At 71.0% G+C, this 55,153-nt stretch carries 56 protein-coding genes (1 of these 56 only partly in view); 26 read left to right on the plus strand and 30 right to left on the minus strand.

Features of this window, described 5'->3' with window-relative positions; genetic code table 11:
- The 4 genes from B4V06_RS17570 to B4V06_RS17585 all read left to right on the plus strand — a co-directional run.
- Window positions 1-522, plus strand: a 522-nt coding sequence (locus tag B4V06_RS17570) for a methenyltetrahydromethanopterin cyclohydrolase (RefSeq protein WP_498170831.1), incomplete at its 5' end; no start/stop codon positions are given.
- Between the two features lie 21 nt (window positions 523-543).
- Complete coding sequence (locus tag B4V06_RS17575) at window positions 544-1,122, plus strand: double winged helix-containing putative transcriptional regulator (RefSeq protein WP_498170832.1); 579 nt, start codon at window positions 544-546, stop codon at window positions 1,120-1,122.
- 72 nt (window positions 1,123-1,194) lie between these two features.
- Window positions 1,195-2,400 (plus strand): potassium channel family protein, encoded by a 1,206-nt coding sequence (locus tag B4V06_RS17580; RefSeq protein ID WP_123114264.1) that lies wholly within the window; start codon window positions 1,195-1,197, stop codon window positions 2,398-2,400.
- Entirely contained in the window at window positions 2,397-2,753 is a 357-nt protein-coding gene (locus tag B4V06_RS17585) for a nuclear transport factor 2 family protein (RefSeq protein WP_498170833.1), read from the plus strand. Before B4V06_RS17580 ends, B4V06_RS17585 begins: the two co-directional genes overlap by 4 nt.
- Before the next feature lie 21 nt (window positions 2,754-2,774).
- Here the strand turns inward: B4V06_RS17585 and mfnA are convergent, their stop codons facing one another.
- From mfnA to B4V06_RS17610, 5 genes are all read right to left on the minus strand, one after another.
- Entirely contained in the window at window positions 2,775-3,842 is a 1,068-nt protein-coding gene (gene mfnA / locus B4V06_RS17590; RefSeq protein WP_123114262.1) for a tyrosine decarboxylase MfnA, read from the minus strand.
- A gap of 130 nt (window positions 3,843-3,972) precedes the next feature.
- A complete protein-coding gene (gene ppsA / locus B4V06_RS17595; RefSeq protein WP_498170835.1) occupies window positions 3,973-6,330 on the minus strand; it encodes a phosphoenolpyruvate synthase in 2,358 nt (785 codons plus the stop codon).
- A 393-nt stretch (window positions 6,331-6,723) separates the two neighbouring features.
- Window positions 6,724-7,494 carry a DUF8116 family protein gene (locus B4V06_RS17600; protein WP_498171075.1) on the minus strand — a complete coding sequence of 257 codons (771 nt, stop codon included), beginning with the start codon at window positions 7,492-7,494 and terminating at the stop codon, window positions 6,724-6,726.
- 14 nt (window positions 7,495-7,508) lie between these two features.
- The gene (locus B4V06_RS17605) at window positions 7,509-8,195 is read right to left on the minus strand and encodes a DUF8054 family protein (RefSeq protein WP_123114259.1); all 687 of its coding nucleotides are present in this window, start codon (window positions 8,193-8,195) and stop codon (window positions 7,509-7,511) included.
- The gene (locus B4V06_RS17610; protein ID WP_123114258.1) at window positions 8,192-8,959 is read right to left on the minus strand and encodes a nucleotide-binding protein; all 768 of its coding nucleotides are present in this window, start codon (window positions 8,957-8,959) and stop codon (window positions 8,192-8,194) included. Before B4V06_RS17610 ends, B4V06_RS17605 begins: the two co-directional genes overlap by 4 nt.
- A 115-nt stretch (window positions 8,960-9,074) precedes the next feature.
- Between B4V06_RS17610 and B4V06_RS17615 the strand changes: the two genes are divergently transcribed.
- Window positions 9,075-10,370 (plus strand): MBL fold metallo-hydrolase, encoded by a 1,296-nt coding sequence (locus tag B4V06_RS17615; RefSeq protein WP_123114257.1) that lies wholly within the window; start codon window positions 9,075-9,077, stop codon window positions 10,368-10,370.
- Between the two features lie 15 nt (window positions 10,371-10,385).
- Here the strand turns inward: B4V06_RS17615 and B4V06_RS17620 are convergent, their stop codons facing one another.
- The 6 genes from B4V06_RS17620 to B4V06_RS17645 all read right to left on the minus strand — a co-directional run bounded on the left by B4V06_RS17620 (window position 10,386) and on the right by B4V06_RS17645 (window position 15,217).
- Complete coding sequence (locus B4V06_RS17620; RefSeq protein ID WP_498170837.1) at window positions 10,386-10,667, minus strand: DUF8152 family protein; 282 nt, start codon at window positions 10,665-10,667, stop codon at window positions 10,386-10,388.
- Between the two features lie 15 nt (window positions 10,668-10,682).
- Window positions 10,683-10,955, minus strand: coding sequence for a DUF7385 family protein (locus B4V06_RS17625; RefSeq protein ID WP_049906210.1), 273 nt, complete (start codon window positions 10,953-10,955; stop codon window positions 10,683-10,685).
- A 129-nt stretch (window positions 10,956-11,084) separates the two neighbouring features.
- Window positions 11,085-12,032: an endonuclease V gene (locus B4V06_RS17630; RefSeq protein ID WP_498170839.1), complete on the minus strand. Its 948-nt coding sequence runs from the start codon at window positions 12,030-12,032 to the stop codon at window positions 11,085-11,087.
- A complete protein-coding gene (locus tag B4V06_RS17635; RefSeq protein ID WP_123114254.1) occupies window positions 12,033-13,004 on the minus strand; it encodes a rhomboid family intramembrane serine protease in 972 nt (323 codons plus the stop codon).
- A 449-nt stretch (window positions 13,005-13,453) separates the two neighbouring features.
- Window positions 13,454-14,158, minus strand: coding sequence for a type I 3-dehydroquinate dehydratase (locus tag B4V06_RS17640; RefSeq protein WP_498170842.1), 705 nt, complete (start codon window positions 14,156-14,158; stop codon window positions 13,454-13,456).
- 84 nt (window positions 14,159-14,242) lie between these two features.
- Window positions 14,243-15,217: a transcription initiation factor IIB gene (locus B4V06_RS17645; protein ID WP_123114252.1), complete on the minus strand. Its 975-nt coding sequence runs from the start codon at window positions 15,215-15,217 to the stop codon at window positions 14,243-14,245.
- Window positions 15,218-15,439: 222 nt separating this feature from the next.
- Between B4V06_RS17645 and B4V06_RS17650 the strand changes: the two genes are divergently transcribed.
- From B4V06_RS17650 to B4V06_RS17660, 3 genes are all read left to right on the plus strand, one after another.
- The gene (locus tag B4V06_RS17650; RefSeq protein WP_123114251.1) at window positions 15,440-16,222 is read left to right on the plus strand and encodes a cobalamin-binding protein; all 783 of its coding nucleotides are present in this window, start codon (window positions 15,440-15,442) and stop codon (window positions 16,220-16,222) included.
- A 75-nt stretch (window positions 16,223-16,297) separates the two neighbouring features.
- Window positions 16,298-16,852 carry a DUF84 family protein gene (locus B4V06_RS17655; RefSeq protein WP_123114250.1) on the plus strand — a complete coding sequence of 185 codons (555 nt, stop codon included), beginning with the start codon at window positions 16,298-16,300 and terminating at the stop codon, window positions 16,850-16,852.
- Window positions 16,853-17,020: 168 nt separating this feature from the next.
- Entirely contained in the window at window positions 17,021-17,275 is a 255-nt protein-coding gene (locus B4V06_RS17660) for a DUF7123 family protein (RefSeq protein ID WP_123114249.1), read from the plus strand.
- A 32-nt stretch (window positions 17,276-17,307) separates the two neighbouring features.
- On the opposite strand, the gene B4V06_RS17665 is transcribed toward B4V06_RS17660, so the two are convergent.
- The 4 genes from B4V06_RS17665 to B4V06_RS17680 all read right to left on the minus strand — a co-directional run bounded on the left by B4V06_RS17665 (window position 17,308) and on the right by B4V06_RS17680 (window position 21,825).
- Window positions 17,308-17,925: a winged helix-turn-helix transcriptional regulator gene (locus B4V06_RS17665; protein WP_498170846.1), complete on the minus strand. Its 618-nt coding sequence runs from the start codon at window positions 17,923-17,925 to the stop codon at window positions 17,308-17,310.
- A 127-nt stretch (window positions 17,926-18,052) separates the two neighbouring features.
- On the minus strand, window positions 18,053-19,189 hold the full coding sequence (locus B4V06_RS17670; RefSeq protein WP_498170848.1) for an SPFH domain-containing protein: 1,137 nt from the start codon (window positions 19,187-19,189) through the stop codon (window positions 18,053-18,055).
- Window positions 19,190-19,364: 175 nt separating this feature from the next.
- The gene (locus B4V06_RS17675; RefSeq protein WP_498170850.1) at window positions 19,365-19,805 is read right to left on the minus strand and encodes an SRPBCC family protein; all 441 of its coding nucleotides are present in this window, start codon (window positions 19,803-19,805) and stop codon (window positions 19,365-19,367) included.
- Window positions 19,806-19,821: 16 nt separating this feature from the next.
- Window positions 19,822-21,825 carry a bacterio-opsin activator domain-containing protein gene (locus B4V06_RS17680; protein ID WP_123114245.1) on the minus strand — a complete coding sequence of 668 codons (2,004 nt, stop codon included), beginning with the start codon at window positions 21,823-21,825 and terminating at the stop codon, window positions 19,822-19,824.
- A 121-nt stretch (window positions 21,826-21,946) separates the two neighbouring features.
- Between B4V06_RS17680 and B4V06_RS17685 the strand changes: the two genes are divergently transcribed.
- Window positions 21,947-22,990 carry a Brp/Blh family beta-carotene 15,15'-dioxygenase gene (locus B4V06_RS17685; RefSeq protein ID WP_498170852.1) on the plus strand — a complete coding sequence of 348 codons (1,044 nt, stop codon included), beginning with the start codon at window positions 21,947-21,949 and terminating at the stop codon, window positions 22,988-22,990.
- Window positions 22,991-23,069: 79 nt separating this feature from the next.
- Window positions 23,070-23,822, plus strand: a complete 753-nt coding sequence (locus tag B4V06_RS17690) for a protein sorting system archaetidylserine synthase (RefSeq protein WP_123114243.1) — start codon at window positions 23,070-23,072, stop codon at window positions 23,820-23,822.
- A 133-nt stretch (window positions 23,823-23,955) separates the two neighbouring features.
- Here the strand turns inward: B4V06_RS17690 and psmB are convergent, their stop codons facing one another.
- Entirely contained in the window at window positions 23,956-24,687 is a 732-nt protein-coding gene (gene psmB, locus B4V06_RS17695; protein ID WP_123114242.1) for an archaeal proteasome endopeptidase complex subunit beta, read from the minus strand.
- A 186-nt stretch (window positions 24,688-24,873) separates the two neighbouring features.
- The gene (locus B4V06_RS17700; protein WP_176329333.1) at window positions 24,874-25,047 is read right to left on the minus strand and encodes a hypothetical protein; all 174 of its coding nucleotides are present in this window, start codon (window positions 25,045-25,047) and stop codon (window positions 24,874-24,876) included.
- A 317-nt stretch (window positions 25,048-25,364) separates the two neighbouring features.
- Between B4V06_RS17700 and B4V06_RS17705 the strand changes: the two genes are divergently transcribed.
- Complete coding sequence (locus B4V06_RS17705) at window positions 25,365-26,102, plus strand: uracil-DNA glycosylase family protein (RefSeq protein WP_123114241.1); 738 nt, start codon at window positions 25,365-25,367, stop codon at window positions 26,100-26,102.
- Window positions 26,103-26,501: 399 nt separating this feature from the next.
- Here the strand turns inward: B4V06_RS17705 and B4V06_RS17710 are convergent, their stop codons facing one another.
- The 4 genes from B4V06_RS17710 to B4V06_RS17725 all read right to left on the minus strand — a co-directional run bounded on the left by B4V06_RS17710 (window position 26,502) and on the right by B4V06_RS17725 (window position 30,787).
- Window positions 26,502-27,716: an asparagine synthase C-terminal domain-containing protein gene (locus B4V06_RS17710; protein ID WP_498170856.1), complete on the minus strand. Its 1,215-nt coding sequence runs from the start codon at window positions 27,714-27,716 to the stop codon at window positions 26,502-26,504.
- A 5-nt stretch (window positions 27,717-27,721) separates the two neighbouring features.
- Complete coding sequence (locus B4V06_RS17715; protein ID WP_123114239.1) at window positions 27,722-28,405, minus strand: PHP domain-containing protein; 684 nt, start codon at window positions 28,403-28,405, stop codon at window positions 27,722-27,724.
- A 499-nt stretch (window positions 28,406-28,904) separates the two neighbouring features.
- Window positions 28,905-29,171, minus strand: coding sequence for a DUF7513 family protein (locus tag B4V06_RS17720; protein ID WP_123114238.1), 267 nt, complete (start codon window positions 29,169-29,171; stop codon window positions 28,905-28,907).
- Window positions 29,168-30,787 (minus strand): Na+/H+ antiporter NhaC family protein, encoded by a 1,620-nt coding sequence (locus B4V06_RS17725; RefSeq protein ID WP_123114237.1) that lies wholly within the window; start codon window positions 30,785-30,787, stop codon window positions 29,168-29,170. The genes B4V06_RS17720 and B4V06_RS17725 overlap by 4 nt, the downstream gene beginning before the upstream one ends.
- A 354-nt stretch (window positions 30,788-31,141) precedes the next feature.
- Between B4V06_RS17725 and B4V06_RS17730 the strand changes: the two genes are divergently transcribed.
- The 4 genes from B4V06_RS17730 (at window position 31,142) to B4V06_RS17745 (ending at window position 33,937) form a co-directional block, all read left to right on the plus strand.
- A complete protein-coding gene (locus B4V06_RS17730; protein WP_123114236.1) occupies window positions 31,142-31,612 on the plus strand; it encodes a 30S ribosomal protein S15 in 471 nt (156 codons plus the stop codon).
- Window positions 31,613-31,752: 140 nt separating this feature from the next.
- Entirely contained in the window at window positions 31,753-32,967 is a 1,215-nt protein-coding gene (locus B4V06_RS17735) for an exonuclease RecJ (protein ID WP_498170860.1), read from the plus strand.
- Window positions 32,964-33,293: a KEOPS complex subunit Pcc1 gene (locus B4V06_RS17740; protein WP_498170862.1), complete on the plus strand. Its 330-nt coding sequence runs from the start codon at window positions 32,964-32,966 to the stop codon at window positions 33,291-33,293. The genes B4V06_RS17735 and B4V06_RS17740 overlap by 4 nt, the downstream gene beginning before the upstream one ends.
- Entirely contained in the window at window positions 33,290-33,937 is a 648-nt protein-coding gene (locus B4V06_RS17745; RefSeq protein WP_123114233.1) for a 30S ribosomal protein S3ae, read from the plus strand. The genes B4V06_RS17740 and B4V06_RS17745 overlap by 4 nt, the downstream gene beginning before the upstream one ends.
- A gap of 488 nt (window positions 33,938-34,425) precedes the next feature.
- On the opposite strand, the gene B4V06_RS17750 is transcribed toward B4V06_RS17745, so the two are convergent.
- Complete coding sequence (locus B4V06_RS17750; protein WP_498170865.1) at window positions 34,426-34,965, minus strand: GNAT family N-acetyltransferase; 540 nt, start codon at window positions 34,963-34,965, stop codon at window positions 34,426-34,428.
- Between the two features lie 114 nt (window positions 34,966-35,079).
- Between B4V06_RS17750 and B4V06_RS17755 the strand changes: the two genes are divergently transcribed.
- Complete coding sequence (locus B4V06_RS17755; protein ID WP_123114231.1) at window positions 35,080-35,358, plus strand: DNA-directed RNA polymerase subunit L; 279 nt, start codon at window positions 35,080-35,082, stop codon at window positions 35,356-35,358.
- 133 nt (window positions 35,359-35,491) lie between these two features.
- Window positions 35,492-36,520: a glycosyltransferase family 4 protein gene (locus tag B4V06_RS17760; protein ID WP_498171076.1), complete on the plus strand. Its 1,029-nt coding sequence runs from the start codon at window positions 35,492-35,494 to the stop codon at window positions 36,518-36,520.
- 33 nt (window positions 36,521-36,553) lie between these two features.
- Here B4V06_RS17760 and B4V06_RS17765 read toward each other — a convergent pair whose 3' ends face one another.
- The gene (locus B4V06_RS17765) at window positions 36,554-36,874 is read right to left on the minus strand and encodes a DUF7510 family protein (RefSeq protein WP_123114229.1); all 321 of its coding nucleotides are present in this window, start codon (window positions 36,872-36,874) and stop codon (window positions 36,554-36,556) included.
- 132 nt (window positions 36,875-37,006) lie between these two features.
- Here B4V06_RS17765 and B4V06_RS17770 point away from each other — a divergent pair, with 132 nt between their 5' ends.
- The 4 genes from B4V06_RS17770 (at window position 37,007) to B4V06_RS17785 (ending at window position 41,501) form a co-directional block, all read left to right on the plus strand.
- Window positions 37,007-38,281: a Single-stranded DNA binding protein gene (locus tag B4V06_RS17770; RefSeq protein WP_123114228.1), complete on the plus strand. Its 1,275-nt coding sequence runs from the start codon at window positions 37,007-37,009 to the stop codon at window positions 38,279-38,281.
- Window positions 38,278-40,029, plus strand: coding sequence for a hypothetical protein (locus B4V06_RS17775; protein ID WP_498170870.1), 1,752 nt, complete (start codon window positions 38,278-38,280; stop codon window positions 40,027-40,029). Before B4V06_RS17770 ends, B4V06_RS17775 begins: the two co-directional genes overlap by 4 nt.
- Window positions 40,029-40,844 (plus strand): metallophosphoesterase, encoded by an 816-nt coding sequence (locus B4V06_RS17780; protein WP_498170872.1) that lies wholly within the window; start codon window positions 40,029-40,031, stop codon window positions 40,842-40,844. The genes B4V06_RS17775 and B4V06_RS17780 overlap by 1 nt, the downstream gene beginning before the upstream one ends.
- Window positions 40,845-40,922: 78 nt before the next feature.
- Window positions 40,923-41,501: a putative phosphothreonine lyase domain-containing protein gene (locus B4V06_RS17785; RefSeq protein ID WP_498170874.1), complete on the plus strand. Its 579-nt coding sequence runs from the start codon at window positions 40,923-40,925 to the stop codon at window positions 41,499-41,501.
- A gap of 26 nt (window positions 41,502-41,527) precedes the next feature.
- Here B4V06_RS17785 and B4V06_RS17790 read toward each other — a convergent pair whose 3' ends face one another.
- The 4 genes from B4V06_RS17790 to B4V06_RS17805 form a co-directional block, all read right to left on the minus strand.
- Window positions 41,528-42,037, minus strand: coding sequence for a PhlB family protein (locus tag B4V06_RS17790; RefSeq protein WP_498170876.1), 510 nt, complete (start codon window positions 42,035-42,037; stop codon window positions 41,528-41,530).
- A complete protein-coding gene (locus B4V06_RS17795) occupies window positions 42,034-43,194 on the minus strand; it encodes a thiolase family protein (RefSeq protein WP_498170878.1) in 1,161 nt (386 codons plus the stop codon). Before B4V06_RS17795 ends, B4V06_RS17790 begins: the two co-directional genes overlap by 4 nt.
- 75 nt (window positions 43,195-43,269) lie before the next feature.
- On the minus strand, window positions 43,270-45,630 hold the full coding sequence (mutL, locus tag B4V06_RS17800; RefSeq protein ID WP_498170880.1) for a DNA mismatch repair endonuclease MutL: 2,361 nt from the start codon (window positions 45,628-45,630) through the stop codon (window positions 43,270-43,272).
- 674 nt (window positions 45,631-46,304) lie between these two features.
- The gene (locus tag B4V06_RS17805) at window positions 46,305-47,438 is read right to left on the minus strand and encodes an ABC transporter ATP-binding protein (protein WP_123114221.1); all 1,134 of its coding nucleotides are present in this window, start codon (window positions 47,436-47,438) and stop codon (window positions 46,305-46,307) included.
- A gap of 276 nt (window positions 47,439-47,714) precedes the next feature.
- Here B4V06_RS17805 and B4V06_RS17810 point away from each other — a divergent pair, with 276 nt between their 5' ends.
- From B4V06_RS17810 to B4V06_RS17820, 3 genes are read left to right on the plus strand one after another with little or no spacing between them, the layout of a single operon-like run.
- Window positions 47,715-49,004 carry an extracellular solute-binding protein gene (locus B4V06_RS17810; protein ID WP_498170883.1) on the plus strand — a complete coding sequence of 430 codons (1,290 nt, stop codon included), beginning with the start codon at window positions 47,715-47,717 and terminating at the stop codon, window positions 49,002-49,004.
- Window positions 49,005-49,025: 21 nt separating this feature from the next.
- Complete coding sequence (locus tag B4V06_RS17815) at window positions 49,026-50,021, plus strand: carbohydrate ABC transporter permease (protein ID WP_498170886.1); 996 nt, start codon at window positions 49,026-49,028, stop codon at window positions 50,019-50,021.
- Window positions 50,018-51,079 carry a sugar ABC transporter permease gene (locus B4V06_RS17820; protein ID WP_123114218.1) on the plus strand — a complete coding sequence of 354 codons (1,062 nt, stop codon included), beginning with the start codon at window positions 50,018-50,020 and terminating at the stop codon, window positions 51,077-51,079. Before B4V06_RS17815 ends, B4V06_RS17820 begins: the two co-directional genes overlap by 4 nt.
- A 545-nt stretch (window positions 51,080-51,624) precedes the next feature.
- On the opposite strand, the gene B4V06_RS17825 is transcribed toward B4V06_RS17820, so the two are convergent.
- Window positions 51,625-52,656 carry a glutathione S-transferase family protein gene (locus B4V06_RS17825; RefSeq protein ID WP_498170888.1) on the minus strand — a complete coding sequence of 344 codons (1,032 nt, stop codon included), beginning with the start codon at window positions 52,654-52,656 and terminating at the stop codon, window positions 51,625-51,627.
- A gap of 108 nt (window positions 52,657-52,764) precedes the next feature.
- Here B4V06_RS17825 and B4V06_RS17830 point away from each other — a divergent pair, with 108 nt between their 5' ends.
- Entirely contained in the window at window positions 52,765-54,015 is a 1,251-nt protein-coding gene (locus B4V06_RS17830; RefSeq protein ID WP_498170889.1) for an NAD(P)/FAD-dependent oxidoreductase, read from the plus strand.
- A gap of 32 nt (window positions 54,016-54,047) precedes the next feature.
- On the opposite strand, the gene B4V06_RS17835 is transcribed toward B4V06_RS17830, so the two are convergent.
- Window positions 54,048-54,476, minus strand: a complete 429-nt coding sequence (locus B4V06_RS17835) for an Hsp20/alpha crystallin family protein (RefSeq protein ID WP_123114215.1) — start codon at window positions 54,474-54,476, stop codon at window positions 54,048-54,050.
- A gap of 3 nt (window positions 54,477-54,479) precedes the next feature.
- The gene (locus B4V06_RS17840; RefSeq protein WP_176329335.1) at window positions 54,480-54,635 is read right to left on the minus strand and encodes a DUF7559 family protein; all 156 of its coding nucleotides are present in this window, start codon (window positions 54,633-54,635) and stop codon (window positions 54,480-54,482) included.
- Window positions 54,636-54,691: 56 nt separating this feature from the next.
- Here B4V06_RS17840 and B4V06_RS17845 point away from each other — a divergent pair, with 56 nt between their 5' ends.
- A protein-coding gene (locus B4V06_RS17845) for a DUF429 domain-containing protein (protein WP_498170891.1) crosses the window boundary here: on the plus strand, window positions 54,692-55,153 show its 5' portion. 516 nt of this gene lie beyond the right edge of the window; only the first 462 of its 978 coding nucleotides appear in the window; its start codon is at window positions 54,692-54,694; its stop codon lies off the right edge, out of view.

The raw sequence follows: 55,153 nt of genomic DNA on the forward strand, positions 1-55,153 counted from the left end.
GAGTCGACCGCGCTCCCGACCGAGGAGGTCGCCGAGCACGTTGCCGACCTCGCCGAGGTCGACGCCGAGGGCGTCTTCCTGCCCGCGTACGCGACCGGCTCGACCGTCGGCTCGGTCGCCACCGCGGCCCGCGCCGCGGAGCTCGCCGTCTTCCGCCTGCTGGAGCTCGGCTACGAGCCGACCGACGTGCTCCACGCCTCGGGCGCCGCGCCCATGGCGCCCGTGACCCGCGACGAGGATCTCGCGATGGGGCGGACGAACGACGCCCTCGCGTACGGCGGCGAGGTCCACCTGCAGGTCGCGCGCGACGACGACCGCTTCGACCAGATCGTCTCGACCGCCCGCGAGGAGTACGGCACTCCCTTCGTCGAGGTGTTCGAGGACGCCGGCTGGGACTTCTACGAGGTCGACGAGCGCGTCTTCGCGCCCGCGAAGGTCACCGTCGACGTCGTCGACGGCCCCGTCTACGCCGTCGGCGAGACGGACGAGGAGCTGCTCGCCGAGTCGTTCGACTACCGCTGATCCGGTCGCGGAGCGACTTCGATGCGACTCAAACCCGTCCCCGACCCCCCGGCCGCCGTCGACGACCTCCGCGAGCTCCAGCGGGCGGTACCGCTCGTTCCCGGGCGCACCGACGACTGCTGCGCCCGCCTCCGCGACCGGTGTGACCTCCCCGACCGGCAGGTCGCAAACGACTGGCTCGCGTTCCTCCGCGCGCTCGGGCTCGTCCGGGAGACGTCGCGCGGGTTCGTCAGAACCGACGCCGAGCCGACGCCCGAGCTGGTCCGCGAGGGGCTCCGCGAGGGCGTCCTGCTCGCGCCGGAGGCGCTCGCGGCGCTCCGGGAGGCCACGCGGGAGGACCCGCTCACGCCCGACGCCCTGTTCGAGGCGACCCACGGGTCGGTCCCGCGGCACGACCGCGCCCGCGACCCGGAGTGGGAGGCGACGTGGCGCGACCGGGCGGCCCGGCTGTTGGCGTGGCTCGCGCTCGTCGATCTCGCGGAACGGGTCGACCGGGAGCGGGACGACGACCGGGAGCGGGACGACGACCGAGAGCGGGACGGCGACCGAACCGGCGAGCCCGCCTACGTCGCCGGCGACGCGGCCGGAACGACGGACTGAGCGCGTCTCGGGCGGAATCGGGGGAAACACCCCGTAACAAGCCTTTTACTCGGCGCCGGAGAGGGTGTTCCCATGGGACGATTCGACCGGCGTGAGTCGCCGCTGTCGGTCACGTACGAGCCGACGAGCGTGAAGGATCTGCTCGTGGAGATGAAAGACACCGCGGAGCTGCTTATCGACCTGTCGTACTCGGCGGTGCTCCACGGGAGCCCGACGATCGCCGAGGAGGTCGTCGAGCTCGAACACCGGATGGACGTCCTCCAGATGCGCGCGCGGATGAGCCTCATGCTCGCGGCCCGGAGCCCGGACGAGGCGGAGACGCTCGCGCCGGTGCTCGGCGTGGTCGGCGCGGCCGACAAAATCTCCGACGCCGCGGGGGACATCGCGAAGATCGTCACCGAGGAGATCGGCCTCCCCGACGCGATGCGCGGCGCGCTGACCGAGGGCGTCGAGACGCTCGTCCGCGGCACCGTCTCGGCCGACTCCGGCTACGCCGGTCGCACGCTGAAGGACATCGACCTGGAGTCGAAGACGGGGGTCCGGGTGATCGCGATCCGGCGCGACGACGACTGGATCCTCAACCCCGGCCCGAAAACGCGGATCGAGGCCGGCGACGTGTCCCTCCTCCGCGGGCCGGAGACGGGCGTCGCCGAGGCGTACCCCGAGCTGGCGGGCGAGCCGTTCGAGCCGGACGAACCGGTCGAACCCGCGATCGACGACTTGGAGCGCGCGGTCGACTCCGTCGTGCTGATGAAGAACCTCTCCGAGCTCGCGGTCGATCTCGCGTACGGTTCGGTCCTGTTCAACAACGAGGAGCTCGCCGAGGAGGTGCACAACTTGGAGATAGAGGTCGACGCGCTCCAGTCGCGGTTCGAGGCGTGGACCCTCCGGGCCGCGCGGGAGGCCGACGACCCCGTCTCGCTCCGCGGGCTGATCCACCTCGGCGTCGCGACCGAGGAGATCTCCGACGCCGCCGTGGAGATCACCGAGGGCGTCGCCCGCGACCTCGGCGTCCACCCGGTCGTGGAGATGGCGGTCCAAGAGTCCGACGAGATCATCACCCGGACCGTGGTCCGGGAGGGGAGCGACCTCGCGGGCACGACCGTCGAAAACGGGATCCCGACGACCGACGTCTCGACGAGCGTGATCGCGATCCGCCGCCCCGACGAGGGGTGGCTGATCGGCCACGACATCGACACCGTCCTGCGCCCCGGCGACGCCGTCATCTCGAAGGGGACCCGCACCTCAGCCGAGGAGTTCGAGGCGCTCGCGTCGTGACCGCTCCCTCGACCGCGGACCGCGAGCGCCTCGTCCGCGACTACTACGACGCGCTCGACGCCGGCGACTACGAGCGGCTCCGAGGCCTGCTGGACCCGGAGTTCGTCCAGCACCGCTCGGACCGGACGTTCGAGGGCCGCGACCGCTTCGTGGCGTTCATGCGCGACGAGCGGCCGATGACGGACACGACCCACGCCGTCGACGCGGTGTATCCGAAGGGCCCCGGCGTCGCGGTCCGCGGCCGGCTGCTGGACGCCGACGGCGACGAGCTGTTCGCGTTCGTTGACGCCTTCGACGTCGTCGACGGACGGCTCGCCGCACTGGAGACGTACGCCGCGGGCGGCGGGGAGTGACTCGTCGCTACGAAGCCGCTCTCACGCCCGGATTCGGTCGAGATCGCCGACGAACGCCCGGAGCGCGTCGCGGGTCACGTGCGGCATGCAGACGACGCGGAGCTCACCCGCCGCCGTGCGCGACACCTTCCAGCCTGCCTCCCGGAGCGCGTCGAACTCGGACTCGGGGAGCGCGGCGGCGACGAGCGGGAGCGTCGGCTCGACGACGTCGCAGCCGCGGTCGGCGAGGGCGTCGGCGAGCCACGCGGCGTTCCCGGTCGCTCGCTCGGCCGCCCCGCGGTAGCCGTCGGGCCACAGCGCCTCCATCGCGGCGACCGCGCCGGCGACGCCCGCACCGCTTCGGGTGCCCGTCAGGGTTGCCTGCGACCGGGTCTCCAGGTAGGGCGTGTCGACCGCGAGCGCGTCGAGCGCGGCCGACTCGCGGGCGAGGAGCCCGCCGGCCGGCACCGGCGCCTGCCCGAACTTGTGGGGGTCGATCGTCAGCGTGTCGATCGGGGCGTCGCCGAACGACCACGCGCGGTCGGCGAAGGGGAGCACGAACCCGCCCCACGCGGCGTCGACGTGCATGCGCGCGCCGGCGTCGTGGGCGATCTCGGTCAGCGCCGGGATCGGGTCCACGCGGCCGTACTCCGTGCTGCCGGCGACGCCGACGACCAGCGCGGTGGCGTCGTCGACCGCGGCCGCGACGGCGTCCGTCCGCGCCCGATAGTCCTCGTCGACCGGGACCGTCCGGAGCTCGACGTCGAGCAGCTCGGCCGCCTTGTGAAACGAGAAGTGGCCGCTCTCGGGGACGACGACGTTCACGTCGCTCCCGTCGTGGCGGTTGCGGGCGGACCGGACCGCCTGCACGTTCGCCTCGGTCCCGCCGGAGGTGACGTAGCCCGCCGCGTCGGTCGGCGTCGGGTGGTCCGCGAGCGTCGCCAGCAGCTCGACCGCGCGCTCCTCCAGCGACGCGACCGCCTCGTAGGTGGCCGGGTCGCCGGGGTTCGTCGCGAGGTAGCGCTCGGCCGCCTCCCGGGCCGCGGGATGCGGCTCGGTGCACATCGACGAGAGCACCCGGTCGAACGACTGCGGCTCGGGCTGCTGCATTCGACGGAACGTCGCCGCGGAGGGTCTTACCCGTTCCGCTCTCGGGTGTCGGGCGAGAGAGAGCGACCGCTCCGTCGGTCGAGTAAGCCGAAACGCGTCGCGTCCGAACCGGAACGCGTCCCGTCCGCGGTCAGCGCACCGAGTCGAGGAGGAGCCGCTGTTCGGTGCGCTTCACCTCGTGTTGCACGTCGCGGACGGCGTCGATGTTCGCCGAGATGGAGGAGACGCCCTCCTCGACGAGGAAGTCGACCATCTCCGGCTTCGAGCCGGCCTGCCCGCAGATGCTCGTGTCGACGCCGAGCTCGCGGCACGTCTCGATCGTGTCGCCGATCAGCTGGAGCACGGCCGGGTGGAGCTCGTCGAACCGGTCGGCGACGTGCTCGTTGTTACGGTCGACCGCCAGCGTGTACTGCGTGAGGTCGTTGGTGCCGAAGGAGGCGAAGTCGATGCCCTCGTTCGCCAGCTCCTCGATCTGCAGCGCGCTGGCGGGCGTCTCGATCATCACGCCCCACCGGTGCGTCTCAGGGTCGATGCCGGCGTCGCGCATGTGGCCCTTTATGCCCTCGAGGTCGGCCGCGTCGTTGACTAAGGGGAACATCACCTCCAGGTTGTCGTACCCCATGTCGAAGAGGCGGGCGAACGCCGCGAGCTCCTGGCGGAACGGGTCGGGCTTGTCGAGGCTGCGGCGGATCCCGCGCCAGCCGAGCATCGGGTTGTGCTCGTTCGGCTCGCCCTCGCCGCCCTCCAGCTCGCGGAACTCGTCCGTGGGCGCGTCGATGGTCCGGACCCGGACCGGCCGCGGGTAGAACTCGTCGGCGACGCGGCGGACGCCCTCGATCAGCTCGTCCTGGTACGCGCGGGCGCCGTGCTCGTCGATGTACCGCTCCGGCGTCTTCCCGAGCGAGAGCACCATGTGCTCGATGCGGAGGAGCCCGACCCCGTCGGCGCCGGTTGCGGCCGCGCGCTCGGCCGCCTCGGGGATCGAGACGTTCACCTTCACCTCCGTCGCCGTCATCGGCTTCACCGGCGTCTCCGGGCGGGCCGCCTCCACGGGCTCGAACTCCTCGCCGGGCTCGGCCTCGTCGTCGACGCCGGCGCGGACGGTCCCCTTATCGCCGTCGATCGTGACCTGCTGGCCGTCCTCGAGGAGCCGCGTCCCGTTCCCCGTCCCGACGACGGCCGGGACGCCGAGCTCCCGCGAGATGATCGCGGCGTGGCTCGTCATCCCGCCCTCGTCGGTGACGATCCCCGCGGCGCGCTTCATCGCCGGGACCATGTCGGGCATCGTCATCTCCGTGACCATCACGTCGCCCTCCTGGACCTGATCGAGGTGGTCGAGCTTGTGGACGATCCGGACCGCGCCGGAGACGACGCCGGGACTCGCGCCGAGCCCGTCGGCGAGGACGTCCTCGTCGTCTCCGGTGGATCCGCCGCCGGCCGCGCCGGGCTGGCCCGACGCCGCGTCCCCGACGGCTGACTTCCGCGGGGTCTCGCCGCCGGTTCCGCCCGCGTCGGCATCGCCTTCCTCGCCCGCGTCCTCCTGAATCGTCGTGATCGGGCGTGACTGGAGCATGTAGATCTCGCCCTCGTGGATCGCCCACTCGACGTCTTGGGGGTTCCCGTAGTGGTCCTCAACGCGCTCGCCGAGCGCGACCAGGTCATCGATCTCCGCGTCGGAGAGCACCCGGGCGGTGCGGCGCTCCTCGTCGACGTCGAGCTGGACGGTCTCGCCGGTGTCCGGGTCCTTCACCATCTCCACCTTCTTGTCCGCGACGGTGACGTCCTCGACGGCGCCGGCGCCGCGGTCGTACACGTAGTTGTCGGGTGAGACCGTGCCGGAGACGACCGCCTCACCGAGCCCCCACGCAGCCTCGATGGTGATCTGCGGATCGCCGGTCGAGGGGTGGCTGGTGAACATCACCCCGGACTTCTCGGCGTCGACCATCCGCTGGACGACGACCGCGATGTCGACGTCGGCGTGCGGGAATCCCCGCTGCTGGCGGTAGTAGATCGCCCGCTGGGTGAAAAGCGAGGCCCAGCACTCCTTCACCCGGCGGAGGAGGTCGTCCTCGCGGACGTTGAGGAACGTCTCCTGCTGGCCGGCGAACGAGGAGTCGGGGAGGTCCTCGGCCGTCGCGGAGGAGCGCACGGCGACGAACGCCTCGTCGTCCTCGTCTCCCATCTTACGGTACCGCTCTACGATCTCCTCGCGGACCTCGTCGGGGAACGGGGTCTCGAGGATGAGCTCTTCCGCGCGCTCCTCGGCGGCGCGGAGCGCGGCGGAGTCCTCGGGGTCGACGTCGACGGCCGAGAACAGCTCCTCGTCGATTCCCGCCTCCTCGATGAAGGTCCGGTACGTGCCGGCGGTGACGGCGAATCCCGGCGGTACCGGGAGTCCGGCGCCGATGAGTTCACCAAGCGAAGCGGCCTTCCCGCCGACGGTCCCGACGTCGTCGGCGTCGACGTCCTCCAGCCAAAGTACTGCCATTCGTGTACCCGGAGGATCCGCGAGCCGACCTATGAAGCTTCCGGCCTATGCAACGCTGAATAAAAGATTACTCAGTCGCGAGTTACGGGTCGACCGGGGACCGTCGGATTCGGACCTCGCCCTCCTCGGGGCGACCAAACGCGGGAGAAGCGTCGAAGCAACCGAACGCGGCGAGGATGCCGAAACAACTGAACGGAAGGAGCGTCAGAACGATCGAACGCAAAGCGCGTCGAAACGGTCAAACGTAGAGAGGGCCGAAGCAGCCGGAACGACGAACCGTCCGTCGGTTCGTACACCGACGTACGCACCTATTCAGTGTATACTTACTTTCTGATAGACGAAACCGATCCGGTAACGTGTTACAGCAGCTGTAACACCGTTCACCGCGAGCGGTCACTCGGCGGCGAGCCGCTCGCGCTCCGCGCGGAGGAGCCGCTCCCAGACGCCGAACAGCCGGCTGTTCAGGCCGTAGCCGTCGTTCACCCGGCGGACCCACGCGTCGTCCGCGAACAGGAGGCGCTGGAGCCGCCGGACGCGCGGCGAGAGCGACTCACGGTCGCCGCCGTAGTACGACAGCGACTCCTCGCGCGTTTGCTCGACGAGAGCGGCCGGGACGTCGATCCCGTCGGCCGCGGCGGCGTGGGCGAACCACTCCAAGTGGAGCAGCGCGTCGGCCAGCAGGAAGCGGTCGCGGAACCCCGAGACGCCGGCGAGCGCCGGCCGCCCGTCGATCGTCACGTCCTGTGGTCGAGAGAACCGGGGCGCCGTCGCCGTCACGCCGGCCGTCCCCGCGATCACCGCGGCGACGCGTCGGAGCCGCCAGTCGCCGTACCGCACGGGCGGGAGCAGCGCGAGCTCGTACCACGTCGGAAGCCACTCGCAGTACGGTTCGGAGAAGGCGCCGTCGGCGAGGAGCGTCGCCGTCACCGACCGCGCCTCGGCCGGCGACAGGGTCGCGTGGTCGGTCCGGAGCCGGTCGGCGACCCGCACGCCGTCGAGCGCGTCGACGCCGTCGAAGCCCATGCCCTCGGCGACGTGACGGGTGTACGCGCGGCTCGCCGCGTACCAGTCGGCGAAGTCGGCGGGCGCCGTCAGCCGGAGGAGTTGAAGGACCGTGATGCTCGCGGTACGCCCGCGAGCGGCAAAACCGCTCCGTTCAGCGATTCGGCCCGCCTGGTTCAGCGGTCGAGTTCCCGGTCGGTTTCGGCCGCGAGGTCGGCGTCGGTGCCGCGAGCGGGGTCGTCCGCAGGGTCGGCGTCGCCGTCGGCGGGGTCGTCCGCGAGCGCCCCGTCGAGCCCCCACTCGTCGGCGCGCTCGGCCGCCTCCGCGCGGGCCTGCTCGCGGATCGCCTCGATCCGGTCGTCGTCCGCGAGGAACGCCGCGACGGCGTCGGCGTCGTCCGCCTCCAGGTCGGCCAATCGCTCGTCGGGCGCCGCCTCGCGGGTGCGGTCGGCGAGCGTCGGGTCGTCCGCGAGCTCCGTCGCCGCCGCGCCCGGCGCGACGCGGAGCGCGTCCGTCTCGTGGGCCGCCTCGAGGCCGTCGCCGTCGACCGCGTACAGCTCGACGCGGTACGGGCCGGGCACCGCGAGCTCCGCCAGCGCGTCGGGGCCACCGCTGTCGGTCACCGTGTTGTACGCGAGTACCGGGACCCCGTCGGCGAACGTGAGGACGCCGCGCGCGTCCCCCTCCAGGAGGAGCGTCTCCTGCGGGACGAGCGTCGCGTACCCGGTCAGCCCGCGGTCCAGCGCCCGCGAGAGCGTCGTGGCCACGTCGGAGACGACCCGCGACCGGAGGAGGGTGCCGCGGGGGATCCGGAGCTCGGGCGCCTCGCCTGCCCCGCTCGTCCCGCCGGCTGGGCCGGTCATGGCGTGTCGGGCACGACCGCGCTCCGAAAGCGGTCCGCGACCGCGTCGCCATCGCCGTCGCGCACGTCGAGCCGGGCCGCCGCCCGCCGGTAGCGAGCGGCGGCGTCGCTCTCCGGCGCGTGCGCGAGGAGCGGCTTCCCGGCGCGGCGCGCCTCGCGGACCACGTCGCTGTCGGGAACCCGCGCGAGCACCGGCCCGCCGAAGTGACGCTCTGCCTGCTCGGCCACGTCGGCGGCGTCGTCCCGGACCTTGTTGAACAGGACGCCGGCGGTCTCCGTGCCGTACGAGCGGGCGTACTCCTGAACCTTCAGGCCGTCCGAGAGCGCCGGGATCGTCGGCTCGACGACGACGACGACCCGGTCCGCGAGGACGACCGGGAGCACCGCCGACTTCGAGCCGAGCGCGGCCGGCGAGTCGAGCAGGAGCACGTCGGTGTCGCTCGCGAGCTCGGCGACCACGTCGCGGAGGCGACTCGGCTCCGCGGCCTCGAAGCCCGCGAGCGACGTGCCGCAGGGGACCACGGAGAGCCCGAACCGGTCGTACGTCGCCTCGGCGACGTCGGTCGCGGTCCCCTCGACGAGCAGGTCGTGGAGGGTGACCGCCGCGTCGTCGAGCCCGGCGTGAAAGAGGAGGTTCGCCATCCCGGTGTCGGCATCGACGACGGTGACGTCGTGCTCGTCGGCCAACGCCAATCCGAGCGCGAGCGTGCTCGTCGTCTTGCCCGTGCCGCCCTTTCCGCTGGCGACCGCGAACGCCTCGACCATGCGCCCACCTGACCGGGCGCTCGGGTAAAGCCTGTCCATCGCGGGAGCCGATCGCCGCGGAGCCGGTCCGGATCCCACGGGACAGCGTTTTGCCGTTCGGCACCGACGATCGACCATGTCGACCGTCATCGACGCGGACGCGTTCCGCGACAGGATCGACGAGCGTCGACGCGGCGAGCGCTCGTTCGCCCTCGTCGACACGCGGCCCCGCGAGAGCTACGAGAGCTGGCGGATCGCCGACTCGATCCACTACTTCTACAAGCCGTTCCACGAGTTCGACGTCGACGACTTCGAGGCCGAGACCGGGCTCGGGCCCGACGACGCGATCGTCACGGCCTGCGCGAAGGGGAAGGCCTCGCTCGACTTCGCCGAAAAGCTGGAAGCGGCTGGCTACGACGACGTCACGGTCGTCGCGGACGGGATGCGCGGCTGGTCGGGCGTGTACGACCGGACCGAAGTCCCGCTCCCCGACGCGGGCGACGACCCGCTCGATATCGTCCAGATCCAGCGGCGCGCGAAGGGGTGTCTCGGCTACCTCGTGGTGGGGGGACGGTCGACTGATGCGGAGGTAGGCTCCGATGGCTCCGACCGCGTCGCCATCGCCGTCGACGTCTCCCGGCACGGCGACGAGTGGCGGGAGGCGGCCGCCGAGCGCGACGCGACGATCGCGGCGGTCCTCGACACGCACGTCCACGCCGACCACCTCTCCGGCGGCCGGGACCTCGCCGACGAGCTCGGGGTGCCGTACCACCTCCCGGCGGCGGCCGCCGAGCGCGACGTGGCGTACGACTTCGAGCCGCTCGCGCGCAACGAGACGCTCGACGTCGGCGGCGTGGACGTGAAGGCGCTCGCGACCCCCGGCCACACCGACGACGGCGCGAGCTACCTCGTTGGCCGGTCGGCGCTGCTCACCGGCGACACGCTGTTCACTGACAGCGTCGGTCGAACGGAGCTGCAGTTCGCGGCGGGCGGCGAGGAGGAGGACGGCGACGACGCAGCGGGAGGCGGAGAGAAGGGCGGAAGCGAAACCGCCGGCGCGGCGACCGGCGCCGAACGCCTCTACGACTCCCTGCACGGGACGCTGCTCGCCGAGCCCGACGCGGTCGTCGTCTGTCCCGGTCACTTCGCGGTCGCGAACGACGGCACGACCGGCGACGTCGTGCCCGGCGAGCCGGTGACGACGACGGTGGGCGCGGCGCGCCGGGGGCTCGACGTGCTCGGCCTCGACCGCGAGGCGTTCGTGGAGCGCATTACGGCGACGCTGCCGGAGAAGCCGCCGAACTACGAGTCGGTTATCGCCGCGAACCGCGGCGTCGAATCGCCCCCGGACGAGACCGCGGCCATCGAGTTAGAGCTGGGTCCGAACCGGTGCGCGGCGGACGCCGGCGGCGAGTCGACGGCGGACGACTGAACCGTCGGTCGTCAGTCACTCATCGTCCGGCCGGTTCGCGATCCGGTCCGCGAGTTCTCGCGCGGCGGCGACGTGGTCGTCGGCCTCGGCGTCGCCGGTCTCGTCGACCGCCGCGAGCAGCGTTCGGATCTCGCCCGCTCGTCGGACGACGGTTTCCTCGTCGGCCCCGGCGGCGATCTCCGCGGCCAGCGCCTGCGCCTCGCCGATTCGCCAGCCGGCCTCGCGCTCCACGGGGCGCTCCTCGGTGGCTGCGAGGTGCTCGTGTAGCGCCGCGACCGGATCGAACTCGTCGGTCACTGCGCCGTCACCACGCTATTCGTCGTGGATGAAGACGAGCCGCTTCGTCTCGGTGTTACAGAGACAGAGGTCGATCCCGTCGCGGGTGGCGCCGATCTGCTGCCAGCCGTGGTCGCTGACGAACAGCGTCTGGAACACGCCGCGGTCACAGTCGGGGTTCGGGCAGCCGACGCCCGCGGCGTTCTTATAAACGGTCGTCCCCCCGCCGGAGCTCTGGCGCACCAGGCCGTCGCGCAGCGAGCGGAACTCCTCGGCAGACATCGGTCCGTCCGTGTCTTCGTCTCCCATACGTTCGCGTTCGCGGGCCACGATATATAAACCGACGGGCCGCGACGACCGGAGTCACAGCCGACGAGGAGACAGTCCGCCTCACCGACGAGGAGACAATCCGCCTCACCGACGAGGGGACAGTCCGCCTCACCGACGAGGGCTCAGTCGCGCTCGCGCTTCGCCGACGTCCGCGTACGCGTCCGCGATCCGGGTCGGCTCGGGCAGCTTGTACCCCGCACACAGCGCCTCGACCAGGTCGGCGGCCGTCTCGGCCGAGACCCGGTGCCCGGGGCTCACGTACAGGGGGTTCACCCGACGGCTGTTCGGGTACTGGCGCGACTGGACGGCGTGGCCGATCACGGTTCCCGCGTCCGGGTCCGCCGTCTCCACCGACTCGTCCGCGCGGATCGGCGTCCGCCACCCCGCCGGCCGCTCGTCGGTCGGCTCGTCGGGCTCGCCGCACAGCAGGCTCTTCGCGACGCCGACGCTCGGGACGTCCAGCAGGACGCCGACGTGCGTCGCGATGCCGGCCTCCCGGAAGTGGATCCGGCCGGAGCCGTCACAGACCAACAGGTCGGGGTCGGCCTCCAGCGCGTCGAGCGCCGCCAGCATCGGCTCCCCCTCGCGGAACGCGAGGAGGCCCGGAACGTACGGGATCGAGAGCGGCGTGGTCGCGCTGGCGTACTCGATCACGTCGCCGTCGCGGATCGCGACCGCGGCGGAGACCGCCTCGTCCGCGCCGTCGTCCGGCGTCAGGAACGCCTGATCGATGCCGACGACCACGGGGGCGTCCGGGTCGGTGCCGGCGGACAGGCCGGGGTCGATCCGCGACTGCGATCCGGCGTCACTCGCGCCCGCTTCCGGACGGACGGGCGGGAGACCGTCCGTGAGATCGGCGGGCTCGTCGACCGCGACCGCGGCCGGGTCGACGGCGTGGTCGTCCGCGAACGTCGCCGTCGCGGCCAGCTCGCGCTGGAGCGACTCCATCTCCGTCCGCGAGAGCGCGGGGTCCGGGAGGAACTCGGGGCGCGCGACGGCGTCCGGGTCGTTCGGCGTCGAGCGCGACGGAGTCGGCGACGAGTCCGGCGGCGTCATTTAAAAACGACCGCCGGGACCGCCCGGCCCGCCAGGCCCGCCGGGACCGCCCGGTCCGCGCACGCCGCCCATATTCATCCCGCCGGGACCGCCCGCGGACCGCGCGAGGCTCTCGTTGCGCTTCCCGAACGCGAGCCCGATCGCGAAGCCGATCAGGTGCGCGAGATGCGCGATGCCGCCGACGCCGCCCGTGCCGGACTGGATCACGAGCACCGCCGAGACGATCGCGATCCCCCACGTCAGGTATTTGATCTTCATCGGAATCACGAAGAAGAGGAGGACCTGCATGTTCGGGCGCCACACGGTGAGCACGCCGAGGATCGCGAAGCCGGCGCCGCTGGCCCCGAGCACGCCCGTCGTCGGGGCGTTCGTCGCGATCGCGAACAGGACGTGGCCGAGGCCGGCGAGGATCCCGGCGCCGAAGAAGAACCCGACGAAGCGGCGGGAACCGACCGCGCGCTCGACGAGCGGGCCGAAGAACAGGATGACGATGCTGTTTCCGATGATGTGGAACAGCTGTATCCGGGAGTGGGAGAGGACGGAGGTGAACCACGTCCAGACGTTGCCGATCGCGTCCGACCGGAGGACGAAGATCTGGCTGTGGGCGGCCTCGCCGAGCGTGAGCGTCACGACCCACTGCGCGAGGAAGGTGATCCACATGGCCGCCAGCAGAGCGTACGTCGCGTTGCCGCGGACGTAGCTCACGATCCCGCCCGTGCTCGTCTCTCGGTCGATGCGTCGCTTGACGCGGTCCGTGATACCCGCGGACGCGTCGCCGGAGGCGCTCGCCCCGCCGGATTCGACGCTCTCGTCGAACCCGCTGTCGAACACGCCGCCCGGGTCGTTCCACTCGGCGAGCCCGGGGCAGTCGTGGTTCTCCGGCAGTCGGTGCTCGGCGCAGAACGTCTGGCCGCACCGGTCACACTGGTACGGGAGGTTCTCGTACTCCCCACACACGTCGCACGTCGCCATTACCTCCCCTTACGGGGGCGCTCCTAAAGCGGTTTGGCTCTCGGACTTGGTCTGCAGAAAGTCGGACGGTGAGCGAGGCGCCCATTTATAAATCCAGTACGGTGTTGCGTCGGCTGCTACTGGCGCGGGGGCGCCTCATCATTTATGAATCATCGATGACGCGGTGGACACCTCCAAAGCCCCAGCCGCGAGGGCTCGCGCGACTCGCTGCGCTCCTCGCTCGCTCGTTTCACTCGCTCTCTGCGGTGCTTACGTCGTCGTGCTTCGCCCTCGCAGCTGCCCCTTTGAGTCCCACCCCGCACAGCACCGCACCTCACACCTCCCCAGCCTCGACGGACGGCCCGGCGCGGGCGACGCCGCGCCGGCCCGCCGTCTCCCTCGCGCGTGCTCCTCGCGGCCTACCGGCCGCTCGGAGGCACGCGCCACCGCACCGTTTACTTATAAATGAGTTACCCGTCCGTTTCTCCTTCCCGCAGTCCGTCGACGAGCCGACGGAGCGTCGCGAGCGGGTACTGGCCGGGCGCGGTCGCGTTCGCGGGGTCGACGGGCGCGTAGCCGATCTTCGAGCCGTAGAGCGGCGTGACGGCGCGGGTGTGGCGGCCGGGCTCGCCCATGCACATCGTCGCGACGCGGTGGCCGGCCTCGGTCGCCTCGTGGGTCGCCTCGATCATCGCGAGCGCGTCCGTCGGCGCGGTCGCGGTCGTCGCCAGCTTCCCCACGTCGCCCTCGCTCGCCGCGTCGGCGAGGAGGTCGACGAGCGCCGCGGGCTCGGGCGTGGACTCGAAGTCGTGGACCGAGACGACGACGCTGACGTCCTCCTCGCGGGCCGTGTCGCGGAGCGCGGTCGCGTGCGACCGCTCGCCTTCGGGCGCGTTACCGCGGAGGGCCGCGAGCTCGACGTCGACCGCGGCGACCGCGTCGTCTCCGAGCGCGGTCGAGAGCGCGTCGTACCGCCCCAGGTCCGCGGCCTCGCCGCCCTCCCACGACGCGCGGTTCGTGACGAGCAGCGGGAGCTCGCCGTCGTACGCGTCGAGCTGGACGAGCGGGGCGTCCGCGAGGTCCATCCGGAACTCCACGGCGTCGGCGTGCTCGCGGGCGCGCGGCTCCTCCGAGAGGTCGGCCGTGCTCGCGGTCAGGACGAACTCCTCGAACATACGCGAGGCTTCCGGGGGCGGGGAGTTAACTGTGTGCGTCCGGGGCGGAAACGGGGTCGCCGGACGAACGGAGAACGCGGGGCCTTACGCGACGAGGCCGTCTTCGGCCTCCAACAGCTCGTGGTACCGGTTCCGGATGGTGACCTCGGAGATGTCGGCGACCTCCGAGACGGCGGCCTGCGTCGTCTTCTCGTTGGTGAGGAGGGCGGCGGCGTAGACGGCGGCGGCCGCGAGACCGACCGGCGACTTGCCCGAGTGGACGCCCTTCTCCTTGGCGTTGCGCAGGAGGCTCTTCGCGCGCATCTCGGACTCCTCGGAGAGCTCCAGGTCGGAGGCGAAGCGGGGGACGTACTGCTCGGGGTCGGCCGGCTTCACTTCGAGCTTGAGCTCGCGGACGACGTAGCGGTACGTCCGGGCGATCTCGGCCTTCTCGACGCGGGAGACGTCGGCGATCTCGTCGAGGCTGCGCGGGACGCCGGCCATCCGGGCGGCGGCGTACACGCAGGAGGTGGAGACGCCCTCGATGGAGCGACCGGGGAGCAGGTCCTCGTCGAGCGCGCGGCGGTAGATGACCGAGGCGGTCTCGCGGACGTTGTCCGGGAGCCCCTGCGCGCTGGCCATGCGGTCGATCTCGCCGAGCGCCTGCTTCAGGTTGCGCTCCTTGGAGTCGCGGGTGCGGAACCGCTCGTTCCACTTGCGGAGCCGCTGCATCTTCTGGCGCTGGCGGGCGCCGAGCGACCGGCCGTACGCGTCCTTGTCGCGCCAGTCGATGTTCGTCGAGAGCCCCTTGTCGTGCATCGTGTTGGTCGTCGGGGCGCCGACGCGGCTCTTCTCGTCCTTCTCGCGGGAGTCGAACGCGCGCCACTCCGGCCCGCGGTCGACCGAGTCCGCCTCGACGACGAGCCCGCAGTCGGCGCAGACGCTCTCGCCGTGCTCCTCGTCGTTGATGACGTTCCCGTCGCATTCGGGACAGCTGAGCGTCTCGTCGGTCTGTTCCGATTCCTCCTCGTCCGTCTCGGTTCGGGAGCGACTCCCCCGCGTGTGTAATCGTTCACTCATGGCTAAACCCCCTCTCGGTAACTGAACACGGGCCGAGAGCGATCTTGTCCGATAGACGGCGGAACCGAACTTAAAACGACCGGAACGTGTCGCCCGAAACCCGACGAAAGGACACGATCTATCACGCGGTTTCGGGCAGTGACACGATCGCCGAGCGACGGGTCGTCGGCATCGCCGCGCCGACCGAAACGCTTGGGCCGCCGGCGTCCCGAATGGAGGGCGATGACCGCTCCCCGCGTCGTCTCGCTGGCTCCGAGCGCGACCGCGACCGTGACCGCCCTCGGCGCCGCCGAGACCCTCGTCGGCGTCACCCACCTCTGCGACCCGTCCGCCGCGGCGGGGTCGGCGCACGGGAGGGAGTCCCCGCTCGCCGTCGGCGGCTGGCTGAACCCCGACCTCGACCGCGTCGCCGACCTCGACCCCGATGTCGTCCTCACGAGTGACGGGTTGCAGGCCGACCTCGCCGACGAGTGCAGCGAGCGCGGGTTCGACGTCCGTCACCGCGAACCGGCGACGCTCGACGAGGCGGTCGAGGCGTTCGCCGCCCGCGGCGCCGACGTGGGTCGCCCCGAGGCGGGCGAGCGGCTCGCCGAGGAGTCCCGAGCGCGACTCGATCGAGTCGCCGAGGCGGTCGCGAACCGCTCGCGCCCGACGGTCTACTGCGAGGAGTGGTCGGACCCGCCGATGGCCGCCGGGAACTGGGTGCCCGACGCCGTGCGCGCCGCCGGCGGCCGCTACCCCTTCGTCGACCCGGGCGAGCGCTCCCGCGAGGTCGACCCCGCGAGCGTCGAGGCGGCCGACCCCGACCACCTCGTCGTCCACGTCTGCGGCCACGGCGACCGGATCGACCCCGCGACCGTCGCGGAGCGCGACTGGGCCGTCGACGCGCCCGTGCACGTGATCGACGACTCCCTGTTAAATCAGCCCAGCCCCGCGCTGATCGACGGCGTCGAGCGGCTGGCCGGGCTGTTTCACCACGAGGCGTTCCCGGAGACGGCCCCGTAGCCGCGCTGAGACGCCCCCGTAACCGCGCGGAGACGACCCGACGCCTATTCGTGCCCCCATCTCCCAACCCCCGGTATGCGAGTCGGCGTCGGCAGCGGCAATCCGGTGAAGCGGCGCGCGGTCGAACGGGTCCTCGAGTCGTCGCGGGGGATCGACCTCGCCGACGAAATCGACGGCGACCCCGCGACCGTCGCAGTCGAGTCGGTCCCCGTCCCGTCGGGCGTGAGCGAGCAGCCGACGGGCCACGCCGAGACGGTCGCCGGCGCGGAGAACCGCGCCGAGGCGGTCCTCGACGCCGGCGACTACGACCTCGCGGTCGGGATCGAGGGGGGCGTGGCGCGGTTCGAGGGCGCCGACGGGCTCTTCCTCGTCATGTGGGCGGCGGTCTCGGACGGGTCGCGCACGGGACGCGGGAGCGGGCCGAGCCTCGAACTCCCCGCAGACGTCGCCGCGCGGATCGAGGACGGCGCGGAGCTCGGCCCCGTGATGGACGACCTCCTCGACACGACGGGAGTCGCGAGACGCGGGGGCGCCGCGGGGGCGCTCACGGCCGGTCGCGTCGACCGCGCCGACGCGCTGTCGACGGCGGTCGCCGGGGCGCTCGGGCCGTTCGTCTCCGGGCTGTACTGAGCCGGAGGGCGTCGGGCGGGCTCGGGGCGCCTCGCGGTTCGGTCATCGTACCGAAAGCGGGGACTGGGCCGGTATTCGGCGGGGCGCTCGTCGGCGAAAACCGCCCGACTGCGGCGTGTTAATCTGGTCTACCAACCCGCTTATGCACGGACACCGCCTGTATCGGGTATGAGCACAGTCCAACCCGACGCGGTCGCTGCCGAGCCCGCCGGCCTCTCCGGGAAACAGGCGCGGATCCTGGGGTACCTGCGCGAGAACGCCGGCGACCGGACGTACTTCAAATCGCGACTGATCGCCGACGACCTCGGACTCTCCGCGAAGGAGGTCGGCGCGAACATGGGCGCCGTCGCCGACGCGGCCGTCGACATCGACGTCGAAAAGTGGGGGTACTCCTCCGGAACGACGTGGATGGTCACGGAGTGAGTCGAGACGACGCGTAGGGGCGGCGTCGCCGACTACGGGTCGTACGCGACGAGGTCGGCCGCGTCGTCCGCGAAGGCGACGGCGTCGGCGTCGAACGAGTCGGCGTACCGGACCACGAGCGTGAGCAGCCGCTCCGGCTCGGTCAGCGCGTAGCCGTCGGTCCGGTCGAGCAGTCCGGCGTCGTCGAGCGCGGCGGCCGCGGCGCTGATCGTCGGCCGCGAGACGTCCAGCGCGGCCGCGAGCTCCGCGCCCGTCGCGTCCGGGTCGCGAAGCAGCGCGAGGACCATGCCGCGGGGGGTGTCGCGGCGGAGGTAGCCGAGCGCGCGCTTGTCGAGGTCGTCGAACCGGTCAGCCGGGAAGTACCGGCGGTAGTCGGCGTCCTTCGTCGACTCGATCTCGCCGGCCTCCGCTAACTTCCGGAGGTGGTACTGCGCCTCGCCAGTCCCGAGCCGGAGGTCGTCGCGGAGCTTCGAGAAGTGGGCGCCGGGGGTCGTCGGCACGTACCCGCGGATCGCCTCGCGGGTCTCGTTGGCGTCTTCCCCGCCGCTTCCCTCGTCCGCGCTCGCGGTCCCGACGAACGGCGCGGCCGCTCCGATGGCGGCGAACCGCCGGAGCGTCTCCCGCTTTCGTCCGTCGAACCCCTCAGTCACGCGAAGGAATAGTCGGTGCCGCGACAAAAACACTTCGCTCGGGGCAGCGTCGGAATATCCGGTCGTTCGGGCGGCGATACGGGAAGATACGTATCGCGAGCGGCGGCGGTATCGGCGTCGCGGCCGATCAGGTCTCTCGCTCGACTTCTTCGTCGACCGGCTCCTCGTCCATCTCCTGGATGACCTCGTCCGCGGACTTGATGTCCGCGCCGGCGCCGCCGGCCTTGACCGCCTCGGCCTCCTTCTCCAACTCCTCGACGTCCATCTCAGCGGACTCCTCGATCTGGCCGAGGATCTCGTCGATGTCGTCGAGACCGAGCATCTTGCGGGTGTCGTCGTCGAACTCCTGTCCCTCCAACCCCTCCATCTGCTGGACGTCGGAGCCGGAGAGGGCCTTGCCGTAGCGGCCGACGAGGCTGGTGAGCTCCTGCGGGAGGACGAACGTGGTGGACTCGCCTTTGCCGATCTCTTCGAGCGTCTCCATCCCGCGCTCGATGATGGCGCGCTCGCCCATCGACTCGGCGGAGCGCGCGCGCAGCACCGTCGAGATCGCGTCCCCCTGCGCCTCGAGGATCTGGCTCTGTTTCTCCCCCTGCGCGCGGATGATGTTCGACTGCTTGTCCCCCTCCGCCTGCTCGACCGCGGAGCGGCGTTCCCCCTGCGCCTCGAGGATCATCGCGCGGCGGCGACGCTCGGCGGAGGTCTGTTGCTCCATCGCCTGCTGGACGTCCTTCGAGGGGTTGACCTCGCGGACCTCGACGCTCTCGACGCGGATCCCCCACTCGTCCGTCGGCTCGTCCAGCTCCTTCCGGATCTTCGCGTTGATCTCCTGGCGCTTGTTGAGCGTGTCGTCGAGCTCCATGTCGCCGAGGACGGCGCGAAGGGTGGTCTGCGCGAGGTTCGAGACGGCCTTCTTGTAGTCGTCCACCTCGAGGAACGCCTTCTTGGCGTCCATCACCTTGATGTAGACGACCGCGTCCGCCGTCACCGGCGAGTTGTCCCGCGTGATCGCCTCCTGACGGGGGACGTCGAGCGTCTGCGTCCGCATGTCGAACGCGTACGTCCGGGAAACGAACGGCGGAATGAGGTTGATACCCGGTTCCAGCAGCTTTCGGTACTCGCCGAACACCGTGAGCGTCTTCTTCTCGTAGGCGTCGACGATCTCGAACGACTGCCAGAGCGTGACGACCACGAGCAACAGGAAGAGCAGCCCGACGCTCACCAGGCCGAAGCCGAGACCGAACTGGAGGGAAATCGGATCCATGCCCCGAGGTTAGGCCATCCCGTTCTTAATACTTCGCCCGAGCGAGCGTTCGTTCCACCGATTTCGGCGGGCGACGGCGAGCGGCCGCGGGCGGCGACGTCGTCCGTCACCCGGCGGCGATGTCGTCCGTCACCCGGCGGCGATGTCGTCCGTCACCCGGCGGCGACGTCGTCCGTCACCCGGCGGCGCCCTCGAACCGCTCCGCGACGGCGTCGAGCGTCGCCCGGACCTGTCGCTCGTTGAAGCGGCGGATGACCGGCTCGCCGAGAGCGGTGAGGGCATTCTCCGGGAGGTCGTACTCCGCCGCGTACGTCAGTCTCGTCCCCCCGTCCACGGGCTCGAACGTCAGGTCGATCGTCCCGGTCAACCGGCCGCGGAGCTCGAAGGTCATCCGCTCGGTCGGCTCGTGGACGGTCTGGACGATCTCCCCGTCGACGCCGAGGCCCGCTATCCGGTAGGTGTACGCCAGCCGCTTCCCGCCGTTCGGGAGCCGCTCGACGTCTCTCACGTCCTCGAGGCGGGGCGTGACGGCGGCGTGGTTGCGCGGGTCGTCGAGGAAGGCGAAGACCGATTCCACGTCCGCGTCGATCTGGGCGGAGTCGCGTGCGGTAAACATTAGGCGGGACGACGACTCAGTTTCGCGACCGCGGGTCGACGTACGCCTCCACGAGCTTGCGCTCGGCCGCCCGGAGGTGCTGGTGGAACGTCTGTCGGGTGATCCCCATCCGCTCGGCGATCTCCGAGCCGTCGACCGGGCGGGGCCACTCGAAGTAGCCGTTCAGCTCGGCCGTCTTCAGGGCCGACCGCTGGCGGTCGGTGAGCCGGTCGTCCACGGCCGCCGCGAACTCCGTCAGGCTCCGATCCCGGCTCTCGCGCTCGACGCGGGAGCGGAGCTCGACGCCGTCGTACTCCGCGCGGAACACGTCGAGCATCCCGCGCACGTCCTGCTCGGGCGGCGCCTCGATGGTCAGGCTCGCGCTCGACGCGTCCGCCGTGGCCTCGACGACGACGCCGCCGTACTCCGCGAGCCGCGTCAGCGGCGGCGACTCGGTGGCGGTCACGGCGATGGTGACGTCGTCGTCCGTCTCGGAGACCAGCCGGACCGACTCGACGAACGGCAGCGCCTCGACGGCGCTCACGTCCTCGGTCGGGTCCGTCACCCTGAGATACAGCTCGCAGGCGTCGTCGTCGAGGCGCGTGGTCCCGAGGTGCTCGATCGGGCCGTCGAGCGCGTCGGCGACCCGCGAGAGCGAGAACGAGCGGTCCCGGATCGCGACCTGCAGTTCCACGACGCGGTCGGTCGTGAGGATGCGCGTCGTCTCCACCGAGTGCATCCCGTTGGCGATCATCTTCCCCACCGACTCGCAGACCTTCCGCTCGCGGCGGTCGAGGGCGTTCCCCTCGCTGCTGTAGATGCCCAGCAGGCCGTACCGCCGGTGGCCGTAGGTGATCGGAACGACGAGGAACCGCGGGGCGCCGACCGCGCTCGGAGAGAGCGGTCCGCCGGGGGCGCTCCCGGCTGAGCACCCCTGGATCTCCTCGGTCTCGATCGCCTGACCGATCTCGCGCGGCGTCTCGTCGAGGGAGAACGACGCGTCTGCCTCGACCGAGACCCCGCTCGCCGCGGTCACGTCCAGCCGCCCCGTCGCCGACGAGACCTCGGCGATCCAGCCGCCCTTGTACCCCGGCTCGTCGGCGATCTCCTCGCAGACGCGCTCGGCGATGGTCTCCCGGTCCCGGCTCTCGACGAGGATCCGGCTGATCTCGCTGAGCAGTCCGTTCACCCGACCGAGGACCCGGTCAAGTGCCCGTCGCTCCGTCGCGAGTTTCTCCGCGCGCTCCTCGGCGAGCTGCTCCGCGCGCTTGCGGTCGGTGACGTCGTTCTGGAACCCGACGTAGTGGGCCACGTCGCCGTCGGTGTCGTACACCGGGGCGACCGTCAGCTCGTTCCAGAAGGGCGTCCCGTCCCGTCGGTAGTTCCGGATCTCGACGGTGATCTGCTCCTCCTCCGAGATCGCCGTCGAGAGCCGTTCGACCGTCTCGGGATCCGTCCCGGGCCCCTGCAGGAAACGGGGATTTCGGCCGAGGGCCTCCTCGACCGGGTACCCGGTGTGCTCTTCCCACGCGTCGTTGACGTACACGAGGGGCAGATCGGGCAGCTCCGGATCGCTGAGACTGACGCCGACGGGCGCCTCGCTCACGGCGCGACTGACCTCCTCGGCCGTGGGCTCGTGCCCAGAGATGTCCTGCTTTGCACCCGGCGCGCCCTCCGCGGAACAGACCGTCGAGACGTCTGTCACCAGCCGGTCGATCGACGCGGAGCCGTTCTTGTGGAGGAACTCGTCGACGCCGCTCTCGAAGGCGGCCTCCAGAACGTCCTCGTCCTCGACCGCGGAGAACATCACGACCGGAACCTGTGCGTCGGACTCCTCGATCGCCTCCGCCAGCGCGAGGCCGTCGTCCCCCGGCAGAGAGTACTCGCTCACGATGCAGTCGTACTCGCCAGTGGTCACCTTCGCGACGGCGGACGTGGCGCTGTTGACCGTCGTCACGTCGAACCCGGCGGCGCCGAGCGCCGACGTGATGCGATCGCTCCCCTCCTCCGGATGGACCAACAGGGCCCGGGAACCCGGCATGGCACTCCCTTGGTCGTCCGACGGATTAAGCGTTGATACCGACGAACCCCCGTGGGAGGATCCGTGAAAATCGACATAGTATGGGTGAGCACACAACGACCAGGCGCCCGTACGGTCACCCATGTCGACGGGATCCGTGAGCCACGCCGGTGGTCGTCGTCTCGAACGACCCGAGCGAATCGCCGTGAACGCCTCGCGCGCGGCGCTGCTGCTTCTCACCGTCGCGTTCGCCGGGCTGTACGCAACCGGAGCGGAGCTGTCCCTGCGGACGCAGATGCTCGCGTACCTCGTCGGGATGGTCGCGCTGAACCTCCCGCACGGCGGCTACGAGCACTTCTCGAATCTCAGGCGGCGCGGGCTCCCCTTCGGCGCGCGCTACGTCGGGCTCTACCTCGCGTTCGTCGTCGGCTTCGTGGGGCTGTTCGTCGTCGCCCCGCTGCCGGCGCTCGCACTTGCGTTTGGCACGGCGGTCGCGAAGGGGGGTCACGGCGACCTCCACGTGATGGACGCGCTCGTCGGCACCGACCACCTCGTCTCCCGGCCGCAGCGCGCGCTCGCCTCGCTCGTCCGCGGCGGCGCCGTGATGATCGTCCCGGCGGTCGCGTGGACGGAGACGTTCTACGGGTTCACCGGCTACATGCTGAACGTGTTCGACGGGCAGCTCGTCGGCCCGGCGGCGAGCTCGCCGGAGGCGGTCACGACGGCGCTCGGCGCGATATACGGCCTCGGCGTCCTCCTCCACCTCGGCGGGGGGCTCGCGACGGGCGGCGGCGTCACGCGGTCGTGGCTGCTCGACGCCGCCGAGACGCTCCTGCTGGTCGCCTACTTCGTCTTCGTGCCCGTCGTGGTTGCCATCGGGCTGTACTTCCCGCTGTGGTACTCGCTGCGGCAGTCCGCGCGGAGCATGGTCGTCGAGGAGGCGCGACCGAGCCGGACCGAGGGCGTCTCCGTCGTGATGGCGTGGGGCGTGCTCGTCGTCGGCGCGTTGGTGACCGCGCTCGTCGCGACCTCGCTGTGGATGGTCGCCCCGAACCCGCTCGCGGGCGCCTCGCTGCTGCCGGGGGCGGTCGCGTTCTACACTATCTTCGTCTGCGTCATCGCGCTCCCGCACGTCGTCGTCGGCGAGTGGCTCGACTTCGGGCGGGGGATCTGGTACGTCCCCTGAGGCCGCGACCCCGCCTCGCCGCGGTCCGATCGCTCGTCGGATAACAAACCCTAAAACCCGCCTCGTCGACCGATCCGGTATGCGTTTCCGGTTCGTCGGACAGCTCGGGCTCGCAGACGCCGTGACGGTGACGAACGCGGGCGTCGGCTTCCTCGCCGTCGTCGCCGCGGCCGTCGACCTCGAGCTCGCCGCCCGACTGGTGCTGCTCGCCGCCGTCGCCGACGGGCTCGACGGCGTGGTCGCCCGGCATCGCGGCTCGACGGAGGCCGGGCCCTACCTCGACTCGCTGGCCGACGTGGCCTCCTTCGGCGTCGCGCCCGCGACGCTCGTCGCGGTCGTCGTCCTCGACGCGGCGTCGTTCGCGACCGATCCCCTCCTCGTCGCTGGCGGGGTCGGCGCCGGCGCCCTGTTCGTTGCGACGGCGGTCGCCCGGCTCGGCCTCTACACGGCGTACGACAGCGGCGCCCGCGAGACCGTCGGCGTGCCGACCACGCTGGCGGCGACGATCCTCGCGGCCGCGGTGATCGCCGGCTACACCGACCCCGCCCTCCTCGCGGCGGCGACCGCCGCGTTCGCGGTGCTCATGGGGACGACGATCACGTACCCGGATCTCCACGCGCAGGACGCGCTCGTGATGGGCGTCGTGCAGGCCGCCGTCATCCTCACGCCGGCCGGGCACATGGCCACCGCCGCCCTCCCGGCGTGGATCGGCGAGGGATTCGCGTTCGCGCTCCTCTTCTTGGCGTGCGGCTACCTCCTCCTCGGCCCGCGGTTCTACTGGGGCGACGGGATCCGGTCGCCGCCCGACGACGCGGACGAACGCGGAGTCTAACTCTCGGCGACGCGAGAGAACGCGATGTTCGAGTACCGACAACGCGAGAGAACGCGACGAGCCGGCGGCTCGGGGGAGCGGGTCGAGAACGGAATAAAAAGCGAGTCGCCGAAGGCGCCTCCGACGGAGCCGTTTACAACAGGTCGTCGAAGTCCTTGTGGCGGGTGATGTCGACGCCGTCCTCGGTGACGACGGCGACGTTGATCCCGTTGCCGGACGCGAGGTCGCGCTCGACGGCGGACTGGATCGCCTTGGCGGCGATGGTCTTCGCCTCGTCGACGGTGACCTCGTCGTGGTACTCCTGTTCAAGCACACCGAGGGCGTACTGGGAGCCGGAGCCCGTGACGGTGTACTCCTCCTCGGTGGTGCCGCCGAGGGCGTCGATGGAGTAGATGTGTGCGCCGTCGTCGTCGACGCCGCCGAGGATCGGCTGGACGATGAAGAACGCGCCCGTCCGGAGCAGGTTCCCGGTGAGCGTCGACAGCGCCTCCATGGACATGTCCTGACCGCGGCGGGTCTCGTAGAGGCTCGTCTCGGCCTTGAGCGTGGAGATGAGGTTCTGCGCGGCGGAGACGGAGCCGGCGATGGTCAGGGCGCCGCGGGGGTGGATCTCCTCGACCTTCTGGACGTCCTTCGAGGAGACCATGCCGCCGAGGGAGGCGCGCATGTCGGTGGCCATCACGACGCCGTCCGCGGTGCGGATGCCGACGGTCGTCGTCCCGGTCTTCATCTCGCCCTCGCCGTCGGCCTGCGCCGCGCGGCGCTCGCTGTGTTCGAACTCGCCGAGCTCGGGACCGAAGACGGGCTGGTCGCGGCCCAACTCGTCAGCCGGTCCCTCGGAGAGGTCGCCAGTCGGTGTTCGCATTACGACTCCGTTGGCTCGGCGCGCTGATAAAGGCAACCCTTCGCGGACCGCCCGCCGGTTCCGACGGGCCTATTCGTCCCGGACAGTCGCGGCCCGCGCGTCGCCGTCGCGTCGGTCGATCGTCTCGCCGTCGATATCGCTGTCGCTCGGCGGTGTGGACGAACGGTCCGGGTCGAAAACGGTCGCCTACTCCTCGACGCGCTCGTACACCTCACCGGTCGTCTCGACGAGCCGGCCGATGGGGACGTTGATGCCGAGGCGCTTGCGAGCGAAGACGGCCATCGGGAACAGCGAGATACCGATCGCGACGGTCGCTTGGTGGATCCCGAAGAGGGCCGCCGAACGGATGCGGTCGAACATGGGTCTTCGAACGACCGGAACGGAGGTGTATATAAATACTTTCCGGGGGGCGGGTTTCGAGTACCCCGACGCTGTCATGCGATTTCGAGTCGTAGATTAACGATTATGAAATATAATCGGGGGGCTGTCACGATCGGGATATCCACGGGGGTGTGAACCCCGCTCGTTTCCATAAGTTATGCGTAGCCTTCGCGCCTCGTGCGCCTCGCATCGGGGCGCCGCGGCGGTCCACGTGAGGGGGTTCGGGACGGCGACGCGGGGCCGCCTCCGACCGCAGACCGAACGGGATTTATCCGGAGCGTCGCGTACGGTGAGACGTGCAGAACGTTACGGACCGGACGCGCAACCCCTTCGGGATGCGGCCGGACTGCCGGTCGTTCGTCCCCGGCTACGGCGACGCCAACGCCGACTTCCACGTCGTCGGCGACCACCCCGGCGTCCACGGCGGCGTCGAGGCGGGCGTCCCGTTCACCGGCGAACCGTGGTCACCCGCGTTCCTCTCGGCGCTGGCCGAGGGAGGACTGATCGCGGGGGTCGCCGAGGGGACGGCGCCGGACGGGACGGCGGCGACCGGCGAGACCACGGCGGCGACGAGCGACGAGACTGCCGCGGCGAGCGACGGAGGCGGTGAGGGCGACCCCGTCGCCGAGCCGATCCGCACCGAGCGCACGTACTTTTCGTACCTCCACATGTGTGTGCCAGACGGCGACCCGACCGCGGCGTCGTACGACGACATGGAGCGGTTCTTCGACGCGGAGCTGCGCGCGATCGCCGCGCACGTTCTCCTGCCGGTCGGCGCCCGGGCGACCGAGCACGTCCTCGAACAGTACACGGCGCGGGCGTGGAAGACCGAGGTCGACATGGACGCGCTCCACGGCGAGGAGATCCTCGGCTCCGGGTGGCTCGTCCTCCCGATCAAGGACCCGGCCGAGTGGGAGGCGGGTGACGCCGACCGGCTCGTCGACGGCCTTCGGGAGCTGCGGTCGACCGACTTCCGTCGCGAGAGCGACCTCGGGCGCTTCATCGCGGGCAGCGACCCGTACCTCGTTCGGTGATCGGTCGGCCTGCGAGGCGCGGATGCGCCGTTTCGACCGCGCGTCGACCACGGGCGCCGTTTCGACCGCACGTCGATCAACTAGTCGGATGCGCGTGCGGTTTCCTCCCGCCTCCGGCCCGCGGATCGGTGTATCGAGATCGAATACGCCAGTTCGGTGCCTGATCGTCAGCAATAGCCCGACTGCGACAGTCATATTTGTCACTACTCCCCGAATTTTATACCGGTCCCCGCTTTTCGTCACCGGACGCCCGAACGATCGGGCGTCGGCCGTAGGACTGGTACTCCATACGGCGGCTTGGTCAGCAGCGGCCCTCACGGGCCGTTTCTCGTCGAAACGCGTCGAGCGCGCAGCGGCGGCGCCGGCGGCGAGAGCCGACCGGTGAGGACGGGGGTTGCGTCAGTCGGTCGTCAACAGGTCCTCGATGTACCGCCCGACGTGGTCGTCCATGCGCCGCTTGAACCCGGCTTGCCGCGCGAGCCGGTCGAGCTCGCGGGAGACGTAGGTGCCGTACTGGACCGCTTTCTTGTCGGCCGTCCGGACCGACTCCGGCACGCGCCCGGCCGCCGCCCGCCGGAGCGCGACCTTCCGCTCCCCGTCGCTCGCGAGCAGCTCACCCGGCAGCGCGAGCGCGGCCGCGACGACCCGGTCGTCGAGCAGCGGCGCGACCGGCTCGACCCCGGCCGCGCGGAGCGCGAGCACGTCGCGTTCGAGCTGGTCGGGGAGCGTCCGGACGGTCTCGGTCCGGGCGCCCCGCACGGTGTCGGCCGCGACCCGGTCGTCGGTCGCGGGATCGACGACCTTGCTGTACCCGCCGAACAGCTCGTCGGCGCCCTGTCCGACTGCGAGCCGGTCGATCCCGTCGGCGGCGGCCGCCTCGCCCGCGAGGTACAGCGGCACCGCGATCGCGAGGTCCATCGGGTTGCGCCGCTCCGTCGCGTCGGCGACCTCGCGGACCGCGCGCAGCAGCTCGCCGTGGGTGATCTCGACGACGCGCAGGTCGCGGTCCATCGCCGCGGCCGCCTCGCGGGCGGCCGCGACGTCGTGACACCCCTCGAAGCCGGCGACGTAGCAGGGCGCGTCCGGGTCGCCGGCCGCGACGAGTCCGGAGTCGACGCCGCCGGAGAAGGCGACCGCGAGCCGGCCGGACCCCCCGGATCTCCCGAGGCCGCCGGACTCCTCCGCGAGCCCGCCGAGCGCGGCGTCGACCGCGGCGTCGACCGCCGCCTGCGCGGCCTCCGGCTCGGCCGGCGGTCCGTCGGGAAGGGTCCAGACGCGGTCGACCCCGGCGGCGGACGCGACGCTTCCCGCCGGGACCGGAACCGGGTCGTCGAGGGCGGTCCGGTCGAAGCCCCACGCGCCCGGATCGATCGGTGCGCGACCGCTTGCGGCGGCCGAGTCGCCGCCGGTCGCCGAGTCGATCGCCTCGCGCTCGGCGAACAGCGGCTGGCGGCCGAGCGCGTCGCGAACGAGGACCGGTCCGTCGCGGGCGGGCGGGTCGGCGAGCAGCCCCGCGAATCCGCGCCCGCCGGGGAGGGGATCGCCGTCGCTGAGGGCGTCGCGGACGCGGGCGGGAGGCGCCCCGCGCAGGTCGGTGGGCGAGGAGCCGGCCATCGTGGTCAGCGGAGCGCGTTGAGCGCGCGGAGCGCGCGGCGCTTGGCGCCGCCGCCGAACTGGCGGAGCGAGACGCGCCACGGGGTCCGCTTCCCGACGACGCTGGTCCGGCCGTCGCGGATCGCGGAGAGGATCGCGTCCGCCGTGGGCTCGTCGGCGTCGACCTCGGTCACGGCCTGCCCGACCATCTCCGAGATGTGGGCGTCGCTGCCGGCGGTCATCGGGATTCGGTTCCGGAGCGCGAACTTCTCCGCCTGTCGGTTCGAGCGCCCCGTGAACAGCCGGGAGTTGTACACCTCGAGGGCGTCCGCGCCCGCGAGCTGCTCGTCGGTGATGTGGGCGGCGACGCCGTGGCGGGACTTCTGGAAGGGGTGGGGGACGACCGCGATCCCGCCCTGGTCGCGGATCCGGTCGAGCGTCTCGTCGAAGGGGAGCCCGCTCTCGACGCGCTCGTCGATGCCGAACGCGAGCACGTGGCCGACCGCGCAGGTCACCTCCATGCCGACGATGCCGACGAGCCCGTAGTCGGGGGCCTTCTCGGCCGCCTCGAGGCTGGCGTCGATCTCGTCGTGGTCCGTGACGGCGAGCGCATCCAACCCGACCGCCGCCGCCTGCTCCAAGAGCAGGTCGATCGGGTCGCGCCCGTCGTAGGACAGCGCGGAATGCGCGTGGAGCTCGACCGATAGCACGCCTCCCGTTTCGGTAGTCGTCTTAAAAAGCGCCCCGGTCCGCCGACGCCGTCAGTCCGAGCGCCGCGCGTGTCTCCGGCGCCGGCGACGTGGTGGTTAAAACCCAGCGCGGCGGCGCGCCTCCGAGCGGCCGCCCTCGGCGGTCGCGAGGAGCCCGCGAGGGAGTCGGTGGTCCGGAGCGAAGCGGAGGACCACCGACGAGGCTGGGGAGGCGTGAGGTGCGGTTGCGGGTGGGACTCAAAGGGGCAGCTGCGAGGCGGGCGCAGGCGACGTAAGCACCACAGGGAGCGAGAACGCGAGCGACCGAGGAGCGCAACGAGCGTGCGCCCGCCTCGCAGCTGGGGCTTTGGAGGAGTTCGCCGTCGATCAGTCGTCAGCGACGTATAGCCGAGCGGCTGGGCGTATGCAGGCGATCACCGCCGATCCGAGCGAGGTCATTTATAAACAAACGAACCGATTTCCGGCAAAAGAGTCCAACAGCGCACTCTCGCCGACTCGTTCAGAACGCGCTCTCGCCGACCGTCTCCCGGTAGGTCCCGGTGCCGCGGTGGGCCGTCTCGTCCCACGTCTCGACCGCGACGCGGACGCGGGTGTTCAGGGCGTCGTCGGGAGCGCCTTCGATTCGGAGCGTCGAGTCACCGATGCGGGCGACCGTCTCGCCGCCCGCGTCGCCGGTGACCATCACCTCGATCACGTCGCCGGGCTCGTAGCTCGGGGTCGAACTCCGGAGCGACCAGCCGGCGAGGAACTTCTCGAAGCGGCTCATGCGCGCGACACCTCCTCGGAGATCCGGTCGGGGATGTACTCCCGCCCGAAGCCGGTGATCGCGGCCAGCAGGAAGACGATCACGAGGAACCAGCCGTGGAAGACGTACGGCACGACTTCGACCGGGTTGACGACCATCTCGGGGCCGTACTGCTCGCCGAGCCCGCCCGGTCCGACCATCACCTGATAGCCGACGAGGACGCCGCCGGCCCACGGGAAGATGTACCCGAGCGCCGAGGTGTTGGCGTCGAGGATGTTCGCGCGCCGGTAGCCGTTGATGTTGAACTTCTCGCCGATGCGCGCGATGTACGGCGCGATCGCGATCTCGGCGGCCGTGTTGATCGTGATCATCCCGTTGATCGTCGCCGTGCCGAGGACCATCGTCAGCTCCGCGCGACGGACGTTGGTCGCGACGGAGTCGAGCAGGAACTCCTGGATCGCCGCAAAGCCGCCGCCGCGGATCATGATCTGCGCCATCGCCACGATCAGCAGGGTCAACACGATGAGCGGGAAGAAGCCGATCGCCCCGGAGTAGAGGCTCCCGCCCACGCCCGCGGTCTCGCCGACCTGCACGAACGGGAGCGCGGTCGCGGGGGTGGGGTCGGTGGTCGTGAACACGAGGATGTCGGCGACCGACGAGAGCCCGAAGGCGAGGTTGAACGCGACGGCGACGATGAGCCCCCACGAGATAGCCTCGACGATGTGGCGGCCCGCGACCGCCGTCGCGATGACGACGCCCATCGAGATCAGGTGGACCAGCCCGGGCGCGGTCGCCGTTTCTCGAAGCGCGGCCGCGCCCTCCAAGCTCGCGCCCGAGAGGACCGATCCCATGATCAGGTAGGCGACGAAGGCAGGCACCGCAGCGAGGATCGCGTACTTGAACCGCGAGGCGACGACGCCGCCGATGTCGGCGTCCTGCGTCACCGCGCTCACGATCGTGGTGTCGCTCACGGGCGCGAGGTTGTCGCCGAAGACGGCGCCCGAGAGGATCGCGGCGAACAGCAGCACCGGGTTCGCGCCGATGAGGACGCCGGCCGGGAAGAACAGCGTCACGAACGCGACGGTCGCGCCGTACCCAGTCCCGATCCCGGTCGCGAGCAGGCCGCAGAGGACGAACGCGGCCGCGGGGAAGGTGGACGCGCCGACGCTCAGGGCGTCGGCGGCGAAGATGAGCCCCTCGACGAAGCCGCCGACCTGCAGCGTCTCGGCGAACATGCCGGCCCACAGCCACGCCACGATAGCGGTCGCGGCGACGCGCTGGGTCATCCCCTCGAAGATGGTGTCGGCGTACGTCTTCCAGTCGCCGCGCACGAGGAACATCCCGAGGATGGTCCCGACGAGCGCGCCGATGACGAGGCCGTTCGTGTCGCCGATGCCGAGGACACCGCTCTGGACGATCGCCCAGAGGATGAAGAAGGCGATCGGTACCGTGCTCGCCCACTTGCCGCCGTAGAAGCTGATCCGGGGCTCGTTCGGCTCCGCCGACTCGTCGCCGAATCCGCCGTCGGCGACGGGCCTCCGGTCGCCGGGCGACCCGCGGTCGCTCTCGGGCGGGGCGTCGTCCGGTCGTTCGCCGTCAACTCGATCCGCCGAATCGTCGTCTGGTGGGCCGGTCATATGTCTCTCCTACGCAGGCGGTGACAGACGACCCACCTAAAGCCTCGTTTTTCGCGTCGGCCGTCCGACAGTCGATCGATTTCGGCCGGGAGGCGGCGCGAGTCACAAGAACACGCTTAAGAGCCCCGACGGCGACAGCACGAACGGGAACAGCACAGCTGCAGATCCGACTCGCCGGGGCCTCTTTCGCCCGCGGCTTGGGAATGTAGCAGTGCACCGACGCCTCCGGCGTCGCGGCTCGGGCCGATCCGCTCGCGCGGACCGCCCCCTCGGACCCGCTCGACGCGAGCGGCCGACAGCCGCGCCGCGCGGAGTCGCGGTCACGTTGTGGTTGTGCCGTTCCAATTTCAGATAATGGCACGAATGCACACGCGCCGTCGCGGTTCGTCCGGTTCGGACAAGCCGGCGACGGACGAGAACCCGGAGTGGAGCGACGTCGACGCCGAGGACATCGAGTCCCGCGTCGTCGAACTGGCGGAGCAGGGCCACGACCCCAGCGTCATCGGCCTCAAGCTCCGTGACGAGGGCGTCAAGGGCGTTCCGGTGCCCGACGTCAAGCTGGCGACCGGCAAGAAGCTCACCGAGATCCTCGAGGAGCACGACGCCGCCGACGACTACCCCGAGGACCTCCGCAAGCTGATGGAACGCGCCGTCCGCCTCCGCGAGCACATGGCGGAGAACGATCAGGACCACCAGAACAAGCGCGCGCTTCAGAACACCGAGTCGAAGATCCGCCGCCTCGCGAACTACTACCGCGGCGACGAAATCGACGAAGAGTTCACGTACACGTACGAGCGCGCCGCCGAACTGGTCGGCGACGAGTAGCGACGACGTCAGTAGCGACACCGACGAACAGACGCGCAACCGAAGACGACGCGCAACCGAAGACGACGCGACACGCGACACACACGACGAACAATCCACGACCCGCGAACCGCCCACGACCGCACTCGACACGCCACAACATGACCGAAGCGACGTCCGCCATGCCCGCCCCCGACGCCCTCGCCGACGTCCTCGCAGACGCGCCGTTCGCCCGGCTCGTCGCGACCGACGACGGCGACGCGCTGGCAGCCGCGGGGCTGCTCGCCCGAGCGCTGCGAGCCGTCGGCACGCCGTTCCAGGTCCGAGTCGCCGCCGACCCGGTTCCCGACGACGCCGACGACGGCGTCGCGGTGACCGTCGGCGCCGCGCGCGGCCCGCACGCGATTTCGGGCGCCGGACGCCCGGCGAGCACGGACGCGTTCGCGGTCTCGCGCGCGCTCGGCGTCGAGCCGGACCCCGTCGTCGCCCTCGCGGGCGTCGTCGCGGCCGGCTCCGTTCCCGGAACGGACGGCTCCGGCGACGCGCTCGACGCCGCCGAGGCGTCGGAACGCGTCCGCCGGCGACCCGGCGTCGCGATCCCGACCGCGGACCTCGCGGACGGGCTCGCGGCCTCGACGCTCGTCCGGACGCCGTACTCCGGCGACACCGAGGCCGCGCGCGCCGCGCTGGCGGAGCTCGGGCTCCCGGCCGACCTCGACGACGACGCCCACCGACGCCTCGCGTCGCTGGTCGCCGTCGACGTCGCCGACGCGGACGGCGCGAGCGCGCGAGCGGCCACGGCGGTCGAGCGCGCGCTCCGCCCCTACGCGACGGACGGCCCGTTCGAGACGGTCGGCGGCTACGCCGACATCCTCGACGCGCTCGCCCGCGAGGCCCCCGGCACGGGGGTGGCGCTGGCGCTCGACGCCGACCCGAGCGACGACCTCCGGACCGCCGCGCTCGACGCGTGGCGGTCCCACGGGCTGGCGGCGCACCGCGCGCTCGACGCCGCGACGACCGGCCGATACGACGGCTGCGTCGTCGCCCGCGTCGACATCGCGGGAGGCGACCGTCCGGACGAGGGCGACGCCGACGACGGCGACGCCGCGGCCAGCCGACCGGCCGCCGTCCTCCCGACCGTCGCCCGGCTCGTCCGCGACTTCCGGTCGCCCGAGCCGGTCGCCATCGCGGTCGACGAGTCGGCCGGTCGGCTGGCCGCGGCGGCGGTCGAGCCCCTCGGGCTCGGCGACGCCTGTCGGTCGGTCGCGACCGCGACCGGCTGGGGCACCGCCGAGCGCGGCGGGATCGCGGTTAGCACGAACGAGACCGACGGCGACATCACGGGCGCGCTCGCCGCGCTCAGGGAGGCGCTATGAGCGAGGAATCCGCTCCGAGCGGGGAGTCCGCCCGGGGCGACGGGGCGACCCGGACGGCGACCGTCCGGACGACTCACGCCGACGCCGCCCTCGTCGCCGCCGCGCTCGCCCCGGACGAGACCGACTCGATGGCCACCCGCGTCGACGGCGACGCGATCGAGTGCGCCGTCGAGCGGCCGACGACCGGCGGGCTGCGGTCGACCGTGGACGACCACGTCGTGAACCTGCGCGTCGCGGACCGAATCGTCGAGCGCGCGAGGGCGCACCTCGCGGCCGACGACGGAGGGCGCCGCTCCGACACCAACGGCGACACCACCAACACATGAGCGAACGATCCGTATCCAAGAGCAGAGAACAGAAGCGCTGGTACACCGTGCTGGCGCCCGAACAGTTCGACCGGCAGGAGCTCGGCGAGACGCTCGCCGAGGAGCCCGACCAGGTCGTCGGCCGCACGATCACGACGACGCTCGGCGAACTCACCGGCGACTCCGGCGCGAACAACACCAAGCTGACCTTCAAGATCACCGACGTCGGCAGCGACACGGCCTACACCGAGTTCATCACGTACGAGCTCACGCGGGACTACCTGCGCTCGCTCGTCCGCCGCGGCGCCTCGAAGGTCGAGGCGTCGATCACGGTGCTGACGACGGACGACTACCGCATCCGCGTCCAGCCCGTCGCGCTGACGACCAAGAAGGCCGACCGCTCCCAGGAGAAGGCGATCCGCCGCGTCATGATCGACAAGGTCCACGCGGCCGCCGAGGAGCGCACCTTCGAGGCGTTCGTCGACGCCATCGTCGAGGGGAACCTCTCCTCGGCCATCTACGGCGAGGCGAAGCTGATCTACCCGCTGCGCCGCGTCGAGGTCCAGAAGCTGACCCTCGAGGCGCGTCCGCGCGAGGTCGCCGCCGAAGAGGAGACCGCCGTCGACGTCGACGCCGACGAAGTGGCCGTCGACGCCGACGAGTAACGCCTCGTCGAACGCGCCGACGCGACTTTTCCGTTTATCAGCCGCGTAGCGGCGGCATCGCTGTGAATTCCCGCGAGCGAAGCGGACGCGACGGTTCTATTTATAAATAGAGACCGTAAGAAGTCGGTGCGAATGCGGTGGCGCGTGCCTCCGAGGCCGCCTCGCGGCCGAGGAGCGCGCGCGAGGGAGTCGGTCGCCCGGAGCAACGCGGAGGGCGACCGACGAGGCTGGGGAGGCGTGAGGTGCGGGGCGGCGCTGTGCGGGGTGGGACTCAAAGGGGCAGTCGGGAGGACGGCGCAGGCGACGGAAGCACTGGAGGGAGCGAGCAACGCGAGCGACCGAAGCGCGCAACGAGCGTGCGCCGTCCTCCCGACTGGGGCTTTGGAGGTGTTCAGCGCCGATCTGTTGTCAACAAAGTATACCCGAGCGGGTGGGGCTTTGGAGGCCTTCACCGACACATCTGCGATACGCTATTTATAAAACGCCACTCACTCCACTGATCGCGTCAACTGCCGTCGATACGGCTCGAACCCCTGTTTCTCGTAGAACGCCATCGCGCGCTCGTTGTCGACGTCGACGTCGAGCCGCAGCCGGCCGCAGCCCTGCTCTCGCGCGTCGCGCTCCGCGCGCTCCATCAGCCGGTCGGCGAGCCCGCTCCCGCGGTGCGCCTCGGCCACGTAGAGCTCCCCGACGACGAGCCGGTCCGGGCGGTCGAACGGGTCGGGACACTCGTCGACGCTCGTCAACAGGAGGCCCGTCAGCTCCAGGTCGGGGTGCGTAATGGCCGCGGTCGCGGGGTCGACATCGGCGTCGTCGGAAGCCGTCGCTGCCACCCACCCGCGGTCGCCCGCTTCCTCGAGCCGGGTCCGGGTGAACGCGACGTTGCGCTCGACGAACCGCTCGTCGGGCCAGTCGGCGAGCGCGTGCGCGTCGACCCGCTCGGCGAGCTCGCGGTGATAGGGGAGCCACAGCTCGGCCGCGTAGCGGCGGAGGGCGTCGTCGACGGGCGGGAGGCGTCGGATCTCCACGCGGCCGACTGCGTCCACGCGGCTTAAAAAGGCTGCCGTGGCGTGCGGGTCGTCCGCAACCCCCGATATCCGGGAGACGAAAGCTTGAAACGCCGTTCGCCCGACCGAACGAGTATGGAACTGCGGGTCATCGAGAAGACCGACACGGAACTCCGCATCGAGATCGCCGGCGAGGACCACACGTTCATGAACGTGCTGAAGGGCGTCCTCCTGGAGACGGACGGCGTCGCGGCCGCGACCTACGACATGAACCCCGAGCAGTCCGGCGGCCAGACGGAGCCGGTGCTGACGGTGAAGTCGGAGTCCGACGACCCGCTCGACCTGCTCGCGGACGCCGCCGAGGCGATCACCGACCGGACGGGCGCGCTGCGCGACGCCGTGCAGGCGGCCTGAACCGGGGCTCGACCGGAGCCGCCGAGCGCCTTTTATACGCTCCCACGCCCTCGCGAGCCGCTCGGCCGGCCGAACGAGGGGCATACCTAAGTGCCAACTCCAGAAACGGGGTGGTATGCCACCGAGCGTACTCATGCTGGGATGGGGATACCCGCCGAACATCACCGGCGGGCTCGACGTCCACGTCGGCGAACTGTTCTCCGGGCTCCGCGACGACCTCGGGGTGGAGGCCACCCTCGTGTTGCCCGCGGAGTTCGCGCCGGACGACGAGCCCGGGCTCGAACCCGTGGAGACGGGCGACGGCGACGTCGCCGCCCGCGTCGAGCGACTCAGCGACCGATTCGCGGAGCTGGCGCCCGACCACGACGTGATCCACACGCACGACTGGTTTGGCTACGCGCCGGGGCGACAGGCGGCCCGCGCGTCGGACGCGACGTGGGTCTCGTCGTTCCACTCGCTGGCGAGCGACCGCAACATCGACCCGCCCAAACGCGAGGTCGAGACCGAGCGCCGGCTCGCGAACGCCGCCGACACGAACATCGCCGTCAGCGAGATCGTCCGCGGCGACATCAGGGAGCTGTACGACGCCGACTCCCGGGTCGTCTACAACGGCTTCTCGACGCCGGAGTTCTCCGGGAAAGACGTCCGCGAAGACCTCGGTATCGACGGCGAGATGCTGTTTTTCGTCGGCAGACACACCGACCAGAAGGGAATCTCCCACCTGCTGTACGCGATGAAGAAGCTCCGCGGCCGCGACGTCACCCTCGTCGTCGGCGGGTCGGGCCACCAGACCGAGCAGCTGAAGCGGTTCGCCGAGCTCCTCGGCATCGACGACCGCGTCGAGTTCGTCGGCTACGTCCCCGAGGCGGAGCTCGGCGACTACTACGCCGCGTCGGACGCGTTCGTCTCGCCCTCGTACGCGGAGCCGTTCGGGATCACGATCACGGAGGCGCTGGAGGCGGGGACGCAGGTCGTCGCGACCCCCGCGGGCGTCGCCGAGGTGCTCCCCGAGGGCTGCCTCGTCGAGGTCGAGGTGGACTCGGAGTCGATCGTCGACGGGCTCATCGAGGCGCTCAACCGCGAGGAACCTCCGCAGTATGAGCGCCGCGAGTGGCTGGACGTGGCGGAGGACACGCTGGAAGTGTACGAAGACGTCGCGTAGAGGCCGACGCTCGGTCCGACCGCGTACCCGGTTCTACTCCTCGTCGGCGCGGTACACGTCGAACTCGGTCGCCGTCTCGGGATGGCTGATCCGGAATCCTTCGGCCGTCTCGACCACGCCGCGGGTGCTGCCGGAGCCGCCGCCGTACGGGCTCTCCTCGCCGTCGACGCCGCTCCCGCCCTGATACGGCGAGGTGTACGGCGACCCCGAGACGGGCTCGTCGAACCCCTCCGGCGGGAGGTAGATCCGCTCGCCGCCCGCGGACCGAACGACGACCGCGATGTCTCGAGTCCCGGTGACGTCGATAACGGTTCGCTCCCCGGTGACGCGCGCGTCGACATCGATCTCGTCCATGCCCCACGTTGCGGACGGGGACGGTTTAGCACTACCGGCCGTCGCGGAGCGGCGGACCGGCCGCGTCGCCGCGCGCGCCGCGACCACCCCGGTGGTGAATCCTTTTGTGCGGTCGCGTCGAAGTCGATTCCGATGGACGTCAACAGCCATGCCGAGGAGCTCGCCTCCGACCTCGGCGTCGACAAAGAGGAGGTCAAAGCCGACTTAGAGAACCTACTGGAGTACAGCGTCCCGATCGACGAGGCGAAACAGAGCGTCCGCCGGAAGCACGGCGGCGGTGGCGGCGGCTCGACGCCGACCCCAGACGCCGTCGACGTGGGCGAGATCACCACCGACCACGACGGCGTGACGGTCACGGTCAAAGTGCTCACGCAGGGAACGCGGACGATCCGGTACCAGGGCGATGACCTCACGATCCGCGAGGGGGAGATCGCCGACGAGACGGGCGTCATCTCCTACACGGCCTGGCAGGACTTCGGGTTCGAGCCCGGCGACTCGCTGACGATCGGCAACGCCGGCGTCCGCGAGTGGGAGGGCGAGCCCGAGCTCAACCTCAACGACTCCACCACCGTCGCCATCGCCGACGAACCGGTCGAGGTCGACCGCGAAGTGGGCGGCGACCGGAACCTCGTCGACATCAGCGCGGGCGACCGCGGGCGCAACGTCGAGGTCCGCGTGCTGGAGGTCGACGAGAAGACGATCTCCGGACGGGACGGCGAGACGGAGATCCTGGAGGGCGTCGTCGGCGATGCGACCGCCAAGCTGCCCTTCACGGACTGGCAGCCCCGCGCCGAGTTGGAGCCGGGCGCCGACCTCCGGATCGAGGACGTGTACGTCCGCGAGTTCCGCGGCGTCCCCTCGCTCAACCTCACCGAGTTCTCGGCGGTCACGCCGCTCCCCGACCCCGTCGAGGTCGCCGAGGACGCCCCCCGCCTCTCGATCGGCGAGGCGGTCGCCTCGGGCGGGATGTTCGACGTCGAGGTCGTCGGCAACGTCTTAGAGATCCGGGACGGCTCCGGGCTCATCGAGCGCTGTCCCGACTGCGGCCGCGTGGTCCAGAACGGCCAGTGCCGGAGCCACGGCGACGTCGACGGCGAGGACGACCTCCGCGTGAAGGCCATTCTGGACGACGGCACCGACACCGTCACCGTCGTGCTCGACGACGAGCTCACCGCCGAGGTGTACGGCGGCGGGCTCGACGACGCCCTCGACGCCGCGAAAGAGGCGATGGACAAGGAGGTCGTCGCCGAGGAGATCGCCGACTCGCTGGTCGGGCGCGCGTACCGCGTCCGCGGGAACCTCTCGGTCGACGACTACGGCGCCAACCTCGACGCGAGCGAGTTCGCGCTCGCGGACGACGATCCGGCCGACGCCGCCCGCGCCGCGCTCGCGGAGGTGGGCGAATGAGCGACGACGGGCCGGGCGCCCGCGAGGTCGCCCACCGCGTGTTCGCCGCCGAGTTCGACGACGCCTCCCTCTCGTACTCCGAGAGCGACGAGGAGCGCGCCCCGAACTACGTCGTCACGCCGACCGGCGCGCGCGTGAACCGGCTGTTCGTCGCCGGTGTGCTCACCGAGGTCGAGCGCGTGAACGACGAGACGCGCCGCGGCCGGGTCGTCGATCCCTCCGGCGCCTTCGTCACCTACGCCGGCCAGTACCAGCCCGAGGCGCAGGCGTTCTTAGAGCGCGCGGACCCGCCGTCGTTCGTCGCGCTCACGGGGAAGGCGCGCACCTTCGAGCCGGAGGACTCCGACCGCGTGTTCACTTCCGTCCGCCCCGAGAGCCTCAACGAGGTCGACGCCGACACCCGCGACCGCTGGGTCGTCTCCGCCGCGGAGGCGACGCTCGACCGCCTCGCCGTCTTCGCGAAGTCGCTCGACTCGGACCTCCGCGGCGACGAGCTCCGCGCGGCCCTCGAGTCGGGCGGCGCGCCCGCGTCGCTGGCGGCGGGAGTCCCGAAGGCGATCGCCCACTACGACACCTCGACGGCGTACGTCGAGGCGGTCCGGCGGCTCGCCGTCGACGCGCTGGAGCTGATCGCCGGCGACCGCGACGAGGTCCGCCCGCTCGACCTCGCTCCCGACGCGGGCGACGACGCGGCGATCGGCGCGCTCCCTGAGACCGACGTAACGATCGAGGCGCCGACCGGAGCCGCGGCGCCGGGGGACGGCGTCGAAGCCGCCCCCGATTCCGAGACCGAGGCGACTGCCGGTGCTGAGGCCGAAACGGCCGACGATACCGAGGCCACGGCAGACACTGACACCGAGGCCACGGCAGACACCGGAGCGACTGCGGATCCCGACGCCGAGGCCACGGCAGACACCGGAGCGACTGCGGATCCCGACGCCGAGGCCACGGCAGACACCGGAGCGACAGCGGATCCCGACGCCGAGGCCACGACAGACACCGGGGCGGCCGCGGCGGTCGACGCCGGCGGCGACTCCGAATCTGGTGGAACGACCGAGACTGCCGAGGGCGACGCGGTCGACGGCGCCGGGGAGCCCGCAGCGGACGACGGAGACGGCGGACTCGGCGACTTCGAGACCGGCGGCGACGACCTCGACGCAGCGGACGACATCGGCACCTCCGAGGGAACCCTCGACGCCACCGGGGGAGACGACGACGCTGTCGTCTCGGCCGAGCCCGACGATGTCGACCCCGACGATGTCGACCCCGACGACATCGACCCCGCGGCCGACGAGATGTACGAGCTCGACGAGGAGGAGCGCGAGGAGATCGAGTCCGAGTTCGGCACCGACTTCGCGACCGGCTCGGAGGTCGACGAGCCCGGCGAGGCTGACATCGACGTGCGGGACCCAGAGGAGCTGCAGGAAACGCCCGAGGACGCGGCAGCTACCGACATCGACGCCGACGCTGCCGAGACGGTCGACACGAGCGACGACTCCGCCGGATCGGACGTCGACGACGGCGCGGACGAAACACCCGACGAGGCCGCCGACGTCGACCTCGAAAGCGCCGTCATCGACGCGATGGGCGCGCTCGACGACGGCGACGGCGCCGACCGCGAGGCGGTCGTCGACCGCGTGGTCGCCGAGCACGGCGTCGCCGACGACGACGTGGAGGACGCGATCCAGGACGCGCTGATGAGCGGGAAGTGCTACGAGCCCGGCGACGGGGTGCTCAAGCCGATCTGATGGCGTCGGGCGCGTCGCCGAGCGTCGAGCCGGTGGTCGGCGAGCCGGCCGCGGTGGCCGACCTCGGCGGTGAGCGCACGCTGCTCGTCGCCGACGTCCACGCCGGCATCGAGGTCGGTCTCCGCTACGAGCGCGGCGTCGAGCTCGACGACCGAGCGGACGAGCGCCGCGAGCGGCTCTGCGACCTCCTCGCGGAGACCGGCGCCGACCGGCTCGTCGTTCTCGGCGACCTCGCGCACCGTATCGCGGCGCCCGAGGGCGAGGAACGCGAGGAGCTGAAGGCCCTGATCCGAGCGGTGACCGACCGGGTCCCGATGACGCTCGTCGAGGGGAACCACGACGCCGGCGTCGCCGAGGCGTTCGCCGCCGATCTCGACGTGATCGGGACCGGTGGGGGCGTGCTCGACGGCGGTGAGGGCGACGACGACAGCAGCTCCGAGGCCGGCGGCATCGGCGTCTGCCACGGCCACACGTGGCCGGACCCGGCGCTCCTCGACGCCGACGTGGTGTGCATGGGCCACGAGCACCCGCAGGTGAGACTGGAGGATCCGGTCGGCGGCTCGCGAGTCGAGCGCGCGTGGCTCCGCGGACGGATCGGCCCGGGAGCGTTCGTCGAGGGAGGGGATCCGGACGCGATCGGCGCCGGAGACCCGCCCGAACTCGTCATCTTCCCCGCGTTCAACGAGCGCTCCGGCGGGACGTGGATGAACGTCGACGGGCAGTCGTTCCTCGCGCCGTTCCTCCCCGACGCGCTCCCGGCGGGCGACGCGTACCTGCTGGACGGGACGCGACTGGGCGATTTCCGACGTATCTGAGGCTCGCTCTGGGCGCCCGACTCGACTCCGTTCCCTCGCGGCGGGAGCGTTTTCTCCCGGGAGGACGCAACGGGTGCCATGGTCACCGACCGCGCGCCGACCGAGATCGACGAGGCGGGGTGGCACTGGCTCCGGGTCAAACACGTGACCGGGTTCCCGCGGAACGCCCGCGACGGCTACTTCCCGAGCCACGGCGTGACGCGGCCGGCGGCGACGACGGAAGCGGATCTCCCGGCGGTCGACGAGGATCGGGACGGGGCGCTCCCGGTCGACACCGAGACCGTCGCCGACGCGGACCGGCTCGCCCTCGAAACGACCTACCTGAGCGGGAAGTGGCTGATCGAGCGCCCGCCGGAGGCGGTCGACGACGTCTGGGAGGCGGTCGTCGAGGACGTCGCGGCCGAGCGGTTCTGGGACGCGAAGGTCTCGACTCGCGCGGGCTGCGAGGCGTTCGGCGAGACGGAGCACGCCGTGCTCGTGTTCACGCCGAACTACTTCGATCGGGACGACGTCGACCGAGTCCGACGCCGGCTCAGGGAGGTCCACGGCGTGACCGAGGAGATCCGATACCGCCCCGACGTCTACACGCTCGACGGGGTCCATCAGAAGACGCTCGGCGGGCTCACCGACTCGGAGGCGTCTCGGTTCCGAGACTGAGAGTCCGTTTAAAAGCGGTCGCCGCGTTACTCGACCGGCCGGAACCGGAAGCCGTCCCACGCCTGGCTCTCCGGCTCGCGGATCCCCGCGCCGGGCTCCCTGAGGTCGTCGGCGTAGACGGGTTCGACGCGGTCGCCGATGTCGACGTCGACGTCGCCCGACTCGTCGACGCCCTCATCGCCGGCGTCGTCCGCATCGCCGGTGTCGTCCGCATCGCTGCGCGGCGCGACCTGCCCGAGCGCGCGGACGACCGGCCCGTCGTAGTCGTCGCCCATGTCGAACTCGACGATCGCGAGGGTATTCGGCTCGCGGACGCCCGGCGGCGTCGCCGTCGACGTCGTCCACGTGACGATCCGGGCCTCGTACTCGCGGAGGTCGACCGTGCCGACGCGCTCGGCGCCGTTCGGGCTCACGGTGTGCGGCGGGTACGTGACCGTTCCGTCGGCGTACTCGGCCGCCTCGAACGTCGGCTCGGCGCTGTCCCCCTCGTTGCGTCCGGTCGCGTCGTCGGTGTCGCTTATCTCGTGGTCGCTCATCGGCTTCCCTCCAAGATCGCGGTGGTCACGCAGTTCCCGAACCCGCCGACGTTGCAGGCGAGCCCCGTGTCGGCCTCGACCTGCCGCGGGCCGGCGTTCCCGGTGACCTGCTCGTATATCTCGTACACCTGTGCGACGCCGCTGGCGCCGAGCGGGTGGCCCTTCGATTTGAGCCCGCCGGAGGTGTTGATCGGGAGCTCCCCGTCGCGGTCGGTGACGCCCTCCTCGACGGCCTTCCACCCCTCGCCCTTCTCGAAGAAGCCGAGGTCCTCGCTCTGGAGGAACTCGAGGATGGTGAACATGTCGTGGAGCTCCGCCACGTCGATGTCGTCCGGACCGATCCCGGCCATCTCGTAGGCGATCTCCGAGGAGTCGACGACCCCGCCCATCGTCGTCGGGTCCGCGCGCTCGTGGACGACGTGCGTGTCGGTCGCGCCGCCGATCCCCGATATCACGGCGTACTCGTCCTCGGGGACGTACTCTTCGGCGACCGACTCCGGGCAGAACACCAGCGCCGCGGAGCCGTCCGTGATCGGACAGAAGTCGTACAGCCGGAGGGGGTCGGCGACGATCGGCGAGTCGAGCACCGTGTCGAGGTCGACCTCCTTCTGGAACTGGGCGTGGGGGTTGTCCACGCCGTTCCTGTGGTTCTTCACCGCGACCTTCCCCAGGCTCTCGCGCGGCGCGTCGTACTCGTCGAGGTAGAGCCGCGCCGTGAGCCCCGCGAAGGATGGGAGCGTGACGCCGTGCTTGTACTCGACCGGGTGCGTGAGCGACGCGATCACGTCGGTCGCCTCCGACGTCGTCCGGTGGGTCATCTTCTCGCCGCCGACGAGCATCGAGAGGTCGCTCGCGCCGGAGGCGACCGACTGCCACGCGGCGTACACGCCCGCGCCCCCGGAGGAGGAGGTCTGGTCGATCCGGGCGGTGTACGCCGGCGTGGCCGCCAGGTCGTGGGCGAGCGCGTTCGGGACGCCGGTCTGGCCCTCGAACTCGCCGCTGGCCATGTTCGAGACGTACAGGTGGTCGATGTCGTCGCCGTCGACGCCGGCGTCGTCGAGCGCGGCCGCGCCCGCCTCGGCCAGCAGCTCGCGCACCCAGGCGTCGCGCTGCCCGAACCGGGTCATCGACGCGCCGATGATCGCTACGCGTTCCATACCCGTGCGTCCACGGCGCCCGCCTAAAGCGTATCTCTCTGCGGTCGGCGGGACGGGGAGAGTCTCCTCGCCGACTCACTCCGCGCGCCGGCCCGCGTGACCGGGGTAGTCGCGCTCGAACCGCGACCCGATCTCGTCGCGGTCGAGCCGGATCACGACCGGGCGCCCGTGCGGGCAGGCGTACGGGTTCTCGCAGGCGTCGAGCCGGTCGAGCAGGTCGACGACCCGCCCCTCGGTCAGCGAGGTGTTCCCGGTCACGGAGGGGTAACACGCCAGGTCCGCGAGCAGCTCGTCGACGACGTCGGTCACCGGCTCGTCGCCCGCGGTGGCGTCGCCGACGAACGCCGAGAGGACGTCCCGGAGGAGCTCCGGGTCGAGCGCGGCGTCGAAGACGGCGGGAACCGAGCGGACGGCCACTTCGCGCTCGCTCGCGCGCTCGGCGCGGAACCCGATGTCGGCGAGGTCGTCGGCGAAGTCGTCGAACAGCGCCGCTTCGCGGGCGGTCAGCTCGACGCGGACCGGCTCCGCGAGCGCCTGCGCGTCGGCGCCGTCGGCGAAGGCGGCCCGCAGGCGCTCGTAGTTCACCCGCTCGTCGGCCGCGTGCTGGTCGATCAGCACGAGCCCGTCCGGGGCCTCCGCGACGACGTACGTCTCGTGGAGCTGCCCGAGCACCCGCAGCGGCGGGAGCGAGTCGTACGTTCGCTCCGCGGCCTCCGTCGTGTCGCCCGCGAGGGTCCGCTGGGCGGTCGCGGTCGAGCGCGGCGGGGATCCCGACGCTCGCCCCTCGTCCGACTCGGCGGCGACGTCGTCTGAGACTTGACCGGAGTCCGTGACCGGGCCGGAATCGGCGTCACGCGCGGAGTCGTCGGCGACGGCCTCGTCGGCGACGGCCTCGTCGGCGACGGCCTCGTCGGCGACGGCGGCTCTCGAGTCGTCGAACCGATCGAGTCCGTCCGCCCTCTCAGCGTCGGTCCCGGCCGCGGCCGCGCGTCCGTCGTCGTCTCCCTCACCACCCTCGGCCTCGTTCGGAGCCGACTGCCAGCTCCGCGGCGACGGGCGGTCCGCAGTCGCGGCGTCCGGGTCGGCCGGGGACGGATCCGGGTCGGCGTCGTCGTCCGATCCCACGTCGCCGACCGCCCACGCGTCCTCGTCGGTCGGGTCCAGTTCGGACGCGCCGGATTCGGCACTCCCGCCGGCCTCGTCGTCCCCGCCGACCTCATCGCCCCCGCCGACCTCATCGCCCCCGCCGACCTCATCGCCCCCGCCGGCCTCGTCGTCCCCGCCCTCGCGGTCGCGGAGCGCCGCGCGCTCGTGGTCGGTCCCGGAGCCGCCGACGGCCTCCGATCCCGGGTCCTCGGGGCTGATCGCCGTCTGGTCCGGGGCCGACTGCCCTCGCGGCGCGGTCGAGCGGATCAGCCCGTGGTCGAGCAGGGCCGACGCGACCGCCTCTTCGACGGCGTCGCGCACGGCCGGCTCCTCGTCGAAGCGGACCTCGAGCTTGCGCGGGTGGACGTTCACGTCGACGTCGCCGGGCGGGACCTCGACGAACAGCACGGCGAACGGGTAGCGGTCGGGGGCGAGCTGGCCGCCGTACGCGTCGAGGACGGCCTCGCGGAGCGCGCTCGCGGTGACGTACCGGTCGTTGACGTAGGTGGCGAGGTACTCGCGGGTCGAGCGCGTCGTCTCCGGGTGCGAGACGAGACCGGTGACGCGGCGGACGGGCGGGTCGGGTTCCGAACTGTCGGGTTCCCACTCCACGTCCACCATCGCCTCCGCGACCTCGCGGCCGTACACGGCCAGCACGGCCGACCGGAGGTCGCCGTTCCCCTCGGTCGCGAACGTCTCGCGGCCGTCGTGCTCCAGCGAGACGGCGACGTCGGGGTTCGCGAGCGCGTAGCCGGTGACGACCGTGTTGACCCGGTCGAACTCGGTGCTCGTCCGCTTGAGGAACTTCTTGCGCGCGGGAGTATTATAAAAGAGGTCCGCGACCTCGACGGTCGTCCCCTCGGGACAGCCCGCGGGTCGGACCTCGCCGACCTCGCCGCCCTCGACGGTGATCTCGGCGCCCGCCTCGGCACCCGGCGGGCGCGACCGGACGGTGAGCCGCGAGACCGCGCCGACGGTGTACAGCGCCTCGCCGCGGAAGCCGAGGGTGCCGACCCCGCGGTCGAGGTCCTCGATGTCGCCGATCTTCGAGGTGGCGTGCTCCGCGACGGCGGCCTCCAGCTGGTCGGCCGGAATCCCCACGCCGTCGTCGCGGACGCGGACTCCCTCGGTGCCGCCGGCCTCGACCGAGACGGCGACCCGGCTGGCGCCCGCGTCGAGGCTGTTCTCGATCAGCTCCTTGACGACGCTCGCCGGGCGCTCGACGACCTCGCCGGCCGCGATGCGCTGGACGGTGCGCTCGTCCAACCGCTCGATGTTCGGCGGCTCCATTACTACTCTCCGGTCGGACGAGCGCGCACTTGAAGCCGTTGTCGGCGACGGCGACGTGGGACGGGTGACATGTCGGACAGCGACGCTATTTATAAATGAACCGACGGTGCGGTGGCGCGCGCCCGTGAGCGGCCGAAAGGCCGCGAACGGCGCCGCGCGAGGGAGTCGGTCGTCCGGAGCAACGCGGAGGACGACCGACAGTGCGAGAGCGAAGCTCTCGCTTGCAACCGGACGTAGTCCGGTGACGAGGCTGGGGAGGGGTGAGGCTGCGGTTGCGGTGCGGTTCGGGGTGGGACTCAACGGGGCAGCCGGGAGGACGACGCACGGCGACGGGAGCAGCGGGGCGCTACGCGCCACGGGCAGCCGGCGGCAAAGCCGCCGGCGACCCCACAGCGAAGGAGCGGTAGCGACTGAGCGAGGAGCGTGGTTCGAGAGAGCAAAGCTCTCTCGTCATCACGAGACGCCGAAGGCGTCTCGAACGACACCGAGCCGCGCGAGTCCTCACGGCTGGGACTTTGGACGTGTTTCCGGTCACAGTGATCGCAACGATCGATCGTCGAGCGACTGGGGGGTTTGGCGGTGAACACCGACGGTCTGCGATCACTTATTTATAAACGAGCCGTCGGAGCTCCGGAAGCGCACACCGCCAACGCAACCGAGTATACGTAACCGTCTCAGGCGATCGCGGCGTCGATCTCCTCCTCGGTCAGGAAGACGTCCTCGCCCGTCTCGGCGTCGAACAGGTGGATCCGCTCCTCCTCGAAGACGACGCCGACCTCGTCGCCGGTCTCGGGCTTGACGTCCGCCGGCGCCCGCGCGAGGAAATCGTCGTTCACGGAGAGGTGGACGTAGTTGTCGGAGCCGATCGGCTCGACGACCTCGACGGTGGCCGTGAGCGTCTCCTCGCCGGTCGGGTCCTCGACGATCCCGATGTTCTCGGGGCGGATCCCGAGCGTGTACGGCCCGCTTTCGAGGTCGTGCCCCGCCACGTAGTCGCGGCTGAGCGCGAGCGCGAGCCCGGAGTCGTCGTCGCGGACCGTCGCCGCGGTGCCGTCGGTCTCCACGTCGACGTCGATGAAGTTCATCGAGGGGGAGCCGATGAAGCCGGCGACAAACTCGTTGACCGGGTTCTCGTACACCTCGGTCGGCGCGCCGACCTGCTGGAGCTCCCCGTCGTTTAAGATGGCGAGGCGGTCACCCATCGTCATCGCCTCCTCCTGGTCGTGGGTGACGTACATCGCCGTGACGCCGAACTCCTTCTGGAGCTTCTGGATCTCCGCGCGCATCTCGGTGCGGAGCTTCGCGTCGAGGTTCGAGAGCGGCTCGTCGAAGAGGAACACCTCTGGCTCGCGGGCGATGGCCCGGCCGAGCGCGACGCGTTGCTTCTGCCCGCCGGAGAGCTCGTCCGGCTTGTCGTCGAGCAGGTCCGCGATCCCCATCATTTCGGCCATCTCCGTCACGCGCTCGTGGCGCTCCGCTTTCGTCATGTCCGTGCTCATCTTGAGCCCGAACGCCATGTTCTCCATCACCGTCTTGTGGGGGTACAGCGCGTAGTTCTGGAACACCATCGCGACGGGACGGTCCGTCGCGTGGATCTCCGTGACGTCCTCGTCGTCGAAGCTGACGGTCCCCGACGTGGGCTCCTCGAGCCCCGCCACCATCCGCAGCGTGGTGGTCTTCCCGCAGCCCGACGGCCCGACAACGGTCACGAACTCGCCGTCCTCGATCTCCAAGTCGAGGTCGTCGACGGCGACGATGGTTCCCCGGTCGAACTCCTTCCGGAGCGTGTCGAGCGTTACTCTTGCCATTTACTGGCAAAGGGTGCTTCCCGCATATTAGTTCTTCGCTGTTTTCGCGATATGTGAGGAATAATCTCATCTTAAATGTGTCGGAGGACGAACTCCGACGTGAACCCGCGGGGTGTCCGTCCCGCGATCGCGAAGCGTTCGACGGTACCGACGCGAGTGCCGACGTGACGAGCTACCCAGATCAACGGGGCCGCCGCGAGGGAGGCGGACGCCGCCGCCCCGGTGATCCCAAAAACTAAATGTATGAATATGTAATTCATCGTTTGTTGTAGTCACATGAACGAGAAACGCAGAACGCTACTGAAGACGATGGGAGGAAGTACCGCGCTCGCGGCGCTCGCGGGCTGTATCAGCACGGGCGGCGACGGCGGGGATGGCGGCGACAGCGGTGACGGCGGTGACGGCGGGTCCAGCGACGGGTCCGACTCCTCGGGCGACGAGAATCAGGGAACCGCGACGCTGTGGACCGACCTGTCCGACGGCGAGGACGAGGCCATGTCCTCGTACGTCGACGAGTTCGAGTCGGAAACCGGATTCACGATCAACAAGGAGGCGCCCGGCGGCGAGCTCGACCAGCAGCTCGAGACGGCCATCCCGTCCGGGGAGGGCCCCGACTCGTGGATCTGGGCGCACGACTGGGTCGGTCGGTTCGCGGTCCGCGAGGAGCCGCCGTTCCTCTACGACGCGAGCGACGACATCGACTCGCTCGGCGCCTACACGGAGACCGCACAGCAGGCGGTCCAGTACGACGGCGCGGTCCACGGGCTCCCGTTCGCCTCCGAGACCGTCGCCCTGTTCTACAACGAAGATATGGTCGACGAGGCCCCGGAGACCCTCGAGGAGATGGTCTCTACCATGGAGGAGTTCCACGACCCCGAAAGCGGCGAGTACGGGCTCTCGTACCCCGTCGCCGACCCGTACTTCACCAGCGGGTTCATCCAGGCGTACGGCGGCGACATCTTCGACGAGGAGAACCTGGAGGTCACGCTCGATAGCGACGCCTGCAAGCGGGGGATGGACGCGCTCGAGACCGTCTCCGACTACGTCCCGGCCGACCCGGGCTACGAGTCGCAGATCGTCGCGTTCGCGGACGGCGCCGCCCCGTTCGCGATCAACGGCCCGTGGGAGCTCGCGAACCTCCAGAGCGAGATCGACAACCTCGGAGTCGCGCCGCTGCCGACGATCGACGGCAACAACCCGCGCACGTACTCCGGGATCCAGACGTTCTACTTCAGCGCCATGCTGAGCGACGCCGACCAGTCGACGGTCGACGCGACCACCGGGCTCGCCGAGTGGTACACCACGAACGAGGACGTCATCGAGACCAACGCGGCCGAGCAGGGGTACATCCCCGTGCTCAGCTCCGTGGTCGAGGACGGGGACCTCTCGGCGGAGGTCGAGGCGTTTGCCCGACAGGTCGACCACGGCGTCCCGATCCCGACCCATCCCGACATGAACAGCGTCTGGACGCCGCTGACCGAGGCGCTGACTCGCGTCTTCAACGGCAACCAGGAGAGTGGCCCCGCCCTCGATCAGGCCGCCTCCGAGATCCGGGAGAACCTGTAGGCGCTTCTCCACCCAGTTATTATGGCTTCCCCACACACCGGTACCGGCGCGAGCGGCCTAGCGCGGCTCCGAGCAGCGGTCCCGTTCTCTAACCGCGACTGGGGACTGCTGCTCGTTATCCCCGGCGTGGTCCTGTTCTCCAGCTTCATGCTGTACCCGATCGTCTACCTGTTCTACATCTCGCTGACCGACGCGACGTTCGCCGGGTCGGTGATCGGGGGCGGCGCCGAGCTGATCGGGCTGGAGAACTACGTGCAGCTGCTCGGCGACTCGCAGTTCTGGACGTCGATGTCGACGACGTGGCTGTTCGTCGCCGTCTCGCTCGTGATCAAGGTGTTCGTCGCCGTCGGCATCGCGCTCCTGTTGAACCACGCCCGCGTCGTCGGCAAGCGCTACATGCGCGCGGCGGTGATCGTGCCGCTCGGGTTCCCCGGGATCTTCACGATCACCGTCTGGCGCGGGATGTTCAGCGACGCCCGGTTCGGCGTGTTCAACACGCTCCTCGGACGGTACAACGGCGTCATGTCGTCGCTGCCGGCGCCAGAGTTCCTCCTTTTCGACGTCCCGATCGGCTTCCTCAGCGGCCGCTGGGAGGCGTTCTTCGCGTACGTCACCACGGAGGTGTGGCTGGCGTACCCGTTCATGGTGATCATCATCGTGAGCGCGCTCCAGGACGTCCCGCGCGAGCTCCACGAGGCGGCGATGGTCGACGGGGCGGGACCCCTTCAGCGGTTCCGCACCGTGACGCTGCCCGCGATCAAGCGGCCGGTGCTGTTCGCGTCGATCCTCACCGGCGCGACCTCGTTCCAGCAGTTCCTGATCCCGTGGGTGTTCAACCAGGGGGGCCCGGCGCGGCAGAACGAGCTGATCATCGTGTACGGCTACCGCGAGGCGATCAGCTTCAACGAGTTCGGGCTCTCGGCCGCCATCCTCATCGTCGCGATCGCTGTCATCGGCCTCTTCATGTACGCCGCCGTGCGCTACGGCGGCCTCGCCGAGGGGGTGGGTGACGAATGAGCGCCCTCGGAGCCGTCCTGGCGCTGATCCGCGCGAAGCTCGTCGGACTCGCGACCGCGCCGAAGCGGTTCGCCGTGACGATCCAGCGGGCGATCTACGACCTGCGGACCGGCAAGCGCACGCCATGGGACGTCGCCAAGAGCGTGCTGATGACGGCGTTCGGCCTGTCGATGGTGCTGATCCTGTTGTTCCCGCTGTTCTGGATCTTCACCGCGTCGCTCGCGGAGGGGACCCGGCTGTTCAACACGAGCGGCATCTTCCCCGACCCGACGACGTACAACCTCGACGCCTACCGGTGGGTGTTCTTCGAGTCCAACTTCTTCTTCGTCGACGGCGACTGGGGGTACCCCCAGCTCGTCCTCGGCGGGAGCGGGGGACTGGTGAGTTTCCGGTGGGCCGGAACCGAGACCGGGCCGGGCGCGGTGTTCAACAGCCTCTATCTCGTGAGCGTGACGATCGTCGCCGGCTTCGGGATGATCGTGCCGGCGGCGTACGCGTTCTCGCGGCGGAGCTTCGTCGGCCGCAAGCGGATCCTCTACGGCTACGTGCTGTTCACGCAGATCGGCGCCGGCCTCTCGATCGCGACGCTCGTGGCGCTGTACTCGCTGTTCAGCTCGTACGGGCTGACGAACAACCTGTTCATCCTCGGGCTGTTCTACGCGGCCGGCGCGATCCCCTTCAACACCTGGCTGCTGAAGACGTACATGGACAACATCCCCGTCTCCTACGAGGAGGCGGCGATGGTCGACGGCGCGAGCTTCCTGGACACGATCCGGGAGGTGATCCTCCCGCTGACGAAGCCGGGGCTCGCCGTCGTGCTCATCTTCGTCTGGCTCGCCGGGTGGAACGAGTTCATCATCGCGCAGACGCTGCTCTCGCCGGAGAACTACCCGCTCTCGGTGGAGCTGTACAACCTCGCGACCGAGGGGCGGTTCTCGACGCCGTGGACGCGGTTCGCGGCGTTCGCGAACCTGTTCGCGCTCCCCGTCGCGATCGTCTACTTCGCGGCGCAGCGCTCCGTCGAGGACGGCCTCTCGTTCGGCGGGATGGAGGGATAAGTCGGAGTTCGGTCCGTCGTATTCCGTACTGCGATTTTCTCGTTCCGCGGTTTCTTTTTTTTTAAGCGTTTCTCGTTTCGCGCGTTCTCCGAAATTGGTGGCCGACGACAGCTTTGCAACGAACACCTCCAAAGCCCAAGCCGCGAGGACTCGCGCGACTCGCTGTCGTTCGAGACGCCTTCGGCGTCTCGTGATGACGAGAGAGCTTTGCTCTCTCGAACCACGCTCCTCGCTCAGTCGCTACCGCTCCTTCGCTGTGGGGTCGTCGGCGGCGAAGCCGTCGGCTGCCCGTGGCGCGTAGCGCCACGCTGCTTCCGTCGTCGTGCGTCGTCCTCGCGACTGCCCCGTTGAGTCCCACCCAACCGCACAGCGACCGCACCTCACCCCTCCCCAGCCTCGCCGCTCGCTCGGGGGCTCCCCCAGGTCGCCCCCGTCGCTCGCGGCGTCCCTCGCGCGTGCGACTCGCGGCCTGTCGCCGCGCTCGTCGGCACGCGCCGCCGCAGTCGGTTTATAAATAGTGCCCGTCAGACGCGGTCGTTCGACTCTCAGTCGTCCGCCGTCGGCGTCGGCGCCTCGCCGCCGAGCCGGGCGCGGTCGTGGTCCGCCTCGAAGTCGAGGTCGGGGCCACGCGCGATGATCCCGGAGGGCGTCACGTCCGGGTGGGTCGTGTAGTAGTGCTCCTTGATGTGGCTCATGTTCACCGTCTCGGCGACGCCCGCGGTCTGGTAGAGGTCGCGGAGGTACGGCCAGAGGTGCTCGTACTGGTGGATGAACTTCCGGTTGCACATGAAGTGGGTGTGGTACACCTGGTCGAACCGCACCAGCGTGGTGAACATGCAGATGTCGGCCTCGGTGAGCGAGTCGCCGACGAGATAGCGCCGGTCCGCGAGGTGGTCGTTCCAGTGGTCGAGCGCGCCGAACAGGTCGTCGATCGCCTCGTCGTAGGCGCCTTGGGACTTCGCGAAGCCGGCGCGGTAGACGCCGTTGTTGACCGGTTCGTAGATCTCGGAGATGACCTCGTCGACGTCCGCGACGGTCGCCTCGTCGTCGGCGTCGGGCAGCAGCGAGACGTCGTTGCCGAGGTCGTCGAACGCGGTCGAGAGGGTGCGGAGGATCTCGCGGGACTCGTTGTTGACGATCGTCTCCTCGTGGGTGTCCCACAGCACGGGGACCGTCACGCGACAGGTGGCGTCGGGGTCGGCCTCGACGTACAGCTCGCGGAGGAAGTCGCTGTCGTGCAGGTGGTCGGGCGTACACCCCTCCTTCTCGGGGGTGAACTGCCAGCCGTCCTCGGCGCGGTACGGGTCCACGACCGAGACGCCGATGGCGTCCTCCAAGCCGAGCAGCGACCGCGCGAGCAGGGTGCGATGCGCCCACGGACAGGCGTAGGAGACGTACAGATGGTACCGCCCCGCCTCGGGCTGGAACCGGTCGTCCGGTTCGGCGTCGACGTGCTCCGGGACGTCGCTGCCGGCGATCCAGTTCCGGAAGGTCGTCTCGCCGCGCTGGAACGAGCCGTCCTCGTCCGTCGCCTCGTACGTGTCCGTCCGCCACTCGCCGTCGACGAGCTGATTCATACTCGATCAAGGGGCTCGACGCCCATAACGTGGGCGGGGACGCGCATGTCACCCGGCCGCTGTCCGGGCGGCGCCACCGTTAACCCCCTTCTCGTGGGAGGCGATCCCATGACCCGATCCGCACGGACCGACACGCAGGACCCGCCCGCCGTCGCGGTCGTCGGCGGCGGCGCGGTCGGCGTCACGGCGGCCGCCGACCTCGCGGCCCGCGGCGCCGACGTGACCCTCTACGAGCGCGGCGAACTCGGCGCCGGGAGCTCCGGCCGCGCCGCCGGCGTGCTGTACGACGCGTACGCCGAGGACGTCGACGCCGCGCTCGCGGCCCGGGCGATGGAGCGGTTCCGCGCCTTCGACCGCTCGCTGCCCGGCTTCGCGTTCGCGCCGTGTCCCTACGTGATCGCGGTCCGCGAGGGCGACGCGGACGCCGACGCCGTCCCCGAGATGGTCGAACGGATGCGCTCGCACGGCCGCGACGTCTCCGTGATCGACCCTGCGGCGCTCGCCGAGCGGTTCCCGATCGCGACCGACGACCTCGCGGTCGCCGCGGTCGCCGAGGGCGCGGGCTGGTGCGACCCCGCGAGCTACGTCGCGGCGATGGGCCGGCGGGCGCGCCGCGAGGGAGTCGCCGTCGAGACCGAGACGCCCGTCTCGCTGTCCGGCGACCGACCGGAGCTGCGCGTCGGCGGGACGCGGGGCGACGCCACCCGCGAGTTCGACGCGGTCGTCGTCGCCGCCGGCGCGCGCACCGCCGACGTCCTCGCAGACGTCGGGATCGCGGTCCCGGTCGTCCCCTACCGCGTGCAGGCGCTGACGTGCGCGGTCGCCTACGACGGCCCGATGGCCTACGACGCGACCGCCGGCGTCTACCTCCGGCCGCACCCGACCGGGCTGCTGGCCGGCGACGGAACCGAGCCGGTCGCGGCCGACCCGGACGAGTACGACCGCGAGGGCGACGACTGGTTCGTCGACGCCGTCACCGAGACGCTCCGCGAGCGCGTCGGCGCGGCGCGCGACGGGGACGCAGATGTCGAGCGGGCGTGGGCCGGGCTCTGCACGGCGACGCCCGACGGCGACCCGCTCGTCGGGCCCGTCGGCGAATTGGCGGAGGCCGCACGCGGGGCCGACGACGGCGACGCGGAGCGCCTGTTCGTCGCCGCCGGCTGGCAGGGCCACGGCTTCATGCGCGCGCCGGCGGTCGGGGAACTCGTCGCCGAGGGCGTGCTGGCGTCGCTCGACGGGACCGATGCCGACGCTCCCGAGCCGCCGTGGATCGAGCCCTTCGATCCGGACCGGTTCGACGGGACCGAGTCGTTCGAGATCTCGGAGGGGATGTCGGTCGAATCGCGGGCCGGGGAGTGAGAGAAGCGAGGCCGCGTCGGAGGTCGCCGAGCTCAGCGCTCGTCGGCGTCGTCTTCCTCGACGACCGCGACGTCGCGCGCGTCGTCGTTCTTCGGGATCTCCACCTGAAGCGTCCCGTTGCGAGTCAGCGTCGCGTTCGCGCCCTCCGGCGTGACGCTCGCGTCGCGCGGGAGGTCGGCGCTCCCGGAGAGCGAGACGCCGCGCCCGGGGAACACCATCTCGTAGCCGTCGTAGAAGTCGCGGAACCGGTCGAGCTCGACCTCGACGGTGTGATCGAGGAACGTCACGTTCAGGTCCTCGCCGCGGACGCCGGGGGCGTCGAAGACGACGAGGTACGCGTCGTCGCTCTCGAGGAGGTCGTGCGAGAGCGAGCGGCGCTCCTGCATCTTGCTCCATCCGCGACCGACGCGTTCGAGGACGCGGCGGGCGGCCGACCGGCCCGCCTCGACGAATCCGCTCACGGGTTACACCTCGATCTCGGCGAGCTCGCTCCCGCCGCAGTACGGACACGTGAGGTCCCCGACGGCGTGATCGTCGGGCACGTCGTACGTGTAGTGGTTCTCGAACATGTCGAGCTCGCAGTCGTCGCTCTCACATTTGACCTCCATCGTCGATGGCATATACATCACCGTTGTGTCGGCGAGGGCTTAAACGGCGTGGCGGCGGCCGTCCGTGTATGGACGGCATCGGCGACGGAGACGGTCGCGTCCGGGCGGGCGACGACCCGGTCCGCGTCCACGGCGTCGACTTCAGCGCGGCGGCGAACGACGCGGGACGGAAGACGTGGATCGCGAGCGGGAGTGTAGACCCGAAGGGCGGCGAGCTGCTCGTCACCGATCTCCGCCCGCTCGCCGAGCTCGCCGGCTTCGACGACGGCGGCGGCCGCCGAACGGTCGGCCGCGAGGACGCCCTCCCGGCGCTCGCGGCGTGGATCCGCGCTCTCGACGAGGGCGCGGTGGTCGGCCTCGACTTCCCGTTCGGGCTCCCCGGGTTCATCGTCGAGGAGAGCGGCTCCGACTCGTGGCGGTCGTTTATAAGCGGGTTCCCGGAGTCGATCGGCGTCGACGGGGGCGGCGGAGGCGACGCCGACGAACGGAGCGACCCGGTCCGCGCGTTCGCCGAGCGCTGCGTCGGACTG

Source organism: Halorubrum sp. B53 (genome assembly GCF_059752395.1).

Coding starts and splice junctions, on each gene's coding strand:
- B4V06_RS17575 (WP_498170832.1), top strand. CDS start 544: ATGCGACTCAAACCCGTCCCCGACCCCCCGGCCGCCGTCGACGACCTC.
- B4V06_RS17580 (WP_123114264.1), top strand. CDS start 1,195: ATGGGACGATTCGACCGGCGTGAGTCGCCGCTGTCGGTCACGTACGAG.
- mfnA (WP_123114262.1), bottom strand. CDS start 3,842: ATGCAGCAGCCCGAGCCGCAGTCGTTCGACCGGGTGCTCTCGTCGATG.
- ppsA (WP_498170835.1), bottom strand. CDS start 6,330: ATGGCAGTACTTTGGCTGGAGGACGTCGACGCCGACGACGTCGGGACC.
- B4V06_RS17605 (WP_123114259.1), bottom strand. CDS start 8,195: ATGACCGGCCCAGCCGGCGGGACGAGCGGGGCAGGCGAGGCGCCCGAG.
- B4V06_RS17610 (WP_123114258.1), bottom strand. CDS start 8,959: ATGGTCGAGGCGTTCGCGGTCGCCAGCGGAAAGGGCGGCACGGGCAAG.
- B4V06_RS17615 (WP_123114257.1), top strand. CDS start 9,075: ATGTCGACCGTCATCGACGCGGACGCGTTCCGCGACAGGATCGACGAG.
- B4V06_RS17625 (WP_049906210.1), bottom strand. CDS start 10,955: ATGGGAGACGAAGACACGGACGGACCGATGTCTGCCGAGGAGTTCCGC.
- B4V06_RS17630 (WP_498170839.1), bottom strand. CDS start 12,032: ATGACGCCGCCGGACTCGTCGCCGACTCCGTCGCGCTCGACGCCGAAC.
- B4V06_RS17635 (WP_123114254.1), bottom strand. CDS start 13,004: ATGGCGACGTGCGACGTGTGTGGGGAGTACGAGAACCTCCCGTACCAG.
- B4V06_RS17640 (WP_498170842.1), bottom strand. CDS start 14,158: ATGTTCGAGGAGTTCGTCCTGACCGCGAGCACGGCCGACCTCTCGGAG.
- B4V06_RS17645 (WP_123114252.1), bottom strand. CDS start 15,217: ATGAGTGAACGATTACACACGCGGGGGAGTCGCTCCCGAACCGAGACG.
- B4V06_RS17650 (WP_123114251.1), top strand. CDS start 15,440: ATGACCGCTCCCCGCGTCGTCTCGCTGGCTCCGAGCGCGACCGCGACC.
- B4V06_RS17655 (WP_123114250.1), top strand. CDS start 16,298: ATGCGAGTCGGCGTCGGCAGCGGCAATCCGGTGAAGCGGCGCGCGGTC.
- B4V06_RS17660 (WP_123114249.1), top strand. CDS start 17,021: ATGAGCACAGTCCAACCCGACGCGGTCGCTGCCGAGCCCGCCGGCCTC.
- B4V06_RS17670 (WP_498170848.1), bottom strand. CDS start 19,189: ATGGATCCGATTTCCCTCCAGTTCGGTCTCGGCTTCGGCCTGGTGAGC.
- B4V06_RS17675 (WP_498170850.1), bottom strand. CDS start 19,805: ATGTTTACCGCACGCGACTCCGCCCAGATCGACGCGGACGTGGAATCG.
- B4V06_RS17680 (WP_123114245.1), bottom strand. CDS start 21,825: ATGCCGGGTTCCCGGGCCCTGTTGGTCCATCCGGAGGAGGGGAGCGAT.
- B4V06_RS17685 (WP_498170852.1), top strand. CDS start 21,947: ATGTCGACGGGATCCGTGAGCCACGCCGGTGGTCGTCGTCTCGAACGA.
- B4V06_RS17690 (WP_123114243.1), top strand. CDS start 23,070: ATGCGTTTCCGGTTCGTCGGACAGCTCGGGCTCGCAGACGCCGTGACG.
- psmB (WP_123114242.1), bottom strand. CDS start 24,687: ATGCGAACACCGACTGGCGACCTCTCCGAGGGACCGGCTGACGAGTTG.
- B4V06_RS17700 (WP_176329333.1), bottom strand. CDS start 25,047: ATGTTCGACCGCATCCGTTCGGCGGCCCTCTTCGGGATCCACCAAGCG.
- B4V06_RS17710 (WP_498170856.1), bottom strand. CDS start 27,716: ATGGCCGGCTCCTCGCCCACCGACCTGCGCGGGGCGCCTCCCGCCCGC.
- B4V06_RS17720 (WP_123114238.1), bottom strand. CDS start 29,171: ATGAGCCGCTTCGAGAAGTTCCTCGCCGGCTGGTCGCTCCGGAGTTCG.
- B4V06_RS17725 (WP_123114237.1), bottom strand. CDS start 30,787: ATGACCGGCCCACCAGACGACGATTCGGCGGATCGAGTTGACGGCGAA.
- B4V06_RS17730 (WP_123114236.1), top strand. CDS start 31,142: ATGGCACGAATGCACACGCGCCGTCGCGGTTCGTCCGGTTCGGACAAG.
- B4V06_RS17735 (WP_498170860.1), top strand. CDS start 31,753: ATGACCGAAGCGACGTCCGCCATGCCCGCCCCCGACGCCCTCGCCGAC.
- B4V06_RS17740 (WP_498170862.1), top strand. CDS start 32,964: ATGAGCGAGGAATCCGCTCCGAGCGGGGAGTCCGCCCGGGGCGACGGG.
- B4V06_RS17745 (WP_123114233.1), top strand. CDS start 33,290: ATGAGCGAACGATCCGTATCCAAGAGCAGAGAACAGAAGCGCTGGTAC.
- B4V06_RS17755 (WP_123114231.1), top strand. CDS start 35,080: ATGGAACTGCGGGTCATCGAGAAGACCGACACGGAACTCCGCATCGAG.
- B4V06_RS17760 (WP_498171076.1), top strand. CDS start 35,492: ATGCTGGGATGGGGATACCCGCCGAACATCACCGGCGGGCTCGACGTC.
- B4V06_RS17765 (WP_123114229.1), bottom strand. CDS start 36,874: ATGGACGAGATCGATGTCGACGCGCGCGTCACCGGGGAGCGAACCGTT.
- B4V06_RS17770 (WP_123114228.1), top strand. CDS start 37,007: ATGGACGTCAACAGCCATGCCGAGGAGCTCGCCTCCGACCTCGGCGTC.
- B4V06_RS17775 (WP_498170870.1), top strand. CDS start 38,278: ATGAGCGACGACGGGCCGGGCGCCCGCGAGGTCGCCCACCGCGTGTTC.
- B4V06_RS17780 (WP_498170872.1), top strand. CDS start 40,029: ATGGCGTCGGGCGCGTCGCCGAGCGTCGAGCCGGTGGTCGGCGAGCCG.
- B4V06_RS17785 (WP_498170874.1), top strand. CDS start 40,923: ATGGTCACCGACCGCGCGCCGACCGAGATCGACGAGGCGGGGTGGCAC.
- B4V06_RS17790 (WP_498170876.1), bottom strand. CDS start 42,037: ATGAGCGACCACGAGATAAGCGACACCGACGACGCGACCGGACGCAAC.
- B4V06_RS17795 (WP_498170878.1), bottom strand. CDS start 43,194: ATGGAACGCGTAGCGATCATCGGCGCGTCGATGACCCGGTTCGGGCAG.
- mutL (WP_498170880.1), bottom strand. CDS start 45,630: ATGGAGCCGCCGAACATCGAGCGGTTGGACGAGCGCACCGTCCAGCGC.
- B4V06_RS17805 (WP_123114221.1), bottom strand. CDS start 47,438: ATGGCAAGAGTAACGCTCGACACGCTCCGGAAGGAGTTCGACCGGGGA.
- B4V06_RS17810 (WP_498170883.1), top strand. CDS start 47,715: ATGAACGAGAAACGCAGAACGCTACTGAAGACGATGGGAGGAAGTACC.
- B4V06_RS17815 (WP_498170886.1), top strand. CDS start 49,026: ATGGCTTCCCCACACACCGGTACCGGCGCGAGCGGCCTAGCGCGGCTC.
- B4V06_RS17820 (WP_123114218.1), top strand. CDS start 50,018: ATGAGCGCCCTCGGAGCCGTCCTGGCGCTGATCCGCGCGAAGCTCGTC.
- B4V06_RS17825 (WP_498170888.1), bottom strand. CDS start 52,656: ATGAATCAGCTCGTCGACGGCGAGTGGCGGACGGACACGTACGAGGCG.
- B4V06_RS17830 (WP_498170889.1), top strand. CDS start 52,765: ATGACCCGATCCGCACGGACCGACACGCAGGACCCGCCCGCCGTCGCG.
- B4V06_RS17840 (WP_176329335.1), bottom strand. CDS start 54,635: ATGCCATCGACGATGGAGGTCAAATGTGAGAGCGACGACTGCGAGCTC.